This is a genomic window from Nocardia miyunensis NBRC 108239 (assembly GCF_001613065.1).
Taxonomy (GTDB): domain Bacteria; phylum Actinomycetota; class Actinomycetes; order Mycobacteriales; family Mycobacteriaceae; genus Nocardia; species Nocardia miyunensis.
Genome location: NZ_BDBQ01000092.1, coordinates 1 through 57,671 on the forward strand (window position 1 = coordinate 1; position 57,671 = coordinate 57,671).

42 protein-coding genes and 1 pseudogene (1 of these 43 running past the window's edge) are annotated in these 57,671 nt (G+C 64.6%); 21 read left to right on the forward strand and 22 right to left on the reverse strand.

Features of this window, described 5'->3' with window-relative positions; translation table 11 throughout:
- The 3 genes from NM2_RS36370 to NM2_RS36380 all read right to left on the reverse strand — a co-directional run.
- On the reverse strand, positions 1-1,506 hold a 1,506-nt coding region (locus tag NM2_RS36370; RefSeq protein ID WP_157121562.1), incomplete at its 3' end, for an argonaute/piwi family protein.
- Positions 1,507-2,467: 961 nt separating this feature from the next.
- Positions 2,468-3,391, reverse strand: a complete 924-nt coding sequence (locus NM2_RS36375; protein ID WP_084531933.1) for a helix-turn-helix domain-containing protein — start codon at positions 3,389-3,391, stop codon at positions 2,468-2,470.
- Between the two features lie 253 nt (positions 3,392-3,644).
- Positions 3,645-6,434 carry an NACHT domain-containing protein gene (locus NM2_RS36380; protein ID WP_169816302.1) on the reverse strand — a complete coding sequence of 930 codons (2,790 nt, stop codon included), beginning with the start codon at positions 6,432-6,434 and terminating at the stop codon, positions 3,645-3,647.
- 1,383 nt (positions 6,435-7,817) lie between these two features.
- On the opposite strand from NM2_RS36380, the gene NM2_RS36385 reads away from it, so the two are divergent.
- The 4 genes from NM2_RS36385 to NM2_RS36400 all read left to right on the forward strand — a co-directional run bounded on the left by NM2_RS36385 (position 7,818) and on the right by NM2_RS36400 (position 11,731).
- A complete protein-coding gene (locus NM2_RS36385) occupies positions 7,818-8,438 on the forward strand; it encodes a hypothetical protein (RefSeq protein WP_067678884.1) in 621 nt (206 codons plus the stop codon).
- 634 nt (positions 8,439-9,072) lie between these two features.
- The gene (locus tag NM2_RS36390) at positions 9,073-9,285 is read left to right on the forward strand and encodes a hypothetical protein (RefSeq protein ID WP_067678886.1); all 213 of its coding nucleotides are present in this window, start codon (positions 9,073-9,075) and stop codon (positions 9,283-9,285) included.
- Positions 9,282-10,520, forward strand: a complete 1,239-nt coding sequence (locus NM2_RS36395; protein ID WP_067678889.1) for a hypothetical protein — start codon at positions 9,282-9,284, stop codon at positions 10,518-10,520. The genes NM2_RS36390 and NM2_RS36395 overlap by 4 nt, the downstream gene beginning before the upstream one ends.
- Positions 10,517-11,731 carry a WD40 repeat domain-containing protein gene (locus tag NM2_RS36400; protein ID WP_084531935.1) on the forward strand — a complete coding sequence of 405 codons (1,215 nt, stop codon included), beginning with the start codon at positions 10,517-10,519 and terminating at the stop codon, positions 11,729-11,731. Before NM2_RS36395 ends, NM2_RS36400 begins: the two co-directional genes overlap by 4 nt.
- Before the next feature lie 85 nt (positions 11,732-11,816).
- Here the strand turns inward: NM2_RS36400 and NM2_RS36405 are convergent, their stop codons facing one another.
- Positions 11,817-12,749, reverse strand: coding sequence for an IS3 family transposase (locus NM2_RS36405; RefSeq protein ID WP_439956961.1), 933 nt, complete (start codon positions 12,747-12,749; stop codon positions 11,817-11,819).
- Between NM2_RS36405 and NM2_RS49660 the strand changes: the two genes are divergently transcribed.
- The gene (locus NM2_RS49660; RefSeq protein ID WP_157121564.1) at positions 12,695-12,856 is read left to right on the forward strand and encodes a hypothetical protein; all 162 of its coding nucleotides are present in this window, start codon (positions 12,695-12,697) and stop codon (positions 12,854-12,856) included. The genes NM2_RS36405 and NM2_RS49660 overlap by 55 nt on opposite strands.
- A 161-nt stretch (positions 12,857-13,017) precedes the next feature.
- Here NM2_RS49660 and NM2_RS53135 read toward each other — a convergent pair whose 3' ends face one another.
- Positions 13,018-13,833 (reverse strand): DUF6082 family protein, encoded by an 816-nt coding sequence (locus NM2_RS53135; RefSeq protein ID WP_369690352.1) that lies wholly within the window; start codon positions 13,831-13,833, stop codon positions 13,018-13,020.
- A gap of 368 nt (positions 13,834-14,201) precedes the next feature.
- Between NM2_RS53135 and NM2_RS36410 the strand changes: the two genes are divergently transcribed.
- The 5 genes from NM2_RS36410 to NM2_RS36435 all read left to right on the forward strand — a co-directional run bounded on the left by NM2_RS36410 (position 14,202) and on the right by NM2_RS36435 (position 23,887).
- A complete protein-coding gene (locus tag NM2_RS36410) occupies positions 14,202-14,579 on the forward strand; it encodes an effector-associated constant component EACC1 (RefSeq protein WP_157121568.1) in 378 nt (125 codons plus the stop codon).
- Positions 14,576-18,871 (forward strand): caspase, EACC1-associated type, encoded by a 4,296-nt coding sequence (locus NM2_RS36415; protein ID WP_067678895.1) that lies wholly within the window; start codon positions 14,576-14,578, stop codon positions 18,869-18,871. The genes NM2_RS36410 and NM2_RS36415 overlap by 4 nt, the downstream gene beginning before the upstream one ends.
- 2,264 nt (positions 18,872-21,135) lie before the next feature.
- Complete coding sequence (locus tag NM2_RS51070) at positions 21,136-21,282, forward strand: hypothetical protein (protein ID WP_157121570.1); 147 nt, start codon at positions 21,136-21,138, stop codon at positions 21,280-21,282.
- Positions 21,283-21,341: 59 nt separating this feature from the next.
- A complete protein-coding gene (locus tag NM2_RS36430) occupies positions 21,342-21,947 on the forward strand; it encodes a restriction endonuclease subunit S (protein ID WP_169816304.1) in 606 nt (201 codons plus the stop codon).
- Positions 21,948-21,949: 2 nt separating this feature from the next.
- Positions 21,950-23,887 carry an N-6 DNA methylase gene (locus tag NM2_RS36435; protein WP_067678907.1) on the forward strand — a complete coding sequence of 646 codons (1,938 nt, stop codon included), beginning with the start codon at positions 21,950-21,952 and terminating at the stop codon, positions 23,885-23,887.
- 342 nt (positions 23,888-24,229) lie between these two features.
- Here the strand turns inward: NM2_RS36435 and NM2_RS36440 are convergent, their stop codons facing one another.
- From NM2_RS36440 to NM2_RS36480, 9 genes are all read right to left on the reverse strand, one after another.
- Positions 24,230-27,511 (reverse strand): protein kinase domain-containing protein, encoded by a 3,282-nt coding sequence (locus NM2_RS36440; protein ID WP_067678910.1) that lies wholly within the window; start codon positions 27,509-27,511, stop codon positions 24,230-24,232.
- Positions 27,512-27,803: 292 nt separating this feature from the next.
- Positions 27,804-29,246 carry an NAD-dependent succinate-semialdehyde dehydrogenase gene (locus tag NM2_RS36445; RefSeq protein ID WP_067678913.1) on the reverse strand — a complete coding sequence of 481 codons (1,443 nt, stop codon included), beginning with the start codon at positions 29,244-29,246 and terminating at the stop codon, positions 27,804-27,806.
- A gap of 248 nt (positions 29,247-29,494) precedes the next feature.
- A complete protein-coding gene (locus NM2_RS36450) occupies positions 29,495-30,472 on the reverse strand; it encodes an NHL repeat-containing protein (protein ID WP_281182674.1) in 978 nt (325 codons plus the stop codon).
- 2 nt (positions 30,473-30,474) lie between these two features.
- Positions 30,475-31,257: a VOC family protein gene (locus NM2_RS36455; RefSeq protein ID WP_157121572.1), complete on the reverse strand. Its 783-nt coding sequence runs from the start codon at positions 31,255-31,257 to the stop codon at positions 30,475-30,477.
- A gap of 42 nt (positions 31,258-31,299) precedes the next feature.
- Entirely contained in the window at positions 31,300-32,259 is a 960-nt protein-coding gene (locus NM2_RS36460) for a PDR/VanB family oxidoreductase (protein ID WP_067678919.1), read from the reverse strand.
- Between the two features lie 158 nt (positions 32,260-32,417).
- The gene (locus NM2_RS36465; protein WP_067678922.1) at positions 32,418-32,843 is read right to left on the reverse strand and encodes a Rieske (2Fe-2S) protein; all 426 of its coding nucleotides are present in this window, start codon (positions 32,841-32,843) and stop codon (positions 32,418-32,420) included.
- A gap of 31 nt (positions 32,844-32,874) precedes the next feature.
- On the reverse strand, positions 32,875-33,918 hold the full coding sequence (locus NM2_RS36470; RefSeq protein WP_067678925.1) for an amidohydrolase family protein: 1,044 nt from the start codon (positions 33,916-33,918) through the stop codon (positions 32,875-32,877).
- Positions 33,915-35,069, reverse strand: a complete 1,155-nt coding sequence (locus NM2_RS36475) for an amidohydrolase family protein (RefSeq protein WP_067678928.1) — start codon at positions 35,067-35,069, stop codon at positions 33,915-33,917. The genes NM2_RS36470 and NM2_RS36475 overlap by 4 nt, the downstream gene beginning before the upstream one ends.
- 79 nt (positions 35,070-35,148) lie before the next feature.
- Complete coding sequence (locus tag NM2_RS36480) at positions 35,149-36,489, reverse strand: CapA family protein (RefSeq protein ID WP_067678931.1); 1,341 nt, start codon at positions 36,487-36,489, stop codon at positions 35,149-35,151.
- Positions 36,490-37,259: 770 nt separating this feature from the next.
- Here NM2_RS36480 and NM2_RS36485 point away from each other — a divergent pair.
- The 3 genes from NM2_RS36485 to NM2_RS36495 all read left to right on the forward strand — a co-directional run bounded on the left by NM2_RS36485 (position 37,260) and on the right by NM2_RS36495 (position 40,679).
- Entirely contained in the window at positions 37,260-37,949 is a 690-nt protein-coding gene (locus NM2_RS36485) for a FadR/GntR family transcriptional regulator (protein ID WP_067678934.1), read from the forward strand.
- Between the two features lie 454 nt (positions 37,950-38,403).
- Entirely contained in the window at positions 38,404-39,732 is a 1,329-nt protein-coding gene (locus tag NM2_RS36490) for an MFS transporter (protein WP_067678937.1), read from the forward strand.
- Positions 39,729-40,679 carry an alpha/beta fold hydrolase gene (locus NM2_RS36495; RefSeq protein WP_067678940.1) on the forward strand — a complete coding sequence of 317 codons (951 nt, stop codon included), beginning with the start codon at positions 39,729-39,731 and terminating at the stop codon, positions 40,677-40,679. Before NM2_RS36490 ends, NM2_RS36495 begins: the two co-directional genes overlap by 4 nt.
- 88 nt (positions 40,680-40,767) lie before the next feature.
- On the opposite strand, the gene NM2_RS36500 is transcribed toward NM2_RS36495, so the two are convergent.
- Positions 40,768-42,228, reverse strand: coding sequence for a DHA2 family efflux MFS transporter permease subunit (locus NM2_RS36500; RefSeq protein WP_067678943.1), 1,461 nt, complete (start codon positions 42,226-42,228; stop codon positions 40,768-40,770).
- Entirely contained in the window at positions 42,225-42,722 is a 498-nt protein-coding gene (locus NM2_RS36505) for a MarR family winged helix-turn-helix transcriptional regulator (RefSeq protein WP_067678945.1), read from the reverse strand. Before NM2_RS36505 ends, NM2_RS36500 begins: the two co-directional genes overlap by 4 nt.
- Positions 42,723-42,766: 44 nt before the next feature.
- On the opposite strand from NM2_RS36505, the gene NM2_RS36510 reads away from it, so the two are divergent.
- Positions 42,767-43,375 (forward strand): cysteine hydrolase family protein, encoded by a 609-nt coding sequence (locus NM2_RS36510; protein ID WP_084531943.1) that lies wholly within the window; start codon positions 42,767-42,769, stop codon positions 43,373-43,375.
- 121 nt (positions 43,376-43,496) lie between these two features.
- On the opposite strand, the gene NM2_RS36515 is transcribed toward NM2_RS36510, so the two are convergent.
- Positions 43,497-44,003, reverse strand: a complete 507-nt coding sequence (locus tag NM2_RS36515) for a MarR family winged helix-turn-helix transcriptional regulator (protein ID WP_067678948.1) — start codon at positions 44,001-44,003, stop codon at positions 43,497-43,499.
- Positions 44,004-44,144: 141 nt separating this feature from the next.
- Here NM2_RS36515 and NM2_RS48180 point away from each other — a divergent pair.
- Positions 44,145-44,770 (forward strand): annotated as a pseudogene (locus NM2_RS48180) (L-threonylcarbamoyladenylate synthase).
- Between the two features lie 1,078 nt (positions 44,771-45,848).
- Entirely contained in the window at positions 45,849-46,154 is a 306-nt protein-coding gene (locus NM2_RS48185) for a helix-turn-helix domain-containing protein (RefSeq protein ID WP_084531944.1), read from the forward strand.
- Here NM2_RS48185 and NM2_RS36530 read toward each other — a convergent pair.
- Positions 46,058-46,714, reverse strand: a complete 657-nt coding sequence (locus tag NM2_RS36530) for a TetR/AcrR family transcriptional regulator (RefSeq protein WP_067678957.1) — start codon at positions 46,712-46,714, stop codon at positions 46,058-46,060. The two genes, NM2_RS48185 and NM2_RS36530, sit on opposite strands and share 97 nt — an antisense overlap.
- 206 nt (positions 46,715-46,920) lie before the next feature.
- Between NM2_RS36530 and NM2_RS36535 the strand changes: the two genes are divergently transcribed.
- The 5 genes from NM2_RS36535 (at position 46,921) to NM2_RS36555 (ending at position 53,010) form a co-directional block, all read left to right on the forward strand.
- On the forward strand, positions 46,921-47,886 hold the full coding sequence (locus tag NM2_RS36535) for a TauD/TfdA dioxygenase family protein (RefSeq protein ID WP_067678960.1): 966 nt from the start codon (positions 46,921-46,923) through the stop codon (positions 47,884-47,886).
- Positions 47,887-47,955: 69 nt separating this feature from the next.
- Complete coding sequence (locus NM2_RS36540; protein WP_067678963.1) at positions 47,956-49,527, forward strand: ABC transporter substrate-binding protein; 1,572 nt, start codon at positions 47,956-47,958, stop codon at positions 49,525-49,527.
- Positions 49,528-49,532: 5 nt separating this feature from the next.
- The gene (locus NM2_RS36545; protein WP_067679038.1) at positions 49,533-50,492 is read left to right on the forward strand and encodes an ABC transporter permease; all 960 of its coding nucleotides are present in this window, start codon (positions 49,533-49,535) and stop codon (positions 50,490-50,492) included.
- Positions 50,489-51,349, forward strand: coding sequence for an ABC transporter permease (locus NM2_RS36550; protein WP_067678965.1), 861 nt, complete (start codon positions 50,489-50,491; stop codon positions 51,347-51,349). Before NM2_RS36545 ends, NM2_RS36550 begins: the two co-directional genes overlap by 4 nt.
- A 23-nt stretch (positions 51,350-51,372) precedes the next feature.
- Positions 51,373-53,010: a dipeptide ABC transporter ATP-binding protein gene (locus tag NM2_RS36555; protein ID WP_067679041.1), complete on the forward strand. Its 1,638-nt coding sequence runs from the start codon at positions 51,373-51,375 to the stop codon at positions 53,008-53,010.
- Positions 53,011-54,129: 1,119 nt separating this feature from the next.
- On the opposite strand, the gene NM2_RS36560 is transcribed toward NM2_RS36555, so the two are convergent.
- The 4 genes in view from NM2_RS36560 to NM2_RS36575 are tightly spaced (at most 38 nt apart) and all read right to left on the reverse strand, a layout consistent with a single transcriptional unit that may run on beyond the window.
- A complete protein-coding gene (locus NM2_RS36560; RefSeq protein WP_067678968.1) occupies positions 54,130-54,987 on the reverse strand; it encodes a shikimate dehydrogenase in 858 nt (285 codons plus the stop codon).
- On the reverse strand, positions 54,984-55,448 hold the full coding sequence (gene aroQ, locus NM2_RS36565; RefSeq protein WP_067678971.1) for a type II 3-dehydroquinate dehydratase: 465 nt from the start codon (positions 55,446-55,448) through the stop codon (positions 54,984-54,986). The genes NM2_RS36560 and aroQ overlap by 4 nt, the downstream gene beginning before the upstream one ends.
- Positions 55,449-55,471: 23 nt before the next feature.
- On the reverse strand, positions 55,472-56,830 hold the full coding sequence (locus NM2_RS36570) for an MFS transporter (RefSeq protein WP_067678974.1): 1,359 nt from the start codon (positions 56,828-56,830) through the stop codon (positions 55,472-55,474).
- Between the two features lie 38 nt (positions 56,831-56,868).
- Positions 56,869-57,671, reverse strand: the 3' portion of a protein-coding gene (locus NM2_RS36575; protein WP_067678977.1) for a sugar phosphate isomerase/epimerase family protein. 13 nt of this gene lie beyond the right edge of the window; 803 of the gene's 816 nt are visible here — the last part of the coding sequence; its start codon lies off the right edge, out of view — the gene reads right to left on this strand; it ends in the stop codon at positions 56,869-56,871.

Genomic DNA, 57,671 nt, shown 5'->3' on the forward strand with positions numbered 1-57,671 from the left:
CACGAAAGGGATACCACCGAGTTTGGCATAGCAGGCTAGAGCGATGCTGTTGAGAGGGTATGCGAGATGGCTCAGTCGAGCCGTCTCGATCTTCACTTCCTGTACCGGAACGCCTTGTCCCATGAAGGTCGACTTGGCAACAAGGTATGGGCTCTGGTCACCGCTCTGATGCACCTGCGCCTCGCTGGTAATCACCAGAGCGAGATCGACAGCGCCCGCGCGCAGCGCGGAACGGCACGCTTCTCGATAGGCATCTGCATCCGTGGCGGCTCCGTCGAACGGATACATCGACGTGTCGCAATCGCCCAGACGGTACTTGCGGACGAAGCCCTGGCTGTACACACGTCCACCTTGGACTCCGTGGAGGAACTTGTTCACGAAGTTCTCCACGATGCCCTTATGGGCCCGCGGAGTGATGATCGCGATTCTGGGGTTCTTCTTGGCAAAGAACTCGACGTCGAAGGGCCCGTACTCATCGAGGCCACGATCTGCGGATCTGGCTGTCTTGTCCCCAGATTGGTCGAACTGGAAAACCGGCGAATCATAACGGCTCCAATTGACCGTGCGCGCACCGTCCTTGCTAGACCCGACCGGCGGCTCGAGTGTCACCGACAGGCCGTGTGCGATGCTCAACCGCTCAGGCCGCGCGAGGCGTCCCGCAATGTGGACGGTTTTCTCGTACCGGCCGAATGCACCGAGCAGGTCAAATGTTGTCTGTTCCAGTTCCTTTGCGATCCTGGGGGCATCCGCTCCCGCCAGCGACGCCATGACCGCAGTGAAGGTCTCCCGGCGCCCCTCCAGCCACGCCTCAGACGCGGGAACGCGACCGATCTCGAGCGCGTCACGGAGTACCAGATCGGTGCCGTCGATATGGTCTATGGCTCCGGCATTCCGGCGGGAGGCGTACGGGTCCATCCATGACGACGACTCACCGGCGCTGCTTTCGGCAAGAACGTACAAGCCCTCGACCGAGATCCCGGCTTCGATCAACTCTGCGACCGTCATATCGATCTCGTACCGAGTCTTCAGTCCGATGACGATACCTGGACGGTTCGACGGACCCTCAGCCCTGCAATCCAGAACCCACTGCGGGAACACATGCAAGCTCCCAAGAGTATCGGGACCTCGACCACCCACCGCCTGTGCGAGCAGATCCTTGCCTGGCAGCCGCGACACGAAAGTCGTCGGACGGCACCTGCGTAACTTGTAGCCCCAATCCAGAACAGATCTCAGCATCGTCTCCTGCACCAGGCGCATCGTCAATCGCCGGTATTCGCGAATGGCGAAGGTGGTCGGTGTGCCACGCACATCGACATCGGCGACCAGGGGGACACACGCGATCCCGCCCCTGGTCTTGGAAACCACATGAGTGCCTTCCAGTTCCGCACGCAGACTCTTGAGCTGATCACCTGACTCGTACTGAACTAGCCCTCCATCGAAATGGTCTGCTGAGAACTTCACTGGGACGAAGTTGAACGCCAACTGCGGTGAGCCTGTTCTCTGCATATCCGTTCCTGTCGCCTAGATCTGCCGCAGCCCCTCATCACGGAGCAAACTGACTATGTCCGAGCGGCCCTAGAGCTCACCACCCCGAGCGCGATCATCCCACCGAGGTACGACACGAAGCGAAGACGCACATCGGGACCGTCGGCCCAGGCCGGGAAGAGCGATAGGCAACGACGTCGCGACCCAGCCCTCTTCGGGGTAGAGAACCACCGATTCGGACAACGAAACCAATCTCGAGCTAGCTCGACGTGAGTACGTGGAGTTACCGATGTCCTCACGAAATCATTTGTCGCCGTGGGCATCAGTCCGTGACGCCCCGGACAGGCTCCGGCTCGACCATCACGGCGACTACCTATGGAACACCGCCAGGATCACTCCTCCAACAGGAAGCCCGGCAGAACGAACGGAAAGTTGCCAATGCCGTCGATGACAGGCGCGTCAGTGGTATCGGTTGTACCGGCCGATCCTCGGCAGTACACGAGGTACCACCGCCACTACAGCTGGTAATCCGCTTCGATAATCAGCTGCCCACCCGAAAACCGCAGGTCGTCCCCGTTCCCATGTTCGACACGCCCGCCGAGGGCACGAACCTGCGACATCCGTTCGTTTTGACGACGAAGGGCTTGTGCGTGAGCTGTTTTCATTCACTCTCCCCGCCGCACAATCCCCCGTCGCCAGACGATCGGCAGTACTGGTCAGACACTGACTCACGACAGCGGACAGGCCTCATTACGGGGCGACAGCGGTGCGGCACAACCGCGTTCAGCCCGCTGATTACCAGCAGGCTGGTTGTACTTGCCTGGCCGAGGTGAGCGACGAGGAGCGGCGAGTGCACGGATGATCGCGGGTCGTTGCTCGGGTGCAGCTCCACGCAACGCGGTTGTGTAGATCACCACGCGGGTGAGAGCGGACGAGATCGCTGCGGCCACAGTGGAAATGGCGACCACATCGCCCGAGCCCATCAACTCGGCATCCGATTCGCTTCGGACTTCAAGGACTCGAGCCAGGCTGCGGTATTACCGGGCCGGGCCGCCTCGACGGCGATCAAGTCGGCAATTCGCAGGTAGCACTCGATATCGCGCCGCTCCTCCAGGTACAGCATGCTGTTCGGTTGTGCCACGCACACGACGTCCGGGAGCTGCGTGTCGATGAATCGCAGGTACAGGAAGCCGCAGACCGCCCGCACAGACCCGCAGGCGTTGTCCCCCACGATCTGCAGGCTGACATTGGGTGCCTGAATCACGTCTTCGAGATGGTCAAGTTGATTGCGCCACACCGCATCACCGCCGATCGGCCGACGCAATGCGCTCTCCTCGACCAAGATCCACAGATACGGCGGGTCAGCACGATCGAGAACCTGCTGACGCTGAAGCCGCACAGCAAGGAGTCGATCGATCTCGTCGCCCGGCAGATAGGGATAGCGCAATCGCAGTACGGCTCTGGCGTATTCGTCGGTTTGGAGCAGTTCAGGGACTACGGCAGGTTCGTAACAACGAATGGTTCGGGCCGCCGACTCCAAATTGAGGAGCTCGAAGCCCTTGGGCAATGCATCCCTGTCCTGATGCCACCAGCCGGGCTGGTCGCCGAGTTGCACCAGCGACAGATACCTGTCGTGCTCGTCGGCGTCGGTGATGCCGTAGAAGTTCAAGAGCCGAACAACATCACGACGACCAAGCCCGACCATGCCGGACTCGATACGGCTGACCTTCGAGCCTGACGCCCAGATTCCTTGTCCGACTTCCTGTTGGGTCAGCCTGCGCTCCTTGCGCAGTTGCTGAAGCCGCAAGCCCAGCATCCGTCGTAGAACCGTGGGCACTTCGCCCAGAGGCGTTCTGGCGCTGATGTCAGCCAGATCCTGGTATCTACCGCCGTGATCAATGTTCACAAGACAAGTCTGACACTCAAAACATCGAATGTGCTTGCAAATGTAAGTGCAAATGAACGGGAACTGGTCGAATCCGGCAATCCGGCCGTCGTGGACACCGCGATCGACGCTGCCCCCACACCGCCTCCCTCACCAGCACCGCATGCTTGACCGCCGCACGAGATCCCGGTGCCGAGAACCGAAGCGGGCCAGCGGATCCCGGATCCACTGGCCGTTGCAACTCAGGGGTTTGGTGAATCTTGTTGGGCCGTAGTTATTCTCGCGTCAACACGATGACCTCGTTGGGCGGTGTGGGTCCGTTGAGTCGGCGATCCAGCACAGTGACCGCATTCACGATTCTCTGGCAGGCAGTACGGACGTCTTGGTTGCCTCGCCAATTATCGGCCTCAACGGCGAGGTACACCGCGGTCAGCCGCAGCAACATGGCGGTTGCCGGCACGAGGGCCAGGTTGCGGTTGATTGCCGCCGTGACGAGGAGGTTCAGTTCGAGGCCCAGATCACGCATCCACGGCTCGTGTGCTTGCCGAAATGTCCCCGCGCGCATGAGGTCCATTTCGATGCCGGTGGCGGTTCCGGTCAGCACTGTCACCATCCGCGTGTGCAGCGGGGCTTCACGAAATCGGAATCGGCGCAGAATCGACAACACCGGTGCGGGGACTTGCGAATCCGATTGCCACCGTTGATGTCTGGCGGCCTGCGCGAGAAGAACACGCAACGACCGGCTCGGCGCCGGGGTGGTGGCGAGGATCCGAGTGGCGACTCTGGCGGTGCCGTGAAGTTCGACACGGTCCGCGCTGAGGTCGGGTTCGATGCGAATACCCATCTCGTCGTCGAGGTCTCGCATCGCTACGGCCAGTGGCCGTCGCCGTTGTCGGCCGATCGAATCACCCAGTTCGGTCAAGGAACGAGCGAGTTCGCAGACGACTGCATGTGTCAGTGACCGCGCGAAGTCCGGGTTGAGTGGGTTCAGAAACTTCGGGGTATACAACGAGCTGTACCGTGCGAGCACGCTCTGGTAGTACATCGCCTGGTAGTGGCCTGCGACAGATCGGCGGACGCGTAGCAGTTCGGAGTCCGGGGCCTCGGGGGCGAAAAGGAGCACGGAGGCGAGGTAGATGTCGCGGCTGAGGTATCGGGCAATGGTATCCAGCGCCATACTGTAGGGGTGATCGATGCCATCTGGTGTCCATCGGATGTGGGCTATCGCGTGCGGACCGTACCGAGCGGGGGCATCCTCATCGGCCAGCCATACCGAGTACGCCGGGTCACCCAGCAGTCCACGGGACGCCAAGTCGGTTGCTTCGCTGTCGTACGGCAATCGGTAGCTGCTTTGTGGTTCGTGGCGATTGACCCACGCAACGAATGCCGCGGCGTCTTCGTACCGGATGCCGACGACGGGTGCGGAGCCCTGGTCGGGCATGGGACCATCGGGTATGCGGTAACGGCCGTGTTCTTCTTCCTCCGCCATGAACAGCCGGTACAAGGCCGCCGGTACCGGATGAGTGCAGCGGCGCTCGGCGTCGATCTCCGCGGTGTGACGCAGATACCGGCGCAGCACGACCCGGGTGAGCAGGCGTCGACGCTCGGGGTTCGCTCCCACGCGGCTGACTTCGCCGAGCAGATCGTTCATCTGCTCACGCAGGGGCGGCGCCATCCGGGTGCCCTGCTCGGTGCAGTCGAAGGCCAGCTCGAGGGCGGCGGGAGTCTGGGAGGCCAGGCAAGCGTGAATGATGATGTCGGCGTCGTGCTGGGCGGTATAGAGGATGGTGGTCTCGCGCCACCAGTCGTCCTCGATGTTCTCCACCAGCAGGTCGATCCGGTTCCGGGAGTGGATCTCGACCGACGCCAGATATTCCTGGAAGGTCTTGTGGCAGAACCCTATAGCTCCTGACTCGGGCTCGACGAGAATGCCGTCGTTGACCAACTCGGTCAGCAGCAACGCGGGATCGATGCCCCCGTCGAGCTTGGCCACACCAGGTCGCACAAACGCGACGGCGTCGGCCGTGCGCAGCTCACGAACTCGGTCGATCATCATGTTCAACGCCAGGGTCTGCAGGACTGCCTGCTTGTCGGTATCGGTGACTGTCGAGGGGATTCCCTTGACCCTGCGGCGACGCCAGATCAGGACTTCGCAGATCTCCTTGTAGAGCTCAACGCGGCTGCGGGGCAACACAGCTCGTTCACGGTGCACATTGACGATCATCGTGAGGAGCAGCGGATTGACCGACATATCGTCCAGCGCGGAATGCGAGGTAATCTGCTCGCGCAGGTGACGCGCCTGCATCGTGGCACGGCAACGATCGGATTCCACTTCCGCGTACCAGCTGTCGACGAACTGGGCGATCTGGTCGGTGGTCAGTTGACGGACTTGCAGGACATCGGCCCCGGCGATCGCAGCGGTGGTGTAGCCATGACGGCGCGAGGTCAGCACGAAGTGGTTCTTGTGGTAGATACCGATATACTGATCGACCCACTTCGCCACGGCTTCACGGTGTGTCGGGTCGCCGATCTCGTCCAGCCCGTCGAGCAATATCACGCAGCGGCCGCGTTTCAGTTTAGATTCGAACCGTGCCTGCGTCGGCATCCGGTCCAGGCCGGTCGGCACCGCACGCGCGGCCAAACCTACCGAGGGGTCCTCGACGATAGCCGCGGCGTGATCGCGCAGTGTCAGCAGAATTGGTAGGTTACGGCGTCCGAATTTGCGGTGGCACACCTGGCGCGCAGCCTGATGGAGCAGGGTTGTCTTGCCGCTCCCCGGTGCCCCCAGCAACACCAACACGACAGGCTCGGACGCCTTGAGCAGCACCGAGATCGACAACCGCTCGGTGTTCGTCGACGGCACCCGGTCCGAGAGCGGATGAGCACTCGCCAGATGCAGCGGGCGGTTGACGAGGCTGACATCGACATAGATCTGATCGAAGGCCGGCACCGAGGGCGGGAACGTGGACAACCCCTGCAGATCGACCTTCTTCAGGTGGTTCAGCAGCCACTGCCGATACCGATGCTCAGAGCGCGACAACCGAGCCTTCAACGCACCATCCACGTACTCAACCAGACGGGGCCGCCACCGCTCGGCGACGTCCGAGACCACACGACAGGCAAAACGCCCCGCGCTGAGCACAAGGCCGTACACAGCCGCCAACACAATCGCGAGCGCCAGATGGCGCGCTGCGAAATTCCTACAGACTGCGAGGACCACCGCAGGGATCCCGAGCGCGGTCACCACACACGCCACGGTCGGCCATCCGAGCGCCGTTTTCGGCTTCTCCTCCTCACTCACCGGCCATCAGCCCCTTCACAGCGTGGAAGAGAGCGCGAGCCGGATAGCAGATGTGTTTGCAGCTGAAATCACACCCGTTCCGTTGATAGGGCAGGGTGACAAGCGATATCGTCAACAGCGACAGCTCCGTCTAGTACGCGATTTGGACGCATTGCGGCAGCTGTCACGACCCGTGCCCCGCCCCCCGGCATGGGGGCGGGGCACGACCATCGGGTTACTACGTCTCGAACTTGGGTCGTCAACCTCTACAACAACGCGGGAACGACTCTAGCCGGGGGGACCGACCGAATCACGGGACGATAACGACAACGAGACTCACTGGTATTTGCCGACCGATGGCCGCGCACAATCCTCAATTAGCAGGTTGAAGCCTCGAGTCTCCATACGCACCCGCCTCATCAAGATCAAACTCTCATCCATGGGTGTAACGAAGGTCACATCACTCGGAATCAGAGATCATCTCCAGGAAACCGAAAGATCGCCACTTCAAACCGACACGCTGGAGAAATGCAACTTTTTTTTCTGCGGCACCGCCTCACCCCTTCCGGTTGCTCGCTCCGCATGCTCGCACGCCTCGATGACGTCGCGGTCACACGGAGCGCTAGCACGCCCCTCGGTGACCAAGCGGTTGCTCCGGCAGGAGATCGGCAGCACTTGAGAGGTATTATTTAATGCGACATGGTGACACGGAAACTTGTCGACGACTATATTTAACGGCCCTGAATAGATATTCAGTTTCTCATTGTTATCCCGAAACCGGTCGTGATACCTCTCGCATGGCGCGAGCGGAACCGAGACCACGCATGCGAGCGCCAGCCAAACAGACCTCTGGGTTTGGATGTAGTGAGATGCACGCCCAAAAGGCGGGCGCTGACGGAATGGCAGCGGCCGGCCGCAGGGATGCGCGCAGGACCCAGCCCACCGCCGACGTCGCATCGTCAGCACGACGTGCCCGGCCACGAGAGGGCTCACCTAACAGATCTGGATACCCGCGGCGTTCGGTGATCAGCTGCGCGAACTCGCGTATCGCGTCAGCGAGGGCGGTCATATCCGGGCAGGCGGCCACCAGTTTGTCGAGATGAGCGCGATGCCCTCGGTCGTGAAAAGCGAGTGCGTTCGGGTTAGCCCACGGGGCAGACTGTCGAGATGCCGAACATGTCCAGCTTCTCAGGGTTCGCCGCGCCAGAGTCTCTGCTGACCGCTATCGGCCGCGTTGCGGTACGGAGTGCTGGGTTCGAGGAACGACTTCGCGATGTCGTACTGGACATGGCTGATGTCAGCGATGAAAGCGGTGCCGGGTGGGTCATATTTGAAGGTCAGAATGCAACATGGCTGATTGACAACGGTCTCGCCATGCTGGATCGCTACGCCGAAGACGGCTGGGAGGAAGCTGTTCGTTTTGGCCCGAACATCGAGCGCCTGCGCGAACTACTCAAGGAGGCGCAAAGGCTCAAGGAAGACCGAAACGTAATCATTCATGGCGTGTGGCGCCCCTTCCACAGATCGGGCTTCGACGGCAAGCCGGTGTTTGGAGACGTTCGTTCTACCAACACGCTAGATTCGAAGGACGTCTTCCATGTCTTTCGCAGCCGCTACCGTAAGACTTTCGACGCCCAGGTCTGGAGCACCGAGGATGTCGAAGTGGTTGCCGACCGCTTCGAGGTACTCGAGCAGAAGTTGATCGCTACGTATGAGGATGCTTGCGACTGGCCGCCCACGGGAACGCTCAGAGCGGCGACGCACCATATTCGGTTACGCCCTTTCTAGAGAGCGGCCGGGCCAGGCTTCCATCACCAACTGTCCAACAGAAAACGGCGGGTCAGCCCGATTCCCATGTTCGCCGTGCCCCTGGGCGCGGCAAACATGGGAACGGGAACGCATCGCGGGCGGACGGCACCTCCCCAGACCGGATACAAACCCACGATTACCAGGCGTTTTACGGTTGCCCATGTTTTGCGTGCCCTGCCGAGCACGCCAACCTGCGACTCAGTCTCGAACCCGCGACTCCGCCTACACCAACACTCGGATCGCGAAACACTCTGCTGCGCTGTGGATCTCACCGAATAATCGGCTCACCGCGCCATCGTCGGCGCTTCCGACGCGGGCGTGCGGACACTCGACACGCCGCACCAAGCAGCAGGGCGGTATGCGCTATCCAAGCTGTCACCTAGTCCGGCCGAGTTATGTTGGTGGACATAGCCGATACCATCGCCAGTCAGGCACCGCTGAATGCCAGCACTGCGGAAAACCCGGTTGAACTGCGGCGACTGCAGGCTATGGGTTCGGGGATCAAGGATGAAATTTCTGAAACCGGCTTAGGACTGGCGCGGCGGGATGGCGGAGGGGAACGCTGGTAAACGCCAAAGGCCCACCCCCACAACGAGAAAGACCGGTATCGACGATGCTCGATGTTCTGCGTTACCCCTACCCCTGGGATCCGCGGCACCAGGCGGCCAGGGTAATCATCCTCATTGTCGTCGTCCTCTCCACCATCGTGCTGATCGGACTCGGAGCGACACCTCGCATGGCGGCAGGGGTGCTGGTCGCCGCTGCGTGGGCCACAAGCGCGGTCGCCGAGCTGGTCCTTCGACCTGCGTCGGGTACGCAGCGATGACCGACAAGGCCGCCGAATTCAAGCAGCAGCTCCGAGACCTGGTCGACCATGCCAAAGCCGCAGGCGCAGGAACACAACAGAGGCTGGCCTACCAAGCCCATATGCGCGAGTGCACTTTGACCCGATCGATCGGGCTGAGCTATCCGGTGCCGACCGAATTGATCACCAGGGACCTGGTCACCGTCTGTCTGCGCTTCACTCATCCCGACATGCCGCCCGACCAACTGAACAAGACCCTGCGCCGGTGGCTGGACCGGCGCGAGGAAGCTGCCCGCCATGCCCGAGCATCATGCGCGGGCAACGCCGCGCTGCTTGGACATCCTGTTCAGGATCGCGCAGCCGCACTCGTAAGAAAAATCGCGGATACTCGGTACTCGGTGGTGTCTGCGCTGTTCCGATACCTCGACCTCGTCGAGCGTGTGTGGGAGTTCGAGAAAGCCTTCGAGGAACAGGTCCTGCGCCGCAGAATCGATCTGGTGCTACGCAGAACCCAGCGCGAGCAGCTCGAGGCCGGATACAGCGCCATCCAGCTGAAGGTGCGCGGCGGAGAACTGGAAGGGGACCGGCTCGAGAAAGAAGTCGCCGCACTACTCGACTCGTCGGATCTCGACGGCCCAGACCCGATCGGCGTGTCTGCGGGCGCGGTAGCCGATACGCCGACCGCCAGCCTCGAGCCCGACAAGGACGACTTCGACGTGGCCACGAAAGACCGGATTCGTCGGACGTTCAAACGCATTGTTCTGGCGGGTGTCCACCCCGACACCTCTGACGCCGAGCTATCCGAATTCGAGTTCGGATTGGCTGTATTGAGGTCAGAGGACTACACGCTGATGGAGGCGTTCACCATCCGGCACCGAGACAACATCGGTGGCGACGAAGACGGGGAACTCCTCACACTCACGCAGCTGACGACCCGGCTGCAGCAATATCAGGACACGCTGAAACGGCTGGACACTCGCCTGATCACGTTGGAGCACACCGCCGCATCCATCGGGATGAACGCACTCGACACAGCGTATGACCAAATGCGGCGCGAGGGTGACCGACTCCGGACGGAAATAACGGCGGAAATCGATAGAATTCGCGAGGTAGAACACGACCTCGAAACACTGGCCGACCACATCCCCGACGCAGATGACGACGATGGCCCCGAGCTGACGGACCCCGACCACTCCGGCAGCACGCCCCCAAATAACATCCAGCTCCCTATCTCCGCCGATGGCGGACAGCGATGAACGACAAGGTAGTAGCGCGGAGTAAGTCGTTCGGCCTGACACGCAGCGACACACGGGAGCTGATGCGTGAGTTCTTCGGACATACAGCTCCGGTCAGCCGCAAACATGAACTCACCGGCCACGAAAGCGCCGTACGGTCTGTGGAGTTCAGTCCGGACGGTCGCCTGCTGGCCACTCTGGACGGTCGGGTGCGGGTGTGGGATCCCACCACCGGAAGAACAATCTGCAACGCATTCGCCAGCCGCACCAGCATCGTGTGGTCTATGGCATTCAGTCCGGATGGTCGGCTGCTGGCCACCATTGGCCGCGGTGCCGACACGGCCCGGTTGTGGGATCCGACCACCGGGACAACAGTCTGTGACCTACCCGGCCACACCGGCTCCCTGTCGTCGGTGACCTTCAGTCCGGACGGACACCTACTGGCCACCGGCAGCAGTGGCGGGACGGTGTGGTTGTGGGATGTCGCCGGTAGAAGGATCCACGACCTCCTCGTCGGCCACACCAATTGGGTGAACTCCGTCGCGTTCAGTCCGGACGGTCGTCTGCTGGCTTCCGGCAGCTCGGACGGAACGGTGCGGTTATGGGATATCACCACCGGGAGAACAGTCCGTGACCCACTCGCCGGCCACGAGGGGTCGCTGCGGGGAGTGTGGTCGGTGGCGTTCAGTCCGGACGGTCGTCTGCTCGCTGCCGACAACGGGTGGGAGACGGTGCGGTTGTGGGATATCACCACCGGACAGAAGGTCTGCGACATCGACGGAGAGGTGGCGTTCAGTCCGGACGGTCGTCTGCTGGCTTCCTGTGGCTCGGATGGAACGGCGCGATTGTGGGATCCCACCACCGGCAGAAGAATCTGCGACCCACTCCCCTGCCACACCCATTACGTATCGTCGGTGGCGTTCAGCCCGGACGGCCGTCTGCTGGCCACCGGCAGCTCGGACGGAACAGCGCGATTGTGGGATCCCACCACCGGGAGAACAATCTGCGACCCACTCGCCTACCACACCGAGTACGTATCGCCGATAGCGTTCAGCCCGGACGGCCGTCTGCTGGCCACCGCCTGTAGCTTCGACGATGACTCCTTCGACCACCACGACGACGTGCAGCTGTGGGAGATCCCGAGTCAAATAGTCCCAGGGACGTTCGGCATCGTGACAAACGAGCGCCCGAGCACTGGAAGACGCCTTGGAATTACAGCAAGTCCAGTGTGACAGCCGACCAGGGCCGCGCGTGACTGACCGGTCCCCGATGACGGGACCACGCGGTCGTTGAGTCCGGGTTGTTTTCGATCCAGTTTCAGTTGATGCTGCACGCCACTGGGTGATGGGTGTGGGTGCAGGCCGCAGCGTACTCGGCCGGGGTCAGGTAGCCCAGCGCCGAATGCCGATGCCGTCGGTTGTGTTCGTCCTTGAAATCGCCGATCACCACCCGGGCCTCGAGCAGGCTCGTCCAGTGGTTGCGGTTGAGGCATTCGGCGCGTAACCGCCGGTTGAACGATTCGATGTAGCCGTTGTTCCACGGTGTTCCCGGCGGGATGTAGACGATTCCCACCCGATCTCCGCAAAACTGTTGCAGCGCATGAGAAATCATCTCCGGGCCGTTGTCCATGCGCAGCACTCGCGGTGGCCCGCCGCGTGCGGTGAACACCTTCGCCAGCTCGGCGACGAGCCGCTCGGCGGTGATCGAGCGTTCCACCAGGTGCAGCAGCGACTCGCGGGTGTGTTCGTCGATCATCGGCGCGATCTTCACCGCCTTGCCGTCGACGGTGGAGTCGAACTGGAAGTCCAACGCCCACACCACCTTCGGCGCATCCGCCTCGACCGGCGACACCGACGAGACACCGGCCCGCTTACGCGGGTGATGCTCGCGCACCTGCAGGCCCTCCTCCCGCCAGAGCCGGTGCACCTTCTTCAGGTTCACGCCACTGCCCTCGTCGAACCGCAGCGCCCCCCAGGCGCGCCGGAACCCGTGCCCTTGATGTTTCGTGGCATAGGACCGCAGCCAGGCCCGCAGACCGGCATCCGGATCCGCCAGGGTCTGCGCGGCCGGCAACCGCCGATACGTGGACCGATACAGCCCAACCACCTTGCACGCGAACCGTTCCGACATGCTCAGCACCTGCTTGAGCATGTCCACAGCGCGCCGCTTGGCAGTCGCACCCGTCGATGCTGGTCGTGGATCAGTACTTTGACAACGGCAAAGACGGCATCGAGCTGCGGGTCGTACCACGAGCCCGCCAGGTAACCCTGGACCAAGACCTGAACCTCATCCTGGTCGAGTCGACGCACCCGCCGCGGCGAGACCCGCCCGGCGGGCGCGGGCGGCGACAGCTGTGAGCCCTTGTCACCGGTCGCCATGGGCAACCGCGGTTGGACACCGACGAATCAAACCTGACCAGCTCAGCGAATGTCACCACAGCCAGCGCTGCATCCGAACCGATCAAAGGACAATGGGACCCAACCTTCAATAAGTGCAAGGCGAGGGCGAAATTCTCTGACTACCGGACGGACGCTCGTTGGGTGATGGTTCGGAAATTGCCGGTCCTCGCCACAACACCAAGCACAATTCCAACCGCTAAAGCTGAACCAATGGATACTGCGCTCATCCGACCACCTTCGACACTCGGATTACTCTGGTTCGCCGACGCTCGCGGCTTCTGGCGAGCACCTACAGGCGACCCCGCTACCGTTGGTGGGCCACCGGCAATAGCACTCGCGTACTCTTCGTCGACGATCCGCTTGAACGCGTCGCCGCGACGATTGAATCTCCCCATATTTGGCCCCCACAAGGAGCTCTTTCGCGCCCAATAGTCCCTGCCGACCTCGCCCCGAAACATATAGTGCAGGAGGTCGTTTCGCAGCGCGCGCTCCGTGATCGCACCGACTTCATAACCCATCTGACCGAACCGCAACCACGATGCACAGTACAAATGCTGGCGAGCCTCGGTTGCAGGAGATTCAACCAGTGTGCCAATACATGGCATGTAAGTTTCTGGGTCCTCCAACGCCATCCTGGTGAGGTCCAGCTGGTATCGGCGCACCATCTCGAGCCGGTTTGCCCTGCTCTGCTGTGCTTGGACCAGCAGCGATGCCGCGACTCCACACAAAGCCAACGCCGACACGATCGCTGAGGTTACCCCGTACGCCTGGCTGGTGGTTTGCAGCCGTTGCCAGTCAAGAGCATGCATCGGAAGAAGCAGAAGTAGTAGCGGCGACAGGAGAACGATCACCACCGCACTCGACACTGCTAGGAACAACGTGACAGTCCGGGACAGATTGCGCCTCAGCCAGTCACGACCTGAATGTGAATCCATCTCTCCCCCAGGGCAAGCCAGTCGCGGTAGTCCGCATATTCAGCATATCGCGGAGGTTGGCAAACAACTCGACTTTCACGTCCAGTCGACGACGTCCTAGGAGGCGCCCCCTGAGGAGGGTCGGATTGCCGGCTCTGGGCAGCGTGGATCTCAGCATCAGCGACCTTTCGGCGAGCAGGAGGTAGATCTGGCCGTCTCGGTGGAGACGGAGCCGAGGCTCCGCCTCTGGCCGTGGCGAACCAGGCATGGCTGGGTCGAGTTGTGCCGGGTTCGGCGTTGTACAGCTGCGTCTGTGCGGCAGCGGTAGAGTGGTCGAAAACTGATGCGCGGCAATGTACTCCGCGATTGCGCAATGTTTGGGGGTTGAATTGATCATCACTGCCGACAGTTCCGAGGAACTGCGTGATCTAGGGGACTATCTCGGGGATACCGATGAGCTGCGCGGATGCGTGCGTCAGCGGTCGAGCCCGCCGGGGCCCGAGGAGATGGGTCCGGTTCTGGAGGCATTGGAGATCGTGATCGGTCCCGGCGGTGTAACCGCGGCGACCGCGACGGCGGTCATCGCGTGGGTGCGCAGTCGGCGCGCGAGAGTGCGGGTGACCGTGCAGGGCTCGGGTAACCGGAGTCTGGAACTGGACGCACGCGGGGTGAGCGCATTGGACGCCGAAGGCCTGCAACAGTTGACCGAGACTCTACTGCACACCATCGATCCGGACGGCCGGGAGCGGCCTCCGCTGAGCGAATGACGGACTTGTCCGGCGAGGGCGTCCGGATACTCATCCTCGCTACCGCCACCCACACCGGATCGGCGCTGCCTTCCCTGCCGACGGTGCCGGAGACGTTCGACGATCTGCGCGAGGCGTTCGTTGACCGGTGCGGGGCCCGAGCGGAAAATGTTGTCGGCGTGCTGGATCCGTCGGATGCGCGGACGATGGCGGCGGTGATCGCCGAGGAGGCCGCACGAGCTCAGTCGATACTGGTGGTCTATTTCATCGGTCATGGTCTGCGTGGTCCAGGCGGGGAGCTCTTCCTGGCTGCGGCTGATACCGGCGAGCTGATTCCCGGATTGGCCGCACACCAGGCGTTGTCGTTCGCCGCGTTGGCGCAAGCGGTCCAGGGGTGCCGGGCGGCGGCGGTAGTGGTCATCCTGGATTGCTGTTTCTCCGGCACTGCCACCCTCGATGCCGACACCGCCTCGATCCGTGAGTTCGCCACCGGCGCACACGGACGCTACCTGATCGGGTCGGCCGAACACCTCGCCTCGGCCCCTGCCGGACAACGCCACACCGCCTTCACCGGCGCCCTACTGGAGTTGCTCGAGCACGGTGACGCGCGCGAACCTGCCTGGTTGACACTGGATTCGGTGTTCGACGGGATCTATCGCCGGTTGCGTCACGCTCAACAGGGCCCGCTACCCCGCCGTCAGGCAGGTGACCGCGCCGGAGAGGTGATCATCGCTCCCAATCCCGCCTCCGCACCGCGCCCGCAAGTGGCGCGGGACCCGGTGCCGGGCCGTTGTCCCTATCCCGGTTTGGCGGCGTTCGGGCCCGAGGATGCGGGGATGTTCTTCGGACGCGGGCCGATGCTCGAGCGGCTGCTCGAGGCGTTGGCGGGCGCGCGCGCCGAGGGTGGGGTGCAGGTGTTGGTGGGTGCGTCCGGGTCCGGGAAGACTTCGTTGCTCAATGCCGGTCTCGTTGCGGCGCTGCGTGATCGCGGTCTGCCCGGGATCACCGGGTCGGCGGGCTGGCCGGTCCGCCGGTTCACCCCCGGCGCCGACCCGCTACAGCGGCTGGCGGCCGCGCTGGATGCTCCCGACGCCCGTGGTTCGATCGACACCGAACCCAGCCGGGTCGGTGAGTATGCCGAGGCGATCCTCGCGGGCCGGGACGGGGACGCGCTGGTGGTGATCGTGGACCAGCTCGAGGAACTGTTCACCCTGTGCACCGACCTCAGCGCCCGCACCACGTTCCTGGCCGCGTTGACCGCTCTTGCCGCGCCGCGTACCGCGGCCGGGCCGCAGGCGCTGGTGGCGACGGCGTTGCGTGCCGATTTCTACGGCCACGCCGCCACATATCCCGAACTCGTTGCAGCCCTGCGTGATCGGCAGATCCTGATCGAACCCATGACCCGGCCCGAACTGCGGGAAGCGATCGAGAAACCCGCCAACGCCAATGGCTGGACCCTCGCGGACGGGCTGGCCGAGATCATCCTCAACGATCTGGAACCCGACACCACCACCGCGACGGGAGCGCTGCCGTTGCTGTCGCACGCGATGTTGTCCACATGGAACCGCCGCGAGGACCGGGAACTGACGGTTGCCGGTTACCGGGCCACCGGCGGCATCGCCAACGCGATCAAACACTCCGCCGACACCATCTACACCTCCGCAAGCGACGCAGACCGCGGAGCGTTGCGGATGATGCTGCCCAGACTCGTGCGCGTGAGCGCCGACGGCGACGCCGACACCATCCAACCCGTCGACCGTACCGCCCTCACCCGCGGCGTGACCGACCCCGACATCGCCGAACAAGTCCTGGACCAACTGACCGAGGCCCGGCTGATCACGATGGACCGCGACACCGTCCGGCTCGCGCACGAGGCCCTGCTGCGCGAGTGGCCACGACTGCGAGAGTGGATCGACACCGACCGCGACTGGCTCCACCGCAGCCAGCGTTTCATCACCGACAGCCATCACTGGCAGCACTCCGGTACCGACGGCGCCCTGCTCTACCGTGGCAGCCAACTCGCCGCCATCCGCGACCGCGGCATCCCCGCAGACCAAGACCCAATCCTGGCCGACCCCGTCTCCACCGCGTTTCTAACGGCCGCGATTCGCGGCGAGACCCGCCGCACCCTTCAGCGTCGCGCCGTCACCGCAATCTTGCTCGTGCTCGTTGTCGCTTTGGCTGCGGTCGCGGTCGTGGCCGTCCGGGCCGGTCGCGAGTCGAATCACCAACGCGACATCGCCATCGCGCGTGAACTCGCCAGCCGCAGCGAACAATTCGCCAGCACAGACCCCGTCTGGTCCCGGCTCGCCGCCCTGGCGGCCTGGCGCACCCAGCCCATTCCCGAAGCCCGCTACGCCATGCTCGCGGCCGCCCGCAACCCTCTGCGCGCCGTACTCCCCGCCCCCACCGGCGGGGGGATCTCGGTAGCGTTCAGCCCGGATGGACATACCCTCGCTGCCTACAGCTCCGACATGGTCCAGTTGTGGGACATCAGCACCGGCCGCCAGATCGGTGAGCCCTTCGCCAGCGACAGCGGTGCAGTGTCGTCGGCGGCGTTCAGCCCGAACGGACAGATTCTGGCCACCAGTGGCCTGGCCACCGGTGGCCACGATGGCATGGTGCGGCTGTGGGACACCCGCACACATCAGCAGATCGGCGAGCCCCTCATCGGCCACACCGATGTGGTGCTTTCGGTGGTGTTCAGCCCAGACGGACGCACCATCGCCACCGCTGGCAGCGCTGACGGCACGACACGGCTGTGGGATACCCGCACGCACCGCCAGATCGGTGAACCCCTCGTCAGCAACACCAACTTTGTGGGCTCGGTGGTGTTCAGCCCGGACGGGCAGACCCTGGCTGCCAGCAGCAACGACGGCACCGCACAGCTGTGGGATACCCGCACGCAGCGGCAGATCGGCGAACCCTTCACCGGCGAGGGCGGCGGGACGAACTCGGTGGCGTTCAGCCCGGACGAAAGCATCCTGGCTGCGAGCGGCGGCGACGGCACCGCACGGCTGTGGGACATCCGTACGCACCAGCAGATCGGCGATCCCCCCACCGGCGAAGGCGGCGGGCGCAACTCCGTGGCGTTCGGCCCCGATGGGCACACCCTCGTCACCAGCAGCCGCGACGGCATGGTGCGGCTGTGGGACACTTGCACCGGCCGCCCGATCGGTGAGCCCCTCACCGGCCACACCAGCGTGTCCTCGGTGGTGTTGAGCCGGGACGGGAGCACGCTCGCTACCAGCAGCTACGATAACACGGTACGGCTGTGGGATACCGGCACTGGCCGCCCGATCGGTGAGGCCCTCACCGGCCACACCGGCGCGGTGCTCTCGGTGGCGTTCAGCCCGGACGGGCACACCCTCGCCACCGGCACCGCCAAAGGCCCAGTGCAGTTGTGGGACACCCGCACACGCCAGCAGATCGGCGCCCCTCTCACCGGCCACACCCAATGGGTGAACTCGGTGGTGTTCAGTCCAGACGGGCACACCCTCGCCACTGCGAGCTACGACGACACGGTGCGGTTGTGGGACACCCGCACACGCCAGCAGATCGGCGAGCCCCTCACCGGCGAACACGGCGGGGACAACTCGATCGCCTTCAGCCCGGATGGGCACACCCTCGCCACCGTCAGTGACATCGGCGGGGCGTGGCTGTTGGACACCCGCACACGCCAGCAGATCGGCGCCCCCCTCACCTCTCGGGACAACATAGTCAACTCGGTCGCCTTCAGCCCGGATGGGCACACCCTCGCCACACACAGCAGGGGTGACGACACGGTGCGGCTGTGGGATACCCGCACACGCCAGCAGATCGGCGAGCTCCATATCGGCCGTGCCGAACTGATGGATTTGGTGGTGTTCAGCCCGGACTGGCACACCCTTGCCACTAGCGGCTCCGACGGCACAGTGCGGCTGTGGGATACCCGCACACGCCAGCAGATCGGCGAGTCCCTCACCAGCGACCAAGCGCCGCCCTCGGTGGTGTTCAGTCCGGACGGGCGCACCCTCGCGATCAGCGGCGAACACACGGCGCAACTGGGGGACATTGGCACCGGCCGCCCGATCGGCGAGTTCCTCACCGGGGACACCGCATCGGTCCTCTCGGTGGCGTTCAGTCCCGACCGGCGCAACCTCGCTACCGGCAGCGGCGACAGCGACGGCACAGTGCGCTTGTGGGATGTCGGTTTCAGCGGCGATGTCGCAGCATCTCTTTGTTCCCAAGTCGGCGGCGTCCCCGCTCAACCGGCCCGAGACCTGCCCGAAATCCCCACACCCCAGCAGCTGTGCCCTCACACCGACAAATAGGACAAAGATCCGGTCGGTAGCGCTGAGTCAGGTATCACATCCCAGTGTCTCGCTGCGGTCGGACAGCGGTGGGCACCTTTACAGCTGTCGACAGCAGGTATCGCATGCGACCTGGGCCGGTGTCCCCGGTCTGCTCAGCAAGTGTCGAGCAGTTCTTGTTCGGCAGCTCCGAACCCTCCCGGCCAGTATCGCCGCTGCGATGCGGCCGGTTTTCCATCCCCAGAGTTCGATAAGGATGGGACCAGACATACAGACAGCATGAGAGCCGATCGATCACTAGATCGGGTAAGCACCCCACGATGACCAGGCGTTTTACGGTTGCTCATGTTTTGCGTGTCCTGCTGAGGGCACCAACCTGCGACAACAGCATCCACGGCTCGGTGTAGGTGCTGCTCCGGCTTATGCTCGCGGCCGTCCATGGACATCACGCGTGGGGACTCCACGTTCACGAATCTTGGCCAAAACGGTGGTATGAGCGACCCCCAAATGCCGACCCACCCGAACAAGAGACCAGCCCAGCTTGTACAAATGGACCGCTTCATCGATCTGCTCTGGCGACAATCCCCGACGACGCATCGGCACGTCGTGCCGATGCAGAATCTCGCTGACCGTCCGCCGCTCGATACCGAACCGGGCACCCAACTGATACACCGTCTCCCCAGCCTCATATCCCGCGATAAGGTCCTGAACCTGATCGGTGCCCAATCGGCGGGCCCGACCAGGTTTGTGGCGATCGGCAGGCGGTGGACCGGGTGTGGCGGGGCCAGGAAGCTTCCGACGCAGGGATTCCAAGGCTTCTACCTGCGGTTTCGGGTTATAGTAAGCTCCCCCAAGGTCCACAAATTGACACGAATAAGGCCGTTGATCAGCGGTTATGCTGCCCTTCAGCCATGAGACCAACTTCGGCCGGATGCCACATATCTCCTGGTCAGCGCCTGTTTTCTGGTTCTAATTGGCCTCCCAAGGTATGTTTTCCGCTCGGTGTTGATTAAGTCCGAAGGCACTCTTTCAATACCGCGACCGTAAGCCTTGCTCGTCGCAAGTCGGGTCCCCGCCGATCGTCATGGATTGATGTCAGGACCGAGCCCGCCCGTGTGTGTCGCGAGTACGGACACCACGCTCGCGCAGACGATTCAACACGGTGCCCGGATCCACGGCGAGGTGACGCGCGACGCGAGCAAGGGACCAACCACCGCTGTAAAGAGCAATCGCCACATCAACTTGTTCACCAGACAAGCCACATCGCCGCATCGGAACATCGTGCCGATGCAGAACCGCGCTCACGGTACGACGATCAACACCGAACCTGTCCCCCAACTCGTACGTCGTCGCACCAGCCAGATACCTCTCAATCAAGATCCGGACTTGATCCCGATCCAGTCGGCGTACCCGCCGCGGCGAGAACCGGTCCCCGGACACCGGCGAGGACGGTGAACTCCTGCCGCGGATCACCGCAGGATCCCCATGAGCACCTCGGCGATCGGCCGTCTGCTGTCGCGCAAGTTCAACAAGTACGCGCGCGATCTTTTCCGCATCGGGTGGGTCACGACGGACACCACGCACACGAAGCTCACCCCATCCCGGAGCGGCGTTGTTCGAAGTCTTCATACGACCATCCTGTGCTCAGACCACAACGACGGCCACGGTAATCCGCTCCGAGCGACTGCACCTCCGCCATCTACCTGGCCCCGGTCGCAGCACTTGCCCGGATGATGTGCGTATGAGCCCCGAGTATGAACTCCCACAGCAGCGGCTGGCTTGGGGGAGGCCGGCCCCACATGCCAGCCTCCCGGTGTTGCCCGCCGGTCGTCAGGGTTGTCCGATGACGGTTCCGGATGCCTCGCCGAGAGGCAAAAGGCGGACCGGTGACCGCTGGTCGGCCGGCGCCGGCCGTGGACTCCTACCACCACTACCCGCTGGATCATCATCGCCCGGACTGTCGGCTACCTGCTGCCGTGCGAGTTCAACAAGCACCATCGCGATCTTCTCGGCATCCGGACTGCGTCCGGCTGGCCCAGTGCACTCCCCGCGGGCAGCTACACTAACTACATATTGCGAAGGAGACTTCGCACTTGAGTTGATGTAAGGTGAACTCGCCACAGAGGACACCGCATCGCCCCGAGGAGATTGCAGTCAGCGCGGGGCGATGCGGTTTCAACCGCTTCGTTCATCACGGAGCAGTCGGAAGGAAACCCATGAAGAATGTCCCCTTCAGCAGGTCATGGTACTGGCCCCGCCCTGACAGGCGTACCGCCTGCTGTGGCGTGGTCATCATCGTGTTCGTCGTCGTTCTCGGTTCCACGATCGGGTACGGCCAGGCGGCGATCGGTGCATTTATCACGGCGGTAGTTGGCGCTGCCGCGGCGGCGGTGGTCGAGTCGATGCTTCGGGCTTGGGCTTACCGCGCATGATGCACCGGGGGCGCGGTGCCGGTCACCGCGCTCCCGTCCCGCGAACCGAGGGAAGGCAGGTGAAGGTCGTGGGTGGAAATGAGCGCGTCGCGCTACGAGAACTAGCTGAAATCACGCCTGGTCCATCCGGCTCGTTGCTCGACGGACTCGGAGATGCCTCTGACGGGGTGCCCGTGGTGACGCCGTCGGACATCACCAGCGGATCCCAGGTCGACGCGCGGACGCTACGGCGGCTGCCAGACGATGATGCGAGCAGGCTGGGCCGGTTCACCCTTCGACAAGATGACATCGTTGTGGTCCGCCAAGGGTCGCTCGGCAGACTAGCGATGGTCAGACCGGAGTTGGTGGGGGCTCTCTACAACTCCTCGTGCGCGCGGGTACGCAGCGACGATCGTCGGGTTCTTCCCCAGTACTTGTTCGCGTATCTCTCCTCATCTGCTGTGCGGGAGGAGATTCTCCAGCGGGCACTGCAGGGGACGGTCCCGTCCATCAATGCCGCGCTGTTGGGTGACCTACCGGTGATAGTTCCTCCGTTGGAAACCCAGGATCAGGTGGTTGCAGTGGTTGCCGATGTCGATGAACTCACCCTCATCCATCGAGCGACTGCGGACCGCCTCGACATCCTCAAGCAGGCACTACTCGATGACCTTTTGAGGAAAGGGTAGACATGCGCAGTGTCGATCTCGCTCAACATATTTGGAAGGCCGCTGACACTCTTCGAGGCCCCCTGGACGCCACGGAATACCAACGCGTCCTCTCCGTCGTGCTCCTGCTGAAGTGGGCATCCCACCACCCAGAGAAGCTCACCATCCCCGAGCCCGCTACATGGGACAATTTGACGGCATCCACCGAAACCTCAGCAGCCGACGCCCTGCATGCAGCCGCAGCGGCGTTGAGCCAGAGCAACCCGGAAATCCTCGATAAGGAGTTCCAGCACCTGGCATCGCTCACAAAACTGACCGATGCCCAGGCCAAGTTCTTGATCGACACATTCGACTCAATCCTCAAGGTAACCGCCGACTCCGAGCAGGACGACGAGGACGCCGGCAGGGCCTACGAACAGTTGCTCTACCGATTCACGGACAAGAGAAGTGAATTCAGCACACCGCCCTCGGTCAGTCGGCTGATGGCTCAGCTGGCCAATCCCCAGCCCGGACACTCTGTCTACGACCCGTGCGCAGGAACCGGCGGTCTACTAATCGCCGCCGACGCCTACGTAGCAGACCACACTGGCCAGACCGATGCCCTTTCTCTATTCGGACAGGACATCAACAAGCAGACGTGTACAGTCGCACGACTCAACCTGCTGCTACACAACATAACCAACGCAACCATACGAGCAGGCGACGCACTCGGAGATCCGAGCTATCTCGACGATTCGGGAAGCCTCCAACGCTTCGACCGGGTCGTAACCGATCCGCCGTTCAGTTTGAAAGGGCCCCGCGAGCTAATTCCGCAGCACACACGATACGGAGTGAGCCGCTTGGCGGACCTGATGTTCGTCCAGCATGTCCTGGCCTCACTGGCCCCTGACGGAGTAGGCGTCGTCACCGTCCCGCACGGGGTGTTGTTCAGAGGCGGGACCGAAGGACAAATCCGTCAGGGGCTGCTCGACGACGGCAGGATCGCTGCAGTCGTCACCCTCGGACGCAACATCTTCCACAACACCTCGATCCCCGCCAGCCTCTTGGTCCTCCGCGGCGAGCACTCCGCCAAAACAAGCCCGCGGGATGTGCTGTTCATCAACGCAGAGAACGAGCTCGATGTCGCACGCTCGAAAAACCACTTGGCACCTCGTCAAATCGAAAGAATCGCCACCACGTTCCACAAGCAAGAAGAGATCGACCACTTCTCCCGGCTGGTGTCCATCGACGAGATCACAAGCAAGCAGTTCAATCTCAACGTCAGCGCTTACATCGACCCACCGCCGACCCCCGTCATGAGCCCGGACATCGGCGCCCTCCTCACCGGCGGCATCCCCGTCTCGGAGGTCGGAGCATCGCGAGACAGGTTCGCCGCGTTCAGGATCGAACCGATGAGTCTGTTCGTGCCCCGCGAGCCGGGATATCTCGACTTTCCACCAGAAGGATACGAGGCCATCGCGGCAACTATCCCGAAGCGAGCCGCCCCCATCGAAAGCGAGTTCACGACCACAGTTGAACACTGGACCCAAGAATTTCGTGAGGACAAGGCAATCCTGACCAGGGAACCGCTCGCCACAGTACGCAAGCACTTCTCCGAGACATTCCTCGACGCGTTGTCGGCCTCGGCGATCCTGAACAACGAGCAATTGTCCGGCCTGTTCACGGACTGGTGGGTGACGAACGAGGAGGACCTCAACCAGCTACGCAGTCCCGACAACGGCTCCGACTCCCCCGCCGCGAAAGAGTACGAGGATCTCTACGACAGGATCGATGCCGACCTCGTCGCAAGGGCAACGAAACTGGTGGCTCGAGAGCGCAATCGCCTAGTCGATACGTATGTGGCGTGGGGAAACCGGTACAACACCTCCCTCAACGAACTGGAGACCCGACGGGCAGAGGTGTCCTCTCGCCTGACCAAACACCTTCGAAGACTCGGCTACCCGGATGAACTCACCCACTAATCCACACGGCCGACCGACAAGTGCCCCGGGCGACGAACTACTGCGTCGCCTATCGGACCCGCACAACGGGCCACCTGAGCGCAGGCCGACAAGCCCGCCCACGCGCACTGGAGCGAGAACGCGGCTGCGGAATTTTTCAAGAGGTCTTCGCGCCGCGGTCGAAGAACACGAGGACGGCGCGGAGAACTCTGCACCGAAGACATGATCCAGGATCACGACCACTGCGATGTCACCATCACTCTGACCCGGGAATGCCTGCGCCCGAATCAGTCGAGCACGCCCTGCGTGCCTGGAACCGGTTCGAGCTCGACCGCAGCGCACCCCACGAGGCTGTTGATTTGCTCATGCAGGCTGGTCCGGGGAATGCTCTGCCGCCCACGTTGCAATCTGTGCTCGCGAGGTGAAGCCCAGCTTGGTGAGGATGTGCTCCACGTGCCCTTCAGCTGTGCGCTGCGAAATCACCAGGCGGGCAGCGATTGCCTTGTTGGTCAATCCCTCGGCGATGAGGTCGACGACCTGGCGCTCTCGCTTGGTCAAATCCGTTGATACACGACCAGCTGATGCCGCGGCGCTATGCTCCCTCAGCGCGAAGTCGATTGCCGCGTCGAAACTCATCGCAACGCCTTTTTGATAGGCGGATTCGTATTTTCGCCGGCCGAGTACGTCGCGAGTGCGGCGCTCGCATTCCTCATGGAAGACAAGCAAATGGGGACGTCTGATGCTGGAACCGCCGACTGCCTGACCGAGCCCGTGCGCGGCACCCAGCAAAACGGCGGCGCGCCGGGCGTCGTGCTTCTCCGCCGCGATCCAGGCGAGTATTTCCGAACAGTACGCTGCGACGAGCGGATCTACGATTTGTCGCGCCAACCGAATAGCCTGTTCCAACAGCTGCGCCGCCCGCTCCCGCTCACCGCTCTGCCATACGGCAAGCGCCATGGCACGCAGTGTCAGCGACCGGTATACCGTTTCGCCGTGGCGTTCCGTGACGGTCAGTACCTGCTCAAGGCAGGCGAGGGCACGCGGCAGGTCCCCCGCCAGTTCGTACCTCCATCCTAGTGAGATCAGTGCTCTCAATTTGAGCTGGAATGAGATCCCACTATGGGCGTCGAATGCCGTGACGGCCTCGTTCAACCGAGTGGCTGCGCAAGCCAGATCGCCGCTGCTGAGAGCGGTGTATCCGTCGGCATAGGCGAGCAGGGCACCAATGCTGTGATCGGCTGTCTGCTCGGCAAGAACGCGAAGCTCGGCTACGTGCCCGTTTGCGCCCAGAAGGTCACCCAGGATCACGGCGAATACGGCGGCTGTGTACAGGGCCCCGGCTCGGTCGACCGCCGGCGCGTCGGATGTGCTGGTGAGTGTGCGGTCGCACCAACGGCGCCCCTCGCTCAGCCGGCCGCTCGAAAGCCAGAAACCGAAGAGCGCGGCGGCGGTCCGCAATCCGGCTGCGTCCGCCTCCGATCGGCTGAGTTCCAGCGCTTTGCGCAGGTTCGGTAACTCTCGTGTGAGGCGGGCGATCCACTCGAGCTGGCGTGGACTTACCCAGTCTGTCTCTGCCTCTAGCACCAGCCGCTCGTACCAGTCGCGGTGATGCCGGCGCAGTTCCGCATACTCGCCAGCATCCGTGATCTTCTGTAAGCCGTACTCCTGCACGGTCTCGAGCAGCCGAAAGCGAACCACACTGCCCGTTTCCTCCCGGATCAGGATCGACTTGTCGACCAGCGCGGACAATGCATCGAGGAACTCGGGCTCGCTCATGTCGCTGCCGCATACGTCCTCGGCAGCGTCGAGTTCGAAGCTTCCCGCGAATACCGACAGCCGACACCACAACCGTTGTTCCTCGGGTGTGCACAGGTCATAGCTCCAGCCGATGCACCACCCCAACGTCTGCTGCCGTGTCGGCGCACTCCGGCTGCCGCGAGTCAACAGGGCAAACCGATCATTCAGCCGCACCAAAATCTGCTCGACAGACATCGTGCGCAGCCGCGCCGCTGCCAGCTCGATCGCCAATGGCAACCCATCCAGCCGTGCACAGATCCCGGCCACGCTGAGCCGGTTGTCCTCGGTCAACTGGAATCCTGGCACCGCCGCGGCGGCCCGCTCCGCGAACAGCGTCACCGCGTCGGAGCCGGTTGTTCCCCGCAGGGACGACCCGGTTCTCGGATCCGGGAACCCCAGCGGCGGCACCGGCAGTACCGATTCCCCGCCAATGCCCAGAGCCTCACGACTGGTAGCCAGTATCCGCAGCTGCGGGCAGGCCCGCAGTAACGACTCGACCAGTTTCGCGACCCCGTCGATCACCTGCTCGCAGTTGTCGAGCACCAAGAGCACATCGCGAGTAGTGAAGAATTCCACCAGCACCTCGAGCATCGGCCTTCCGACCTGGTGCCGCACTCCAAAGGTGCCAGCCACGACATCGGCCACCAACGACGGATCCAGCAACTCACTCAGCTCGACCAGCCAAACACCGTCTGCAAAATTCGGTTGCGATTTTTGGGCGACCCGCAGCGCGAGCCGTGACTTGCCGACCCCACCGATTCCGGTCAGCGTCACCAGACAAGAACTCGACAGCAGGTTCTTCACCTCCGACACCTGCCTACGACGATCCACAAAATGGGTCAGCTCCAGCGGCAGGTTCCCCACCCCCTCGCGGAATAGACCAGACCTCCGGTCAGGAACGCCGTCCCACCGCTCGGAAACAACCACCGGCACTACCGGCTCGCCTGACGGCTCGACCGGAAGCGCCATCTGGTCGACCCCGAAACCGTGAGCGAGCTGAGCTCGCTGAAGCAGCTCACCGAACAGCGCAGCGCTAGGACGGTCCTGCGCATCGCTATTCATCGCCGCCTCGACGATTGCACAGACATCGTCGGGGATGCCGCGTTCGCGCAGGTCCGGAACCGACTGGGTCGCGATCCGCAGGAACTGCGCCACCACCTGCTCGCCGCTGCGGCGCTCGAACGCGGCGTGACCGGTGAGTGCGCAGAACACCGTGGCCCCAAGCCCATATACGTCCGAAGCAAAGCTCGCTGGATCCCCACGGAGGACCTCGGGTGCGGTGAAGGCGGGCGAACCGGTGACCGTACCGGTGGCTGTCCGGAAGCCCCCAGCCAGATGAGCAATGCCGAAGTCCGTCAACGCAGGCTCGCCGTAGTCGGTGTACAGAATGTTCGCTGGCTTGACGTCGCGGTGCAGAACTTCCGCACGATGCGCCGTTTCCAGCGCACCCGCCATTTTGACCCCCAGGCGGAGTACTTCCTGCAACGAAAGCGGGCCATCGCGGATGATTCGCGCATGCAGTGAGCCCCGCGAGCAATACGGCATGACCAGGTAGGGCCGACCAGTCTCGGTTTCGCCGACCTCGAGCACCTCAGCTATGTGTGGATGGCCCGTCAGCCGCGCCATCGCACGTTGCTCGCGAAAGAAACGCTCTCGATTCTCATCGAGTTCGCGGGTGAGGACCTTCACAGCTACCACACGGTCCAGAACAGACTCATTGCAGCGGTATACGACGGCGAAACCACCCCGCCCTATCTCATCTGCGTTCTCAAACCCGACAGCACTCAACTCCGTGACAACATCAGCACCGAGGTCACGTTCCGTCTTGAATGGATCGGTGTCCGTCATCGGTCACTCGCAATACACCTTCGGGCTCAGCAAGAGAATACGCCGCCCAGGGTCAGCCGAATTGGTCACCTGCTTGGAGGTATTCGATCGGATCAGCACACTGTTCGGTGCGTCTGAGCTCGCAGTCGGAGAGCCACTCACCGCCCCGAATCCCGCCTCAATCGTCAGCGTCCCCCAGGAAACCGCTGGTCAACGCCAGGCCCGATCCTTATGACGACCTAGTAACCGCCCGCCACATTCGGCAGCGAGCGCCGAAGCCGACCGAAACCTCCGCCGACTACAGCCTAAGGTCTCAGCGGAGTGCGACGTACTTTGTCTCGAGGTATTCGTCGATGCCTTCGCTCCCGCTTTCGCGTCCCAGACCGGATTCCTTGATGCCTCCGAACGGGGCTGCGACGTCGGAGAGGATCCCACGGTTGACGCCAACCATTCCGGCTTCGATCGCTGCGGACACGCGCAGGGCACGGTCGATGTCGCCTGTGTAGATGTATGCGGCCAGCCCGTAGGGGGTGTTGTTCGCCGCGGCGACTCCGGCTGCTTCGCCGTCGAAGGCGACGATGGTCGCTACGGGGCCGAAGATCTCTTCCCGCAGAATGAGCGCATCTTCTGGTGTGTCGGTCAAGACCGTGGGCGGGTAGTAGTAGCCAGGGCCTTCGGGAACGGTTCCGCCGGTGCGAATCCGGGCTCCAGCAGCGACGGTCATGTCGACGAGTGTGGCGACGCGCTGACGCTGTCGGGCGGTGATCATGGGCCCCAGATCGGTCCCTGGCTGGTCGCCTGGGCCGACGACAAGGGCGCGCATGCGGTCGGTGAATTCGTCGGTGAATTCGTCGAGGACCGAGCGCTCCACGTAGATCCTGTTTGCCGCGGTGCATGCCTCGCCGCCGTTGCGCATCTTGGCGGCCATCGCACCATCGAGGGCTGCCTCGAGGTCGGCGTCGGCGAAAACGATGAAGGGGGCGTTGCCGCCGAGTTCCATCGACGTGCGCAGCACATGTTCAGCGGCACCGCGCAGAAGTGTCCTGCCGACCGCGGTGGAACCGGTGAAAGTCACCTTCCGAAGCCGTGAATCGGACAGCAGCGGGGCCGTAAGCGCCGCGGCGTCGGAGGTGGGCAGGATCGACAGCACCCCGTCGGGGAGCCCGGCCTCGCGGAACACCTCACTGAGCAGCAGCATCGTCAATGGGGTCTCGGCGGCGGGTTTGATCAGCACGGTGCATCCGGCGGCCAAAGCGGGTGCGATCTTGCGTGTGCCCATCGCGAGCGGGAAATTCCACGGGGTGATGGCCAGGGTCGTCCCGACGGGTTGCCGGGTGACCAGGATGCGGCCCGCACCACCCGGTGATTCGGCGTACCGGCCATTGATCCGGACCGCTTCCTCGGCGTACCAGCGCAGGAACTCGCCGCCGTAGGTAACCTCGCCGTAGCTCTCGGCCAGCGGTTTGCCCATCTCCGAGGTGATCAGCCGAGCGAATTGTTCGCTGTGTTGCATCACGAGTTCCCATGCGCGACGCAGGATATCTGCGCGAGCGCGAGCGGGTGTCGCGGCCCAGTCCGACTGGACGTCCGCGGCGACGCTCAACGCTTCGATGGCGTGGGCCGGGGTGGCGTCCGCGACTTCGGCGATCGACGCTCCGGTTGCCGGGTCGACGACGGTGAACGTGCGATCAGTCGTGATCGACCGTCCACCGATCCGAAGCATGGTGGGATCGGCGATAAAAGCGTTGTTGGACATGGATTTCCCTGCGATCGGTTGTTGGTTACTCGGCGGATCACGCCCGGAGCCCGGAACACGGTCGGTGCTCCTGCCCCTCACGCAGCAGCGCCGACCGCTCCGGGTCACCTTGTGCGGCCTGCTCACACGGCGAACGATCAGTATTGTTGAATTGTCTTGTGGTCGAATGCTTTTCGATATCCGAAGCCGGGCGGAACCTGCTGTCAGGACGGCGAAGGTTCGTTGCGCAGCGGGCGTCCCATCTCGTATCAGGGGAGCATTGCGCGGGGCACGAACTTGTGCAGACAGCGATGCCGCTGCTGGGCTCGGCCGGTGCTTCGGGCGAACGACTCCGGCACCTCGGATACGTAGATCGCGCCGGTGGAATCGACGGCGATAGCGTGCGGGGCGAGGAAATCTGTTCTGGGCGGGGCAATTCGGGCGACGACGGTGCGGTCCGGGGAAAATACCGTGACCCTGCCGGGCAGTTCTCGCTCGGCGGGCCCCAGTCGCCAGGACTTCAGATCGAGTGGGCCGCGGGCGAGTTCGGTCACGTACGCATAGCCGCGCTGGTCGATGGCAACGTCTGTCGGACGTTGCACGTCGTTCCGCAACTCGAGCAGTTCGCCATCGCGATCGAACACTTGAATGCGGTCATTCTCGCGGTCGCACACCAGGATTCGGCCGTCGTTGTCGATGGTGATGCTGTGTGGGATGACGAAGCAGCCCGGAGCGGCTCCGGGCGCGCCCCAGGAATGCACAAGTTTCCGGTCCGGGGAGAACCGGTGCACGCGGCAGTTGCGGTAGCCGTCGCTGACGAACAGTTCTCCGTTCCGCGACGATACCGCCTTGGTGGGTCGATTGAACGGCGGGCCGCCGTGCATCCGGTCGAACGCGCTCTCCCTGCTCGGCGCCGAGGTGGCGTCGAATCCGGTCTGAGACGGGGCGCCGCTGCCGATCACCTCCAGTCGCTTACCCGCCGAGTCGAATACGTAGACTCGGTGACCGCCGTCGTCGGCGATGTGGATCTTGTCTTCGTGGTCGATCGAGATGAGGTGCGGACGTTCGGAGAAGTCGTCGTCGCTCCAGCGGTCGACCACTGTCCCGTCGCGATCGAGCACCGTGACCGCATCCTCGCCGCGCCGCAGGGCATAGACCTGGTCGCGGGAATCGACCGCGATGCCGCTGACGTCGCGATCCCACTCGTCCGTACCCCAGTCCGTGACTTCCTCGTACTCGATCACCATGGTCACTCGTCCGATGGGTGGACCCAGCGCGGGGCGAGGGTGTCGCCATCCGGCGACGGGCCGTCCAGGAGCGCGGGCACCGGATCCTCGTCCATGAACCAGTCGGAGAAGTCGTAGGACCGCCAGGCGCCGTCGGCGGCGTCGAAAGTCGCTATCTCGAGCGGGTTTCCGCTGGGGTCGAGGAAGTAGAACGAAGAGATGAACCGGTGCATGTTGTTCGCGCCGCGCCGCTCGGAGATCTCCGAGACGGCCACGCCGTGCGCGAGCAGATGTTCGCGGAACCATTCCACATCGGCGTGCGTGGGCACGTCGAAGGAGAGGTGATCCATCTTCTGCGGCTCACGCGGTTGGCTGCACCGCTCGGAGATCTCCGAGGGCCACAGCACCGAACTGACCGGGGCGGCCGGTTTCTCCGCGACCGCGGGAGATTCGTACAGGGAGAACAACTCTCCGTTGCCCATCTCGAAGAACACCTGACGCACCGTCATCTCCACCGCGACCGACGAGGGTTCGGCGGCGTTCGCCACGGCCCCGCCGCTGGAGTGGTTGGCGGCGCGGCGCAGGCCGTCGGCGGAGGTCGCGAAGCGGACGGTCCGCACCACGCGCAGGCCGAGGATGTCGCGGTAGAACCGCACGCCCTCGTTGATGTCCCGGGTGAACAGGACCAGGTGGTTGATCCCCGAGATCCGGCCCGTGGCCGGACCGCACTCCTGCAGGACGCGCTGGTGGCGCGGCACCTCACCGGAGATCGAGGAATCGCTTCCGGTCGGGGCTACTGTCGTCATTGCGATCGGCTCCTTACTTCGTTGTGTGCGGTGAACGTTCCGTCATGCATCGAGAATCAGTCGGGCCGAACACGATCGCGAGACGCACACCATCATGGTTTTGCCTGCCTCGCGTTCCGCCTCGCTCAGGACCTCGTCCCGGTGGTCGGGCGTCCCCGAAAGCACGGCCGTCTCACACGATCCGCAGATGCCTTCCTGACAGGACGAGTCGATGTCCACGCCGGATTCCTCGGCCATCTCGAGGATGGAACGATCCGCAGGCACGGTGACCGCGACACCCGAGCGGGCGAATTCGACTTCGAATTCGGTTGCTGTGCCCTCATTTTCGCCTTCCCGGCGGGCGAACCGCTCCACATGCACCCGCTCGGAGGGCCGCGCCTGACGGCTCTCGTCGATCGTGCGGAGCATGGATTCGGGCCCGCAGCAATAGATGGCGGTGTCCGGACCGGTCTGCGCGATCAGTGCGGTGAGGTCGGCGCGACCGTGAGTGTCGCGTGCGTGCAGGCTCACCCGGTCCGCACCCAGCGCGAGAACGTCGTCGAGGAACGCCATCGAGTCGACCGAGCGCCCGCAGTACACCAGACGCCAGTTCTTGCCCGATGCCGCGACCTCGGCGATCATCGGCAGCATCGGCGTGATGCCGATTCCGCCCGCGATGAACAGATACTCACTTGCGGATTCGAGGGGAAAGTTGTTGCGGGGTCCGGTAACTCGGACTGTATCCCCCACCGCGCAGGACTCGTGGATATGCGCGGATCCGCCGCGCCCCTCCGGCACCAGCAGCACGGCGACCTGCCACTGCCTCCGGTCCGCAGGCGAACCGCACAGCGAGTACTGGCGTACGTATTCCGCACCCCGGGAGGTGAAGTGGAGATCGATGTGCGCGCCCGGTTGCCAGGCCGGAAGTTCACTCCCGTCCCGGGATGCGAGCGTGAGACGAAGAATTCCCTTGGCCACCGGATCCGTCCCGGTGACCACCAGCTCGAGGTCGCGTTCAGACATCGGTATTCCTAACTGAATGAAAAATGCTTGCGGCACAACCGGACTCGATCGCTCTGTCCTGAGCGGGGGTATGACCGGCCCGTCGGCGGCGTGGTGGAGTGCTGCACCGCACTCCGGATCCAGTGGCGGTCCCGCTGCTCGAGACCGCCACCGTCAGCTCAGATCTCGATGACGAGGGTGGCGTCCTCGACCGACACCGGAATCGTCTCGACGCCTTCGCGCAGCCGCTCGAGCACGTCCGGTGGCACCACCGAGACCGGATAGCCCCGCACGCGCTGGCGCGAGGTGAAGATCGTCCGGCCGGTCTTGATCTCGAATTCCCAGTGATGCCAAGGGCAGGAGACGATCTCACCGTCGCGCTCCCACCGCATGGCCAGTTCTCCGTCGTCGCCCACCTCCGCCGCGGACGTGCCGCGGACGGTCCCTTTACAGAGCGGGCCGCCCATGTGCGGGCAGGTATTCTTCAACGCGTAGAACTCTCCGTCGACGTTGAACACGCCGATCCCGCTCGTGACTCGGTCCGGGTAGACGACGGTCGACGATCCCGGCGGCAACTCCGCGGCCGGGCCCACTACATAACGCATGTGCTGTTCCTCGTGTTCGGTCGCATGTCGGTCATGCGCTCACCTCGGCTGAAAACCGCGCTGCCAGACGTGGATAGAACTGCGCGGCGTTGTCGGCCAGCGCCCGCTGACGTTCCGGTTCGGTCCAGGCGGGGAAGACATCCTGTGCGCGGACCCCGTCCCAGTAGGGATGGCGGCTGCCGAACAGCACCAGCGAGGAGGTGTCCCCGCCGATGGTTCCGGTCGAACGTGCACTGTGCGGGGAGATCTCGTCCTCGGGCTGGGTGATGAAGCGGACGTGTCGTTCGAGGTAGCTGGTCGGGGCGTTCACCACCCACGGGACCTCGAGCCGGTCCGATTGCCAGTCCTTGTCGGTGCGCACCGCCAGCGACCGCGCCGCGTGCACGCTGACGTCGCCGAACACCACTCGCAGTTCCGGCAGGCGCTCGAAGACGCCCGCGACGATAAAGCTGGTCAGCTGCGTGATCCCGGACAGCGGCCGGATGGTGTGCGTCTCGGCGTAGAAGCTGGGGAACCCGACCTGTGAGGGCGGCGGTTCCACCAGGGTGCCCAGATCGTCGTGGACGAACACCACCAGACCGCGCTCGGCTGCGGCCCGCCAGATCGGGAAGAAACGCTGTTCCCCGTAGGTGGCCAGGGCGCGCGCCGGGACGACGAGTTGCACGAATCGGTCGTCGTCGGCCCAGCGGTCGATCTCGCGCAGCGCGACGTCGGTGTCGTTCATCGCGATGCGGATCGATCCCAGGAACCGGCCCTCGGATTCGGTTGCGGTGAGCCAGTTCTCGTAGAGCATCGTGTTCGCGGCGCTGGCGACCGCGGCGGCCTGCTGCGGGTTGGGCCAGTATCCGCGGGTGGTCGGGCTGAGCACCGCGTAGTCGACGCCGGAGCGTTCGAGGACTTCGGCGACCGCGGCCGGACTCGCCGCCTCCTCGGGCGACACCGACAGCTGGTCGAACGGCGCGGCGTATCGATCACCGTAGAGGGTCGGCAGTTTGAGCAGATTCCAGGGCGAGCCGATCGCCCGGTTGAACTCGATGTCGGGCAGGACGGGGTGAATTGCGCAGTCGATGATCACAGTCGGCCCGCCGCCCGGTCGAATCGATCCGCCGGCCTGGTCTCGGGCAGATCGTAGAGTTCTCGTGCGTTCTCGGACATGATGCGGTGCTTCACCTCAGGGCTCAGCGAGCGCGGCAGGGCCTTGCTCGGCGGGTCGTAGTCGTAATGCGGGTAGTCACTCGAAAACAGCAGCAGCTCAGCAGCATTCGCCTCCTCGAACAGATCGGCGATCTGCTTCGGATTCGGCGATTCCTCAATGGGCTGCGAGGCCCAGCGGAAGTTGTCCCGCACGTACTCGAGCGGAGTCTTGCGCGCCGAGAGCTCCTGGCCGGTCCGATCCCAGTGCCGGGCCAGCCGATCCACCAGCGGCCGGTACCACAGGAATCCGCCCTCGATGAACAGGACCTTCATCTGAGGATGGCGGTCCAGCACGCCGTTGCAGATCCAGCTCGCCATATGCGTCGCGTACGCCATCGGCGCGATCAGCGAGTGGTATTCGACGAAGTACTGCAGAGGACCGGTCGAGGTCCACCCCAGCGGCTGGGTGGCGCCGCCGCGGAAGTGCACGCCGACAGGCAGATTGTGCCGGGCCGCAGCTTCCCAGATCGGGTCGTACATCGGGTGGCCGAAGGGCCGCGGCCCATAGTGACCGACCATCACCTGACGAAACCCCGGGTGCTCGGCCCATTTCTCGATCTCCCGCGCCGCCGCGATCGGGTCGTCGACAGCGATCGAGATGGATCCGACGTACCGGTTCTCGTCGTTGTACTTCGACAGCCAGGTATCGGCGAGCCAGGTGTTCACCGCAGCCGCGAGCGCGGTGTCCAGGGCCGGGTCCACAGTGAAACCGCGGAAGCTCCACGGCAGCAGGATCGCGTAGTCGATCGGATCGTCGACGAACAGCTGCTGTCCGACCATCTCCGGATCGGATCCGATATCGCCGTGCTCGGGGTAGGCGTCCTTGCGGCCGCCGCCGTCGAGGGTCTTGTACGTCGCACGGCTGAACGGCACGCGGTCGATGACGTTGCGGTTGCGCCATGGTGCGTCCAGGTAGGAGATGAGTTCCTCGAACGAGCGTGGTTCGACGTGGACGTCGGTGTCGATCGCCGAGATCCGCACGGGATCGGCCTGGGCTTCTCGGGGGCCCGAATGTGATTGTGCGAGTGTCATATCCGTTACTCTCCTGTCCTTCGGAGGGAGTGCGAACACCGAAGTCGGTCTTCGCCTCGAAATCTGTGGTGCGGCCCGGTCAGGCCCCGGCAACGAGTCGGCCGACGGTGCGGTCGTCCTGCTTGACTCGTTCGATACGGGTGCCGAAGGGACGGGACAATTCGTCCAGGTGCTCGAGGATGCGCAGCGAGTCGTTCTCGTCGGCCACAACGGGGCAGCCGCGCTGCCAGCGAGGCAGGCCGAACCCGGAGGTCACAGGGATCAGCTCGCAAGCGGCAAGATCGCCGTTGTAGTCGAAGTCGAACTGGGCCAGGACGGACTCCCAGAATCGCCGTTCGGTGGCGTAGCCGGTGACCCGGTCGTACAGGTCCGCCGCCGTCGAGTCCAGCGGCATGCCCTGCTGCTCGTAGACCTCGAGCGGGAACGACCCGATGGTTTCCAGGTTGAAGATGAAGTTGCCCAGCGAATAGCAGATGGGCCGGTTGCGATAGAGTTCGATGCCCCGCAGCATGTGCGGACCCGAGCCGAGGATCGCGTTCGCACCAGCGTCGATGAGCCGATGCGCGAGCGGTTGCAGGAACTCCGCGCCCACCTCGGTATTCCATCGCCCGTCCACACCTTCGTGGCAGTGCAGCGCCACGAACACCAGATCGGCCTGTTTGGCGGCCTCGTCCACGACTTCGACCAAGGCCTGCACGTCACGTTCGAGGGCATCGGTCTGGACGTGCGAACGCTCGTCCGGCGCGAAATGCACACCCTCCACAGCGAATCCGTCGAATGGCGGGCGGTCGTAGACATTCATATCCGGGTACGGGAAGGAGATGCCGGGTGCGGTCGTACCGGTAGCGGCCACGTCGACACCCGCCTCGGCGAGGATGTCGTGCAACAGCTCGAACTTCTCCCGCGCGATGTAGTGCGTCTTCTGGAGCCGCACCGGCGCCATCCCGGGCCGCCCGACATCCCCCTCCCCCGGATCTGCGGCGACCGACAGCCGAGCATTCGACGAGCCCGCCGAGATCAGCGCGACCCGGCCTTGTGCGGTCTGCAGGTACACCGGCCGGCGAGCCTCGCGCAGGGTGTGGCCGACACCGGCGAAAACCATTCCTCGCTTGTGGAGTTCGGCGATCGAGGCGGCCAGGCCGTTGGTGCCGTAGTCGGTGGCGTGGTTGTTGGCCATGCCGTAGAGGTCGAACCCGAGCCAACCGAATTCGTCGAGCAACTCCGGGTCCACACCCACGTGCGTGCCGTGGAAGGTGGTTGCGGGCATCCGGCCTGTGCCCGGGAACACCATCTCCAGGTTGGTGAACGACACGTCCGCCGAGCGCACTCGATCCACCACATCGGTGAACCCCGGGGTGCGGACCGCGGACAGGCGCCTGGTCAGGATCGAGTCACCGGTCGCCACGAGGCGGGTCGTCATAAGTAGGTCCTTTCACGTCGATGCTCGAGGCACCGGGCCGTCCGGGCCCGGACATCGAACAGCTGGTCGGCGCATCGCCGACGAAACGGGCGGGTCTCCGGTTCGCTGCACGTCGTGGATGTCTCGAGACGACGTCTGCAGCCATGTCGGTCGCACCAACAGAGGGGCCGGATGTGGCATCGATGTAAATTCATTTAAATAGATTTACAGGCGAGTGTCAACCGTCACTCCACCTCGAAGCACAGGGGCAGCAGGAGCGGCCCGCACGTAGCCACTCAACCGACCTCACGTCGATCGACTCGACGCCCTGTGGCAGTCGATCGCCGCGGTCGCCTCGGAGCCCAGATCCACCCTTGACACCCAAAGAGCAATCCATTTAAATGAATTTCGTCACGCCGGAGCCCGGCGTCGCACCCCGTCCGCCACGATCAGTCGCCGACGCGGTGGCCGACCAGCACTCGGCAATCAACTGAACGAACGAAACCCGTTGCGCACCAATGGCCGACAGGGGCGCGAGCGTCCGCACAGCGACCATCACCGCGACGGCCGTCAGGACGCTCGATCCACCCCGGCGCCCCGGTGCTTCTGCACAACCGACGACACCCCATCGACAAAGGAGTCGTATGCAATCCGCAACTCAGTCACCCCCGTCACATGCCCGAGCCCGGCACGGCGTGATCACTTCTCCGGCAATCGGTTACCAGCAGGTTCGCGACGCGAACCCAGCTCCCCGGCTGCATTCGGGAACACCATCCGAGTATCGTGACGGAGTGAGCTCATCGGTGGGGAAGAAGACGGCACGGGTCGTAGCCGGTGAAGTCGTGCGCGAAATTGCTTTCGAGGGCCTGCAACGTCTGCCGTCGGAGGCCGAGCTCCTCAAGCGTTTCCCCGTCAGCCGCCCGACCCTCCGCGAAGCGCTGCGCATCCTCGAGATGTACGGGGTCATTTCACTGAAGCCGGGACCCGGCGGCGGAGCGATCGTCAACGAGGTCGCCAGCTACCAATTCGCGAATTCATCGTCGCTGTATTTCCACCTCATGCAGCTCACACTGCGCGACCTCATGGCCACGCGCATGCGGCTCGAGCCGCTCATGGCCCGATTGGCAGCCGAGCGCGTGGCCCAGGGCGACCTGAGCGCCGACATGACCGATACCGACGGCAACCTCACGTTGAGCGAGGGCGATATCCACCTCAGCGTCGCCCGGCTATCCGGCGACCCGATCCTCGTGCTCGTCGCTCAGGCGCTCCGCGACATCTTCTCGGACAAGTCGAGCATGGAACGGGTCCGAAAAGATCTGGCCACCAACGTAACTCCACCACACGAGCTGATCGAGAAGGCCGTTCGGTCCGGCGCGGCGAACGACGCCGAACGGCTCATGCGCGAACACCTCACCGACTATGTCGCCAAACTCGAGCAGAGCTACCCCAATCTGCTCGACGAAGTCATCGACTGGACCTGAGCGAAGGCATAACAGCCCGGGACATCGTGGACCGGCGCGGTACGCGAATCGAGGGAGCAGCACCCGGCCGCCCGAGACCGAGCGGACTGCCCTTCATTTGTCGTCGGTAAGCAAAAATCGCGGCCGACGAGTCTCCCGCCACTGATACACGACACCACCGAGATACGGCGATCATTCCAATGATCCGCGTTCGGTGCGTCATGCCCTATCCGCCTGGCGCATTTCTCTTTCGCCCTGCGCTTTCCCCATAGGGATCAAGCACCTCGAATACAGGCCGGCAATTGCAGAACTGCAGATGAATGAAAGGCATTTCGAGTTCTTCCGGGCCTGTACGACGCAGCACCAAGCCCGACTCCGACACGGAGGTAATTCCCCACATGAACAGCACAACCCTGGTTGCCGTAGCAGCCACCACCGGCGGTCGTCTCGCCGGTGAGATCCGCGGGAGGACCGCATGAGCACCACGCACCAAACGAGTCGGAGCCACCAGCGGCGAGTCGCCCTCGCCAGCCTCATCGGTAGCTCAGTCGAGTATTACGAATTCTTCATCTACGGACTCTCCGCCTCGCTGGTATTCGGCAAACTGTTCTTCCCGTCGGTCGACCCCGTCGCGGGGACACTGCTGTCGCTGTCGACATTCGGGGTCGCATTCTTGGCTCGCCCGATCGGCGGCTGGTTGTTGGGCCACTTCGGCGACCGAATCGGCCGACGGACGGTACTGGTGCTGACCCTGGTGGGTATGGGCGGGGCCACCACGCTGGTCGGTCTGTTGCCCGGATACAACACGATCGGGATCGCAGCTCCGATCATGTTGGTCGTGTTGCGGGTGATCCAGGGGTTGGCCGTGGCGGGCGGTACCACGGGCGGGTTCCTGCTGACCTACGAGCACACCGAAAGTGGCGGGCGGCGTGGGCTTTTCACCGGTGCGGTGAGTACCGGCAGCCTCGTGGGTCTGCTGCTGGCCAATGGTGCGTTCTTCCTGGTCAATCTGTTGCCCAAGGATCAGTTCATGCTGTGGGGGTGGCGGCTGCCGTTCATTGCCAGCATCGCGCTGGTCGGGGTCGGGCTCTATATCCGCAACCGACTCGCCGAGAGCCCGGACTTCACCGAGGCGAAAGACTCCGGGCAGGTGAGCAGCAACCCCGCACTGGAGGTGATCCGCGAGCATCCGCTGCGGTTCGTGGGCCTGGTGCTGGTGACCGTCCCGCAGAGCATCTTCTTCTACCTCGGCTCGGTGTTCTCACTGAGCTACGCACCCAAGGTCGGCGTCAGTTCGACCACCGTGTCACTGCTGGTGATGGTGATCTGCGCACTACTGGTGTTCGTCATGCCGTTGTTCGGTTGGATCGGCGACCGCACCAGCCGACCACGCGCGGTTTTCGCCGGTGGAATGGTCGTGATGGTCATCGCACCGTTCGTCTGGTTCTCGCTGTTCGGCACCCGAAATCCAGTGCTGCTGTTCATCGGGTTCGCCCTTCTGCTGGGCGGTTTCGCCGTCAACTACAGCGTGCAGGGCATGTATTACCCGCAACTGTTCCCACCGCATCTGCGCTACACCGCGATCGGGGTCAGTTCCGCAGTCGGCAACGTCCTGGGCGGCGCGTTCGCACCGCTCATCGCGGTCTGGCTGATGAACAGCTCAGGAAGCTGGGTACCGGTCGCGGGCTACATGACCGCCGTGGCGACCCTGGCGCTGGTGATCACCCTGTTCCTACGCCCAGGTGCGAGTTCACCGATCCGGGAACTGGATCTCGGCCCCGAACCCGAAGGAGCACTGTCGTGATCCGCACCGAACACCGCATCGACGTCAGCACCGCAGTCGGGATGCCGGCCACACTCGCGGTCACCGTTTTCCGCAGCGCCCCGGACCCCGAACTGTTCGCCTTCGCGACCCCCGGCGGCGGCTACACCCGGACCTACTTCGACCTGTCGCACCCGGCCCTGCCCGGACCGGGACAAGCCGAGTACCATGCCACACGGGGCTGGGCATTCGCGGTCTGCGACCCGCTGGGCACAGGCGAGAGCGGCCCGGTTCCCGACTCTCTCGCCGACCTCGACACGAGCGCACACGCCGCCCACCTCGCCTGCACCGAACTGCGTAACCAGCTGCGCCTCGGCCCCGCCATCGGCATCGGTCACTCCCTCGGCGGCATGCAGCTGATCCACCAGCAGAGCCGCTTCCGGACGTTCTCAGCCATCGCCGTGCTGGGCTTCAGCGCCGTGCACACGTTCATCCCCACTCCCGCGAAAGGCATGCTCGCCCCCGCGGGCGGCAGTTCGGTAGCCGAGGCTTGGTCCGGCGAACTGACAGACGACCTGGCCAACGTGCGCTACGCGTACCACTGGGACGATGTGGCCCCGGAGGTCGTGGCCGACGACCTTTCGGCGGGGTTCCCGGTCCGCACCGCCGACACCATGCCGCCCTGGATCAGCCGGACCTTTCCGCCGTTCGCCGCAGACTGCATGGCGCCGGGCGTCGTGGCGGACCAGGCCGCAACCATCGACGTGCCGGTCTTCCTCGGCGCCGGGGAACGCGACGTCCTCGCCGACATTCGCGCCGAAGCGGCCGCATACCCCGGCAGCCGGGATATCACGATTGCCGAGGTCCCCCGGTGTGCGCACATGCACAACTTCTCCCCACAGCGTGAAATCCTCTGGCAGCGCCTGCACAGTTGGGCCGACACGCTGGAAATCTCCGAAAGTCCAGTGATCGTAGACTCGCACGCCTGACAGCGGTGCTATCGCAGCGGACTACCGCGCACGTTCGTGTGGTGCTCGGTCCCCCGAGCACCACACGCACGCACCGATGGTCCCGACCTCACTCGGCGGGCACCTCGTGCCCGCGGCTCAGTGAGGCCACCAGCGCGACCATGCACGAAATTCCGAGCGCCACCAGCGCCCACCGGTAGCCAGCAGTGAAGGCATCCAGCGCGCCCCTCGACAGCGACGACAAGGTCCCGCCGTAGGCGGCCTTCTGCTCCGCCGCGCCGAGTCCAGCGGTGGTGATCGCGAGGGAAAGCGCTGTGCTCAAAGCGAATCCGGCGTTCTGTGTGGTCTGCCGGACACCGTTGGCGACTCCGCGTCGGTGGGCGGGGGCGCTGCTCATGATGGAGCTGGTATTGGGCGTCATGAACAGCCCCGCACCGCCGCCGATGGCGAGGAGGCACACATCCATCAGCACCTCGAATTGCTCCGGGCGCGCCATCGCCGCGAGACCGAACAGCCCCGCCGCGGTGAGGGCGATGCCGAGGCTGCCGAGCAGCTTCGCCCCGAAGTAGCCGCTCAACCGACCTGCGATCGGCGCGGCCACCGACATCGCCGCAGCCACGAACAGCACGTGCAGACCCGCGGCATACGGTTCCAGACCGCGCGCTGCCTGCAAGTACAACGCGACCAAGGTGACCACGGCGAAGTACGCCATCGACATGAACAGCAACGCGATATAGGCCGAAGTGCGAGCGCGGTGCGCGAAGAACGACGGTTCCACCAGCGGGTGCGCCCGATGACGTTCGATCGCCACGAACAGCGGGCCGCACACGATGAACATCAGGAGCCCGATGAACACCTCGGGACTGGTCCAGCCTTCGGCGCCACCTTCGGACAGGGCGATCACCAGACCGCCCAGAGCCAGGCTGGACACCACCGCACCCGCGAGGTCGAACGGCTCACGCTTGGTCGGTGTGGTGTCCCGGCGCAGGTTGATCGCTGCCCAGATCAGCCCGACCACGCCGATCGGCACGTTGAACCAGAACACCGCGCGCCAACCCCACACCGAAGCCAGCAGACCGCCCACGACCGGGCCGAGGACCTGCGCCAGCGAGGACACCGTGGCGTTGATCCCCAATGCCGTGAACAGGCGATTCGCCGGAAACGCGTCGGTGACCAACGCGGTGATGTTGCACAGCAACGCGGCCGCACCCACAGCCTGAACGCACCGCAGCGCGACTAGCCAGCCGATGTTCGGTGCCAGACCACATGCCAGGCTTGCCAGCGTCAGCACGGACAGACCGGTCAGATACATCCGGCGTCGGCCGAACATATCGGTGACCCGACCGAACACGAATACCAGCACGGTCGTCACGAGCATGTAGGACAGCAGCATCCACGACGCCCCGGCCGCGCCCGCACCGAAATGACGACTCACCGTCGGTAGCGCGACCGCAATCGTGGAGGTGTTCACCGACGCCAGGAAGCCGCCCGCACAGGCGACGGTGAGCACACGCCACGCATGCCTGCTCGCCTGCGGGATGTCGATTGCGCGTTCAGCCAAAGCAGTCATATTCCCTTGTCTCCCTCCATGTTCGGGCCATTCAGCTTGGTGGGGCTCAGCTCCCGCACGACGCCCTCGCCGATCGCGATCAACTCTTCTCGCATGATCGGCGTCAGCAGGTCGAGGAAGCTTTCTCGCACGGTGCGCGCGAACCGCGGCGCGGCCAGTTCGACCGTCCTCAGACCGTGTTCGGTCAGCACCGCCGTCCACCCGCGCCGATCGCCCTCGGCAGGTTCGCGTCGCATTAACCCCTCGGCTTCGAGCCGCCCGATCGCGTGAGCCATGCGACTCGCCTTCGAGCCGGTCTCGATTGCCAGATCGTTGATCCGCATCGACCAAGACGGTGCGCGACGCAACCGCCACAGAATCTCGAAGTAGGTGCGCGGCAAGCCGACATCCCAGCCGAGATCCTCATCGAGACGGGTCATCAACGCCCGCCACGACCGGTCCAGAGACCGGAACGTCCGGAGCTCACGAGGTTCGAGCCAAAAGGCGTCTTTCACAGGTTTACTTTAACACTGTAATATACAGTGCTGTAATAAATGTGATGGACGAGATGATGAAGGAGTCCCTGATCGTGCCCGTATTCACCCCCAACCGAACCGCTCTGCTGCTGATGGACATGCAGCACTTCACGCTGGCGATGCTCGAGGACCCGGCCGGATTGCTCGAGCAGGCCCGCAGCGCCCGCCGCGCCGCGCTCGACGCCGACATCGAGGTCGTACATGTCCGCGTCGCCTTCACCGAGGAAGACCACGCCGCCGTGCCCGATCACCACCGCGTCTTCGCGGCCGTCGCCAGCTCGGGCATTGCTGCCGAGGGGACACCGGAGGTCGCCATCCACCCCGATGTGCGGCCCGAGCCGCACGAGCATGTCGTAACCAAGACCCGCATCGGCGCGCTCACCACCACCCAGCTCGACGAGTTCCTGCGCGAGCGCGAAATCAACACGCTCGTCCTGGCCGGTCTCACCACCAGCGGCGTGGTGCTGTCCACCATCACCGACGCCGCCGACCGCGACTACCGACTGTTCGTCCTGTCCGACGCATGCGCCGACCCGAACCAGGACCTGCACGAAACCCTGCTGTCGTCCGTGGTCCCGCAGCACGCCGAGGTGCTGACAACCGCGGAATTCACCACAGCGTTGCACCGCTGACGTCGCCGAATTCGACCAGCACAACCGATCCGCCCGGTGCTCCGCCACCCCGTCCCGAGCACGATCGCCGCACAGGTGCGAGCTCCGATCGAGAGCTCGGCGCCCAGATGAGGTGAGGCTTTTACGGTGCCCCACCCTCCTTGTCCCCACCGCAGGGCAGCGATTCCGGATCGAGGTCGGCCAGCAGCGTTTCTCCGATGACCGTGATCTGATCACGAGATTCGCTGGTCAGCGAACCGAGGAAGTGTTCGCGCACACTGCGTGCGTAGACCGGGGCAGCCCGCTCCACCTGCGTGAGCCCTTCCTCGGTCAGCACCGCGAGCCAGCCGCGCCGATCACCGGGCGGAACTTCACGACGTACCAGACCAGCCGCCTCCAACCGACCCACAGCATGCGTGATCCGGCTGGACTTGGAGTGAGTGATCTCCGCCAACCGGCTCATCCGCAAGGACCTCTCTGGCGCGCGACGCAGCCGCCACAAGATGTCGAAATAACTGCGCGGCAACCCCGTCTCGGCCTCCATATCGGCGTCGAGACGGGCGGCGACAGCTTCCGACGCCCGATTGAACGCGCGAAAGATCCGCAGTTCTTCCGGGGTGAGCCAGTCGAGTTGATCGTCGCTCGTCACCGTTAGTACGCTACAGGATTATTCATCACTGAAATAAATGCCATACGCGGCCAACCTCAAGCGTGGAGCCCCATTGTGAAAGTGGTCTCGTGACAAGCCGGACACCGAATCCGATCAACGTCTACGCCTGCCGAACCGAGGCTGCCCGGCAAACAGCGGATATCCCACGCCACCGACGCTGTGCGAGCCGGACAGCTCATCGTGTTCCCGACCGACACCCTCTACGCCATCGCCGCCGACGCCTTCGCTCCACTCGCCGTGCGAAATCTCCTCGCCGCCAAACAACGCGGCCCCGACAAGCCCGCCTCGATCCTCATCGGCGACCCGATGACCGCCGAGACACTCACCTCGTCGCTACCGCCCGCGGCACGACGACTGATCGAAACCTTCTGGCCCGGAGCACTCTCCCTGCTCCTGCACGCAGCCCCCACTCTGGCCTGGAACCTGGGAAACACCGGAGGAACGGTCATGATCCGCATGCCGAACCATCCTCTGGCCCTGGCCCTGCTGCGCAGCGTCGGTCCCCTAGCTCACTCCAGCGCCAACCTCACCGGTCGACCACCGGCAACCACATTCGAACAAGCCGGGACACAGCTCGGTGAACCGTCCACACCTACCTCGACGGCGGCCCCAGCGGAGACGCCCCGTCCACCATCGTGGACTTCACCACCGATGACGGCCCCACCATTGTGCGAGCGGGCGCGATCCCCCACACCGCAATCAAGCAGACCCTCGACCGGTGGAACGAAGTGCGTTCCGGCAGTTGATCAGCGGCCCGACGGAACAGGGTCGCTGATCGGGACCAACAGATCAATCCGCCTTCGGGTAGTCAAACCCCGCTTCGATCGTCAGCGTTCCCCATGGGACCGCCGGTCACCACCGAGTCCCATCCTTATTGATCCCTGCCGAGGGCACGATCCTGCGGCATCTGCGCACCTATGTCGATGCCGCATTACGCGCGTGGTCGTCCGTGGGCGTCGCGTGTAGGGATACCGCGTTGGCGCAATTTGGCCAGCACGGTGGTGGAGTCGACACCCAAGTGTCGACCGACACGGGCCAGGGACCACCCGAGGTTGTACAGATGGATGGCGTCATCGATTTGTTCCGGGGCCAGCCCCCGGCGGCGCATCGGCACACCATGCCGGTGCAGGGTCGCACTGACCGTCCGCCGCTCGATACCGAACCGGGCACCCAACTGGTACACCGTCTCTCCGCTCTCATACCCGGCGATTAGTTCCCGGACCTGATCGGTGCCAAGTCGGCGGGCCCGGGCGGGCCTGGGTCGGGCGGCGGACGGTGTGGCTGGCGTGGTGGGGTCCGGAAGCCTTCGACGAACAGCTTCCAGGGCTTCTACCTGCGGTTTCGAGTTATAGTAAGCTCCCCCAAGGTCCACAGAAATCGCAGGTCAGGACCGGTATTGTACCGGTCCTGACCTGCTTCATTTGGCCCGGCCCCACGGAAACCCCACGGTTTGGGTTTCGTATTTGCTTTCCGCAGGGTATGGCATCGACCGGCGTAGGGTTTTCTGCTACTTATTCGTGGGACTCGGGCGGGGCGGCGAGAGTGCTCAGGGCGCCTTCGTACCATGCGTGTACGGCCAGCCAGATGTATGGTGGCTGTCCTTCCTTCATCTCCCCGCGCACCGCCGCGAGACACGTCGAAAACATCCTGACCAAACTCGGATTCACATCGCGCGCCCAGATTGCCGTCTGGGTTGCCGAGCACAGTCGGCCAGCAACCAGTTGAAGGGCGCCAGCATCTACAACCTGCCCGATGCTGTAGCGGGATGCCCGACATCGCACCTCAAAGCGCCCACGCAAAGACCGGTTACGCAACCGCCGCAAACTGGTCGACGCTGCCCGCGCGGCCTTCATCGAACAGGGTGGCGACGTCGGGATCGACGCCATCGCCCGCCGCGCGGGCGTCGGGGCCACCACCTTCTACCGGCACTTCCCGACCAAGGAAGCCCTTGTGGAGGAGCTGCTCACCGAACCGACCGAAGGCTCGAAAATCGTGCGCACCGCGAGTGGGTCGACTCCCGGCTGCAGCCACCCCTACCGGGTGTCGCGCACCATCGCCCCGCTCTCCTCGGACGACGGGGCGTTCAGCAGACCGTCCCAGGCGTCGATGAGAGTCGACATAGCCGCCTGATCGGGCGCGGTACCGGACCGGTCGTAGCGAGCCAATGTGCGCAGCACACTCTCGTACGTCATCCGGATTCGCTGTTGCCGGATCCCCTCCGGCAATTCGCCGAGCGCCGCGTGCAGCGCGCGGTCCACCTCGAATCCACTGGCCGTCACATCGGGGTTCGCGGAGCTGAACACACGATGCAGAACGTCGGTCTCGATCAGTTGGTCGAGCAGGCCGGCATAGTGGTTTCCTTCGCGCAGGGTATTGACCAACGGCTGCACCATCACCCACAGCACCTCGCGAGAGGTCAGTGCACGGCCCGGCGTGGTCAGCCGGGCGACGAGAGCGTCTCGGTCGGCACTGACCGTGGGCAGCCGGTGATCGAATATCGCGCGCAGCAGGTTTTCCTTGGAACCGAAGTAGTAGCTGATCACCGACGCGTTGTGTTGCCCTGCGGCGCTGCGGATCTCGGCGAGAGTGACTGCGTCGTAGCCGCGCCGGGCGAACAGGTGCTCGGCGGCTGTGATCAGCAGCACCCGGGTTTCCTCGCCCGCACTGTAGCGGCCGCGTCTGGCGGTCATGGGCCTTCACCCTACCCAGGGTGATGCATCGCGTCCCGGCCGTGTCCCGGGAAAGAATCACCGTGAGCGGATACATTTCTCAAATTAATCTATGTCGATTACTTTGACATTCGAGTCAGTCGCCCACCAGCGTCGTCCCGGACTCCAGTCACACGCCGGGATGCCGTAATCCCTTGTCCTGCACTGCTCATCGACGGAGGAGAACCGTGACCACCATCGAGACCCGTCCCGTCGGCGCTTCCGATATCTATGCCGCCGGCGGCATCACCGTCACCAAATTGGGCGAGCACATCGGCGCCCTGATCGAGGGCGTCCATATCTCCGGCGATATCGGTGTCGAGACCGCCTACGCCATCCGCTTCGCGCTGGCCGCGAACAAGGTGGTCGTCTTCCGCGGTCAGCACCAAGTCGACGACGATGTGCAGTATCAATTCGCCTCGACCCTGGGCACGCCGACCACCACCCATCCGACGCTGACCTCCGAGGACAATCGGACGCTGGTCATCGAGGGTGCCGCCAATAGCTGGCATACCGATGTCACCTTCATCGATCGCATCCCGAAGGCCTCGATCCTGCGTGCCGTCGATATCCCGCCCTACGGTGGTGCCACCACCTGGGCGTCCACCACCGCCGCCTACGATCAGCTGCCCGAACCGCTGAAGGCGCTGGTGGACAAGCTGTGGGCAGTCCACAGCAACGAATACGACTACGCGGGTGTGCACGCCGACCAGCGTTCGCGGACGATCGCCCGGCAGGACCATATGCGCAACTTCACCCGCATCGTGTTCGAGACCGAACATCCAGTGGTCCGGGTGCATCCGGAAACGGGTGAGAAGTCGCTGCTGCTCGGCCATTTCGTGAAGAACTTCGTGGGCCTGAAGTCCTCGGAGTCGGTGGCGCTGTTCACACTGCTGCAGGAGCGGATCACCCGCCTGGAGAACACCCTGCGCTGGGCCTGGGCTCCCGGCGATGTGGCGATCTGGGACAACCGTGCGACCCAGCACTACGGGATCTCCGATTTCGGCGAGCACAAGCGCAGCGTGCACCGGGTCACCCTGGCCGGCGATATCCCGGTGTCGGTGGACAACGAACCCAGCCGTATCCGCACCGGCGATGCCTCGCATTTCTCGGTCGTCGATCCCGCCGACCGTTTCCCAGGCTTCGTTATCTGATACCGCCACATTCCGACCGGACCGGTTCCGCCGCCGCGGGACCGGTCCGCACGGCTCGAAGGGATCCCCGTGTTCCGCCGCTGCGCCCCGCCGCGCCACCGAACCCTGCCGGTGCTCGCCTTGTTCCTCGCTGGAGTTCTCGCGGTGGCGGGGTGTCGGCTGGCGGTCGAGCAGGCCACGTCCGGAGCCGATGCCGGGGTGACCGAGGGTGGTGTGCTGCGCATCGGCGACAGCGGTGATCTGACTCCGGCCAGCCTGTACGCGGGAGCCCCGGCACAGACGATGATCACCGGTCTGGTCTACGACACCCTGATCCGCTATCCCGCCGACAGCCTGAAACCACAACCGGCGCTGGCGACTTCGTGGCAGGTGTCACCGGACGGGCTGACCGTGCGGCTCACCCTGCGCAACGGTGTCACCTTCCACGACGGCCGGCCCTTCACCTCCGAGGATGTGCGGTTCAGCCTCACCACCTATGCGAATCCGGCCCGCGCCGGTCAGCTCGCCCGGACCGCGGCGCTGATCACCGCATACGACACCGGTGATCCGCACGCCATTACGCTGCGGCTGGCCCAGCCCGTGGGGAATTTCTTCGATCTGCTCGATCTGGTCCCGATCATCGATCGCAATACGATGGCGGATTTCGATGCAGGCCGCGGCTACAACGGCACCGGCGCCTTCCGGTTCACGGGCTGGAAACCCGGTGCGTCGATCACCTTCGCGGCCAACAAGAACTACTGGAAGGGCCCACCCCATCTGAACGGCGTCGAGTACGTGATCGTGCCCGATGTGCAAACCCAGGTCGCCCAGCTGCGCACCGGGCAACTCGACCTGCTGTGGTCGATCGCGCCCCGGGACGCCGATGCGCTCACCGCGCGCACCCGCCTGAAGGTGGTGAAACAGACCGGTGTGACACACAACTGGTATATCGGCGCCAATGTCCGGGCGCCGGGGCTGGGTGATGTGCGGTTGCGCCGGGCGATCGCCTACGCGGTGGACCGGGACCGCATCCTCCACGACATCTATCAGGGCCACGGCACCGTCGCCAGTCTGCCGTGGCCGCAGTACTCTCCGGCATTCGACGCCGGCCTGAACTCCACCTACGGATACGATGTGAGCCGGGCGCGGGCACTGGTCGCCGAAATCGGCACTGTTCCAACGATTCCGATCGCCTACACGACGGGGTCGCTGGACACCGAAGCCGTCGCGCAGATCGTGCAGGCCGACCTCGCGGCCGCCGGTATCCGAACCACGTTGCAGCCCATGGATTACGCGGCCACCCTCGAACACCTCATCCGCGGCACCTACGAGGGGCTGTGGATCACCGCCCACACCTACACGCAGTACACACCGGCGACCCTGCCGACCGGCGCCTTCCCGTTCAACGCTCAGAAGAACGCCTCGAATTTCGTCGATGCGGAGTATCGCCGGGCAGTCGATACCGCCTGGCACACAGTAGATCCGAACGGGACCGAGGCCGAAGCCGCCTACCGGGTGCTCAATACCGAACTACTCGACAACGCGTTCGTGATCGAACTGTTCAACAACGAGAACGAGCTGGCGATGACACCGGCCCTGCACGGGCTGAAGTGGTCGAAGAAGTCGGAACTCGATCTCAGCGAAGCCTATCTGGGGAGGTGAACACGATGCTGAACTACGGTCTGCGGCGGATACCGTCCGCCCTGGCGGTCCTGGCGATCGGTTCGGTGGTCATATTCGCGCTGCTGCGCCTGGTACCCGGTGATCCGGCGATGATTCTGGCCGGTTCCAACGCTTCACCGGAGGCACTGCAATCGATTCGGGAACGACTGGGCCTCAATGGATCTCAGTTGAGCCAGTACGTCACCTGGATCGGCGGGATGCTCACCTTCGACCTCGGGCATTCGCTGGTCCTCGGCGGCGATATCGGCACGCTGCTGCGCGATGCGCTGGGCAATACCGCGATCCTCGCTTCGACGGCACTGATACTCGCGGTCGTCATCGCCTTCGTCGCGAGCACGGTCTCGGTGATCGTCGACCGGGGATGGCTCAACACCGCGGTGACCGCGTTCGGCACCCTGGCGGTGGCGATCCCCAACTTCGTCACAGGCGCGATTCTGGTGGTCCTGTTCGGCGTGGTGTGGATGGTGCTGCCCGCCGGCGGTATTCCGCGCCGGGGATTCGGTGACGACCTCGGGATCTCGGCGCAGTATCTGATCCTGCCCGCGATCTGCCTGGCGCTGCCGATCGCGGCCGCGCTGACCCGCTTTCTCACCGAATCGCTGCGCAGCCAGCTCGCCGAACCCTATGTCACCACCGCCCGGGCGCTCGGGATTCCGCGCCGGCGCATCGTGCTCACCCAGGTCCTGCCCAATGCCCTGCCCGCCACGGTGACGGTGCTGGGCATCCAGATCGGACACCTGCTCGGCGGCACCGTGCTGGTGGAGGCGATCTTCGCCTGGCCCGGACTGGGCAATCTGATCGAACGTGCGATCGCGAACCGCGACTACCCCGTGGTGCAGGTGATGCTGCTGTTCTCGGTGGCGCTTTTCGTGATCATCCAGCTGGTGACCGATCTGGTCAACGCCTGGCTCGATCCGCGAATCCGGTTGGGAGACCAGGTATGAGTACCGGCATCGATACCGCACTCGCGGAACCTGCCGCCGATCGGGACAGCCGATGGGACGCCCTGCGTACCGGCCGCGGACTGATCGGAGTGATCCTGGTGGTGATCGTGGCGCTGGCCGGCCTGCTCGCGCCCTGGCTGGCACCGTATGCGCCCGATCGGCAGTTCGCCGGCGCCACCCTGGCCGATCCGAGTGGTGCGCATCTGTTCGGCACCGATTCGGTGGGGCGCGATATCGCGTCGCGAACCCTCTACGGCACCCGGATCGATCTGCTCGTGATCTTCGTGGCGGTGCCACTCGGGGCGGCGGCCGGTGTCCTGCTCGGTCTGGCCGCGACCCGGTTCCGCCGGGTCGACACCGTGCTCCAGCGCGCCTTCGATCTGATCCTGGCGTTTCCGGCGATCGTGCTGGCGATCGCGTTGACCATGGTCCTCGGGCCGGGTGTGGTGACCATCGCCGCCGTGCTGATGCTCGCCGAGATTCCGGTGTTCGGCCGCCTGACCCGCACCTCGGTACTGACCGTCCGGCAGCTGCCCTATGTCGAGGCGGCCCGCGCGCTGGGCGCGGGTGAGAACTGGATCCTGCGCCGGCATGTGCTGCCGAATTGCCTGGAACCGCTGACCGTACAGCTCGCGCTGGCCATGTCGGTCGGGGTGTTCGTCGAGGGTGCCATGAGCTTCCTCGGGCTCGGCATCACACCACCGACGCCCTCGCTCGGCTCCCTCATCAAGGAAGGGGTCGAAAGTTCCTATCATTCACCATTTTTCGTGGCCGGGCCGCTCGCCGTGGTGATCGTCCTGGTCCTCGGGCTCCTGCTGATCTCGCAGGCACTGGCCGCCCGATCGCGGCGGCGTTGACCACTATCGGCGAGGAGTATCTCGTGAGCACTGCACTGCTGTCCGTCCGTGGATTGCGTATCGGCTTCGGGCCTGGGAATCGCGCTGTCGACGGGATCTGTCTCGACGTCGATCGCGGCGAGGTCGTCGCCCTCGTCGGTGAGTCGGGGTCCGGGAAGTCCGTCACCGCCCGCGCGATCCTGGGTCTGCATGCCGACGGTGCCACCGTCGAGGGGTCGATCCGGCTCGACGATACCGAACTCCTCGGGGTACCGGACGCGGAGTTGAACCGGGTGCGGGGAACCAAGGCGGCGTTGATCTTTCAGGAACCCCAGAACGCGCTGAACCCGGTACGCCGGATCGGCTGGCAGTTGCGCGAGGCGATTCGCGCGCACCGCCGCATCTCTGCGACGGCCGCCCGAGCCGCGGCGATAGATCTGCTCACCCAGGTCGAGATCCCCGAACCGCAACGGCGCGTCGACTATTTCCCACACCAGCTGTCGGGCGGGCAGAAACAGCGGGTCGCGATCGCGCTGGCGTTGGCGAGCGATCCGGATCTGCTCATCGCCGATGAACCGACCACGGCGCTCGATGTCACCGTACAAGCCGAGATCCTGGCCCTGCTCGACCGGATCCGGCAGCGCACCGGTATGGGAGTCCTGCTCATCACCCACAATATGGGCGTGGTGGCCCAGCACGCCGATCGTGTGGTGGTGATGCGCGGCGGCGAGATCGTCGAAACCGGTGATACGCATGCACTTTTCGATACACCCGAACATCCCTACACCCGCTCGTTGCTGGCGGCCGTGCCGCGACTCCCGGAGCACGGCGATCCGGCATCGGCAGGCTTCGCGCCGCAGATGCCGGTCCTGCTCGAATTCGACGCGGTCGAGCTCACCTATCCGGCACGCCACGGCCGCCCGGCCTTTCGTGCCATCGAGTCGGTGAGCCTGGCCGTCGGCCGGGGCGAGGTGCTCGGGCTGGTCGGTGAATCCGGTTCCGGCAAGACCACTCTCGGGCGCATCGCGATCGGGCTGGAACCGGTCACCGGCGGCCGGGTACTGGTCGACGGGCACGACCTCGCCGCGATATCACCGCGGCAGCAGCGCGCACTGCGCCGCGACATGGCTGTCGTGCAACAGGATCCCGCGACATCGCTGGATCCGCGGCTCACCGTCGCCGCCAGTATCCGGGAACCCCTGGATGTCCACCGGGTGGGGTCGGCGGCCGGGCGGCGGCAGCGGGTGCTCGAACTCCTCGACGCGGTGCGCCTGCCGGGCGCCCTCGCCGGCCGCTTCCCTCATCAGCTTTCGGGCGGGCAGCGGCAACGGGTCGCGCTGGCCCGGGCGCTGGCGCTGCGGCCGCGACTGCTCATCGCCGACGAACCCACCAGTGCCCTGGATGTTTCCGTGCAGGCCGATGTGCTCGCACTGTTCATCGAGATCCAGCGCGACTTCGGCTTCGCCTGCCTGTTCATCAGCCACGATCTGGCCGTTGTGCACCAGGTGGCCGATCGGGTGGCGGTGCTGCGGTCCGGTTCGGTGATCGAGGTGGGGCCGGTGGATGCGGTGTTCACCGCTCCGAGTCATCCGCACACCCGGGCACTCGTCGACGCGGTACCGGTGCCCCATCCCTCGCACCTGTCGATCCTCCCGGCACAGCGCCCTCCTGTCACCGTGTGAACTCGAGGGCCGGGATGCCAGCGCTGCCTCGGTGCACGCCCGCTCACTCCCGCCGGGTGCCCACTGGCATGATTCGAATCGCTGGCCCTTCGGCCGTCAGGGTGTTCGGGGTTGTGGAGCGTTAAGCCCACCAATCGATACAGAAAGTCCTCTTGAGCAGGGGTTTTCCGCCTTTCGAACATGAGGCCATCTTCGATCGGGTACCGCATATTGCCTGGTCAGTGGCTGTTTTCTTGTTCTAGTAAGCGCACCGAGGTGCGTGTTCGTCGGTGTTGATTAAGTCCGATGGCACACTTCACTACCGCGACTGCGAGCTGTGCTCGTCACGAGTGCGGTCTCAGCTGGTCGTCGTGGATTGATGTCAGGACCGAGCCCGCCTGTGTGTGTCGCGGGTGCGGACGCCGCGCTCGCGCAGGCGGTTCAAGACGGTGGTCGGATCGACGGCGAAGTGTTTCCCGATTCGTGCCAGGGACCAGCCGAGTCGGTAGAGGCGGATCGCTTCGCAGCATCTGGATCTGGTCTTGATCAAGTTGCCGTGCCCGCCCCGGCGCGTCGGCTGCGGTGGACTTTCGCTATCGATCCTGGTGAGGCCGTCACGACGACTGAGATTGTCGGCTATCGGTCTCGCGCCAGTTCGAGGAGTACCTTCGCGATCTTGTCGACGTCGGGGCGATCACGGCGGACGCTATGAATCTCGAGTTCGCCCCATCGGGTAGCAGCGTTGATCGGTATTGTCATGCCTCCACTGTCCCGCCTGGAGGCAAGCCCTGGTCGTACAACCGGCCTGCAGGTCGTATGGCTGCAGCTCCCCATGTCGCCGACAAAGGATATGGTCACTCGCCCGGCACGCCCGACGCAAGCGCGGCACACGATGGTCGGAATACCCACCGCCCGCGAATAGGTCAAGGGCAGCAACGTACCGAACACCCTTGATGACGGCGCGAGAGGAGCTGCGATGCAGCACTTTTCGAGCAGCTGAACAACCGATATGCGGCTATGAGCGAGCATTGGCTGCGGATTGCACATGGACCGCAGCCGAGGACGTGGCTGATCGGCCGCTGTTCCGAGAAGGCGATGAGACGGTCGATCGTGTGCGAGCAGTGAGCTGCCGCACCCAGTTCAGGGGCTCACCAGTTCGGCTAGGTGACGAAGCATCCGGCTCGCGTCCGGTGTCAGTCCGGTGAACAGGCGCATCGCCTCCGCGGCTTGGTGGACGACCATCGGGCCGCCGCTGAGGTGCCGCGCGCCGACGGCGCGGGCGTTGCGGAGGAGTTCGGTTCGCATCGGCATGTAGACGATCTCGGCGATCCACAGGCCCGGGCGGAGCAGGCGCGCGTCGAGGGGCAGTCCAGGGTGTGCCGCCATGCCGGTCGGGGTCGCGTGTACCAGACCGTCCGCCGAACAGAGGTGCTCGGCGACGTCATGTGGGTGGCCGGCCACGGCTCGTCCGGTCCCGAAGCGCGCGGTGAGCGCGGCGGCAAGATCCTCCGCCTTGCCCAAGTCGACGTCGAGCACGTCGAGGCGGGCTGTGCCGAGCGAAAGGAGGGCATGCGCGGCGGCCGCACCCGCACCACCGGCGCCGAGAAGCACGACGTGCTCGCACGCGACCTCCGGGAGACCCTCGAGGAAACCCGCGCGGAAGCCTTGCCAATCGGTGTTGTGCCCGGTCATCCCGGTGTCGTCGAGGACGACGGTGTTCACCGCGCCGATGGCCTGGGCGTCGGGCGAGAGCCGGTCGAGGTGCGGGATCACGAGCTGTTTGCACGGGTGAGTGATGTTGAGCCCGCGATACCCCTCGTCGCGGGCACGCTGGAGCAGCTTGGCGATGTCTTCGGGAGCAATGCCGAGGACATCGAGGTCCCAGAGCCGATACTCGTAGGAGATGCCGAGGGCGGCGGCCTCGCGTTCGTGGAGCGCGGGGGAAAAGGACGGTCCGATGCCGGCGCCGATCAAGCCGACTCGTAGCGGGTCGTTCACACCGTGCTCCTTGACTCGCGCAGCTGAAGTGCCCGGTCGAGGCACTCGACCCCGTACACGTACCCCCGGATCCCCGCCCCGACGATCACGGCCTCGGCGATGTCGGAGACGTAGGAACGGTGCCGGAACTCCTCGCGCTTGTGCACGTTGCTGATGTGCACCTCGACGACCGGCAGTTCAGCGGCGAGCAGCGCGTCCCGCAGCGCCACCGAGGTGTGTGTGAACGCAGCGGGGTTGAGGACGACGCCGTCGGTGTTGCCCCGTGCTTCGTGCAGCCGGTCGATCAGCGCACCCTCGGAGTTGCTCTGGAAGAAGTCGGCCCGGTACCCGAGTTCCTCAGCCCTGCCACCGGCGATCCGCTCGACGTCGGCAAGGGTGTCGGTGCCGTAGAGCTCGGGCTGGCGGGTACCGAGCAGGTTGAGGTTCGGACCATTCATGATCAGGAGGCGGCCGTGCCGCATGTTGCTTTCCTTTCGAAGGGATTTCAGGAGGCGCTGGGCGCGGCCTCGGCTCGCACGGGTGTGGTCGTCACCCGGGAAACATGTCCGAGGTCTCGCAGCGGAATGTGCGCTGTCTCTCCTCCGGCGAACGCGGCCGCGGCGGCAATCAGGCAGGCCGTGGCGAGCAGCACCGCGATCGGCACCCAGCCGAAGGTTCCGGTGCCGATCAGGATCGCGGCGATCGCGGGCAGGAACCCGAGGGCGAGGTTGGCGAACTGGGTGGAGACGGCCAGACCGGTGTAGCGGACCCGGGCGTCGAACATCTCCGCGTACATGGCGGGCCAGACGGCGTTCGGCCCCGCGTAGCAGACCGAGCTGAGCAGCACCGACGCCGCGGCGACGAGCAGCCAGTTGCCGCTGGTGATCGCGGCGAAGTAGGCGAATACCGACACCGCGCAGCCCACTGCTCCTGCCGCGAACACCGGGCGGCGCCCGATCCGGTCGGACAGCTTCGCCCACGCCGGGATGGTCGCGACCTGAACGATGTTGGCGAGCACGATCGTCCACAGCATCGACGAGCGCGTGATGTGCCACTGGCTCACCGCGTAGGACAGGCCGAACACGGTGACGGCGGTGGAGATGGTGCCGTACAGGTGGCAGAGCACGATCCGCAGGAACGACCGCCAGTAATGCCGGATGAACACTCCCAGCGGGAATTTGACGATCTCCCGCTCCTGCTTGAGCTGCTCGAAGGTCGGTGGCTCGTGCAGGCTCCGGCGCACCACCATCGCGAGGAACACCGCGATCGCGCTGGCCCAGAACGGGATTCGCCAGCCCCAGCTGTAGAGGGCGGACTCGGGCAGCGCGGCGACCGGGATGAACACCAGGGTGGCGACGACGAGCCCGGCCTGGGTGCCCGACAGGGTGAAGCTGGTGAAGTACGCCCGCCTGCCCTCGGGCGAGTGTTCCAGCGTCATCGAGCTCGCGCCGCTCTGCTCGCCGGCGGCGGACAGGCCCTGCAGGATCCGCAGCAGTACCAGCAGGATCGGCGCGGCCACGCCGATGGAGGCGTAACCGGGCACGCAGCCGATGGCGAACGTCGAGCCGCCCATCAGCGCGAGGGTGGTGATCAGGACTCGTTTGCGGCCGATCCGGTCGCCGAAGTGACCGAGGAAGAACGATCCGACCGGGCGGGCGACATAGGCCACGGCGAAGGTCGCGAGCGCGGCGAGCGTACCCGCCGTGGCGCTGGCCTTGGGGAAGAAGACGTGGCCGAACACCAGCGCCGAGGCCGACCCGTAGATGAAGAAGTCATAGTATTCGACCAGGCTGCCGAGGAAGGACGCCAGCGCGGCCTTTCCCGGTGTCTGCCTTGGTTTTACAGTCTCCTGAGGATGAGACACGAAACACTCCTTTGTGTTCGAGATGACGAGCTCGCCGGTCAGCGGCCGTTCAGGATCCCGATCGAGGTGTCGTAGGCCGCACGCGCGGCCTCCTCGACGGGCAGCTCGCGGAATCCGCGATAGTTGACCTCTACCGAGTACGGGCCGGTGTAGCCCGCCTCGTGGAGGACGCCGACCAGCTCCCGCACCGGAAGCTCGCCAGCACCGGGTAGCCACCGCGTATTGCGGGCCCGGTGCAGTATTTCGGGATCATCAGGACTCGTGCGGGGCCCGTCGTTGAGCTGGACCCCGGCAATTTCGCGCGGGTCGATATCGCGCAGCTGCGCGATATCCGATCCGGTGGCGAACCAGTGCCAGACATCGATCATGAGCCCGGCGTTGGCGGCACCGCTGCGCCGCACGAGTTCCAGCGCCGTCGGATAGTCGCGGATGGCGCCCCAGGCGAAGGCCTCGACGGCAAGGGTGATGCCGTGCGGCACGAGCCTGTTCGCGAGTGCCGCGAGAGCGTCTGCCGCGCGGCCCGGATCGACGGGCCCGGCCGCGAATTCCCCGGACGTGACCCGAAGCGGCCCCGCGACCCGCGCGAGGTCGACCAGCAGCTCCTCCGACGGCGACGGCACCTCCGGGTCCTGCGCGAAGACCCAGCCGCCGAGGAACTCGGCCTCGGTGACGGCCACGGCCCGATCAGCGATCACGGCCGCGCCACCGGTGCGTGCCAGATCCGCGAGCTGCACACCGATCCCGGTGAACCCGGCCTTCGCGGCCGCGGCCGCACGAGCGGCGAACGGGGTGCGGGCGGGATCGGTGAACCCTCCGCCGTGCAGGGTGACATAACTTGCCG

What these genes read in the sequence shown, in the direction of transcription:
- NM2_RS36550 (WP_067678965.1), top strand. Translation starts at nt 50,489, where the DNA reads ATGAGTACCGGCATCGATACCGCACTCGCGGAACCTGCCGCCGATCGG.
- NM2_RS36545 (WP_067679038.1), top strand. Translation starts at nt 49,533, where the DNA reads ATGCTGAACTACGGTCTGCGGCGGATACCGTCCGCCCTGGCGGTCCTG.
- NM2_RS36400 (WP_084531935.1), top strand. Translation starts at nt 10,517, where the DNA reads ATGAACGACAAGGTAGTAGCGCGGAGTAAGTCGTTCGGCCTGACACGC.
- NM2_RS36480 (WP_067678931.1), bottom strand. Translation starts at nt 36,489, where the DNA reads ATGACGACCCGCCTCGTGGCGACCGGTGACTCGATCCTGACCAGGCGC.
- NM2_RS36415 (WP_067678895.1), top strand. Translation starts at nt 14,576, where the DNA reads ATGACGGACTTGTCCGGCGAGGGCGTCCGGATACTCATCCTCGCTACC.
- NM2_RS36530 (WP_067678957.1), bottom strand. Translation starts at nt 46,714, where the DNA reads ATGACCGCCAGACGCGGCCGCTACAGTGCGGGCGAGGAAACCCGGGTG.
- NM2_RS36460 (WP_067678919.1), bottom strand. Translation starts at nt 32,259, where the DNA reads ATGTCTGAACGCGACCTCGAGCTGGTGGTCACCGGGACGGATCCGGTG.
- aroQ (WP_067678971.1), bottom strand. Translation starts at nt 55,448, where the DNA reads ATGCGGCACGGCCGCCTCCTGATCATGAATGGTCCGAACCTCAACCTG.
- NM2_RS36450 (WP_281182674.1), bottom strand. Translation starts at nt 30,472, where the DNA reads ATGGTGATCGAGTACGAGGAAGTCACGGACTGGGGTACGGACGAGTGG.
- NM2_RS36390 (WP_067678886.1), top strand. Translation starts at nt 9,073, where the DNA reads ATGCTCGATGTTCTGCGTTACCCCTACCCCTGGGATCCGCGGCACCAG.
- NM2_RS36385 (WP_067678884.1), top strand. Translation starts at nt 7,818, where the DNA reads ATGCCGAACATGTCCAGCTTCTCAGGGTTCGCCGCGCCAGAGTCTCTG.
- NM2_RS36440 (WP_067678910.1), bottom strand. Translation starts at nt 27,511, where the DNA reads ATGACGGACACCGATCCATTCAAGACGGAACGTGACCTCGGTGCTGAT.
- NM2_RS36435 (WP_067678907.1), top strand. Translation starts at nt 21,950, where the DNA reads ATGCGCAGTGTCGATCTCGCTCAACATATTTGGAAGGCCGCTGACACT.
- NM2_RS36475 (WP_067678928.1), bottom strand. Translation starts at nt 35,069, where the DNA reads ATGACACTCGCACAATCACATTCGGGCCCCCGAGAAGCCCAGGCCGAT.
- NM2_RS36445 (WP_067678913.1), bottom strand. Translation starts at nt 29,246, where the DNA reads ATGTCCAACAACGCTTTTATCGCCGATCCCACCATGCTTCGGATCGGT.
- NM2_RS53135 (WP_369690352.1), bottom strand. Translation starts at nt 13,833, where the DNA reads ATGGATTCACATTCAGGTCGTGACTGGCTGAGGCGCAATCTGTCCCGG.
- NM2_RS36395 (WP_067678889.1), top strand. Translation starts at nt 9,282, where the DNA reads ATGACCGACAAGGCCGCCGAATTCAAGCAGCAGCTCCGAGACCTGGTC.
- NM2_RS36500 (WP_067678943.1), bottom strand. Translation starts at nt 42,228, where the DNA reads ATGACTGCTTTGGCTGAACGCGCAATCGACATCCCGCAGGCGAGCAGG.
- NM2_RS36510 (WP_084531943.1), top strand. Translation starts at nt 42,767, where the DNA reads ATGGACGAGATGATGAAGGAGTCCCTGATCGTGCCCGTATTCACCCCC.
- NM2_RS36465 (WP_067678922.1), bottom strand. Translation starts at nt 32,843, where the DNA reads ATGCGTTATGTAGTGGGCCCGGCCGCGGAGTTGCCGCCGGGATCGTCG.
- NM2_RS36455 (WP_157121572.1), bottom strand. Translation starts at nt 31,257, where the DNA reads ATGACGACAGTAGCCCCGACCGGAAGCGATTCCTCGATCTCCGGTGAG.
- NM2_RS36490 (WP_067678937.1), top strand. Translation starts at nt 38,404, where the DNA reads ATGAGCACCACGCACCAAACGAGTCGGAGCCACCAGCGGCGAGTCGCC.